General features: G+C 68.6%; 53 protein-coding genes and 1 pseudogene (2 of these 54 cut by a window edge). 32 read left to right on the top strand and 22 right to left on the bottom strand.

What is annotated here, in order from left to right:
• The 4 genes from M8859_RS13390 to M8859_RS13375 form a co-directional block, all read left to right on the top strand.
• Positions 1-270: the 3' portion of a CPBP family intramembrane glutamic endopeptidase gene (locus M8859_RS13390; protein WP_159922377.1), read on the top strand. 525 nt of this gene lie to the left of the window's left edge; the window shows 270 of its 795 coding nt (coding positions 526-795); its start codon lies beyond the left edge, outside the window; it ends in the stop codon at positions 268-270.
• Positions 271-398: 128 nt separating this feature from the next.
• Entirely contained in the window at positions 399-1,766 is a 1,368-nt protein-coding gene (locus tag M8859_RS13385; protein WP_195069836.1) for an LCP family protein, read from the top strand.
• A 10-nt stretch (positions 1,767-1,776) separates the two neighbouring features.
• Positions 1,777-2,328, top strand: coding sequence for a ferritin (locus M8859_RS13380; RefSeq protein ID WP_195139604.1), 552 nt, complete (start codon positions 1,777-1,779; stop codon positions 2,326-2,328).
• A 71-nt stretch (positions 2,329-2,399) separates the two neighbouring features.
• The gene (locus tag M8859_RS13375) at positions 2,400-2,948 is read left to right on the top strand and encodes a ferritin (protein ID WP_159922373.1); all 549 of its coding nucleotides are present in this window, start codon (positions 2,400-2,402) and stop codon (positions 2,946-2,948) included.
• A gap of 232 nt (positions 2,949-3,180) precedes the next feature.
• Here M8859_RS13375 and M8859_RS13370 read toward each other — a convergent pair whose 3' ends face one another.
• The 4 genes from M8859_RS13370 to M8859_RS13355 all read right to left on the bottom strand — a co-directional run bounded on the left by M8859_RS13370 (position 3,181) and on the right by M8859_RS13355 (position 6,511).
• Positions 3,181-4,101 (bottom strand): DUF5926 family protein, encoded by a 921-nt coding sequence (locus M8859_RS13370; protein WP_159922371.1) that lies wholly within the window; start codon positions 4,099-4,101, stop codon positions 3,181-3,183.
• A 195-nt stretch (positions 4,102-4,296) separates the two neighbouring features.
• Positions 4,297-5,064 (bottom strand): glycerophosphodiester phosphodiesterase, encoded by a 768-nt coding sequence (locus M8859_RS13365; RefSeq protein WP_159922369.1) that lies wholly within the window; start codon positions 5,062-5,064, stop codon positions 4,297-4,299.
• Entirely contained in the window at positions 5,061-6,119 is a 1,059-nt protein-coding gene (locus M8859_RS13360; RefSeq protein ID WP_236565347.1) for a DUF4328 domain-containing protein, read from the bottom strand. The genes M8859_RS13365 and M8859_RS13360 overlap by 4 nt, the downstream gene beginning before the upstream one ends.
• A gap of 20 nt (positions 6,120-6,139) precedes the next feature.
• Complete coding sequence (locus M8859_RS13355; protein WP_321209767.1) at positions 6,140-6,511, bottom strand: rhodanese-like domain-containing protein; 372 nt, start codon at positions 6,509-6,511, stop codon at positions 6,140-6,142.
• 515 nt (positions 6,512-7,026) lie between these two features.
• Between M8859_RS13355 and M8859_RS13350 the strand changes: the two genes are divergently transcribed.
• Complete coding sequence (locus M8859_RS13350; RefSeq protein WP_236565346.1) at positions 7,027-7,638, top strand: hypothetical protein; 612 nt, start codon at positions 7,027-7,029, stop codon at positions 7,636-7,638.
• Between the two features lie 72 nt (positions 7,639-7,710).
• Here M8859_RS13350 and msrA read toward each other — a convergent pair whose 3' ends face one another.
• A complete protein-coding gene (msrA, locus tag M8859_RS13345; RefSeq protein ID WP_195139603.1) occupies positions 7,711-8,391 on the bottom strand; it encodes a peptide-methionine (S)-S-oxide reductase MsrA in 681 nt (226 codons plus the stop codon).
• A 191-nt stretch (positions 8,392-8,582) separates the two neighbouring features.
• Between msrA and M8859_RS13340 the strand changes: the two genes are divergently transcribed.
• From M8859_RS13340 to M8859_RS13330, 3 genes are all read left to right on the top strand, one after another.
• On the top strand, positions 8,583-9,206 hold the full coding sequence (locus tag M8859_RS13340; RefSeq protein ID WP_039794275.1) for a superoxide dismutase: 624 nt from the start codon (positions 8,583-8,585) through the stop codon (positions 9,204-9,206).
• Positions 9,207-9,515: 309 nt separating this feature from the next.
• Entirely contained in the window at positions 9,516-10,043 is a 528-nt protein-coding gene (locus M8859_RS13335) for a peptidase (RefSeq protein ID WP_159922363.1), read from the top strand.
• 293 nt (positions 10,044-10,336) lie between these two features.
• Entirely contained in the window at positions 10,337-11,113 is a 777-nt protein-coding gene (locus tag M8859_RS13330; protein WP_195069839.1) for a TMEM165/GDT1 family protein, read from the top strand.
• A 322-nt stretch (positions 11,114-11,435) separates the two neighbouring features.
• Here M8859_RS13330 and M8859_RS36855 read toward each other — a convergent pair.
• Positions 11,436-11,651, bottom strand: a pseudogene (locus M8859_RS36855) (helix-turn-helix domain-containing protein); the annotation flags it as partial.
• A 209-nt stretch (positions 11,652-11,860) separates the two neighbouring features.
• On the opposite strand from M8859_RS36855, the gene M8859_RS13320 reads away from it, so the two are divergent.
• The gene (locus tag M8859_RS13320; RefSeq protein WP_159922359.1) at positions 11,861-12,628 is read left to right on the top strand and encodes an SDR family NAD(P)-dependent oxidoreductase; all 768 of its coding nucleotides are present in this window, start codon (positions 11,861-11,863) and stop codon (positions 12,626-12,628) included.
• A gap of 63 nt (positions 12,629-12,691) precedes the next feature.
• Here M8859_RS13320 and M8859_RS13315 read toward each other — a convergent pair whose 3' ends face one another.
• From M8859_RS13315 to M8859_RS13305, 3 genes are all read right to left on the bottom strand, one after another.
• Positions 12,692-13,510, bottom strand: a complete 819-nt coding sequence (locus M8859_RS13315; protein WP_159922357.1) for a class I SAM-dependent methyltransferase — start codon at positions 13,508-13,510, stop codon at positions 12,692-12,694.
• A 167-nt stretch (positions 13,511-13,677) separates the two neighbouring features.
• Positions 13,678-15,636: a molecular chaperone HtpG gene (gene htpG / locus M8859_RS13310; protein ID WP_159922355.1), complete on the bottom strand. Its 1,959-nt coding sequence runs from the start codon at positions 15,634-15,636 to the stop codon at positions 13,678-13,680.
• A gap of 26 nt (positions 15,637-15,662) precedes the next feature.
• The gene (locus tag M8859_RS13305) at positions 15,663-17,327 is read right to left on the bottom strand and encodes a TM0106 family RecB-like putative nuclease (RefSeq protein ID WP_195069955.1); all 1,665 of its coding nucleotides are present in this window, start codon (positions 17,325-17,327) and stop codon (positions 15,663-15,665) included.
• 245 nt (positions 17,328-17,572) lie between these two features.
• On the opposite strand from M8859_RS13305, the gene M8859_RS13300 reads away from it, so the two are divergent.
• The 9 genes from M8859_RS13300 to rraA all read left to right on the top strand — a co-directional run bounded on the left by M8859_RS13300 (position 17,573) and on the right by rraA (position 22,935).
• Positions 17,573-18,217 (top strand): DUF6474 family protein, encoded by a 645-nt coding sequence (locus M8859_RS13300; RefSeq protein WP_159922353.1) that lies wholly within the window; start codon positions 17,573-17,575, stop codon positions 18,215-18,217.
• A 14-nt stretch (positions 18,218-18,231) separates the two neighbouring features.
• Positions 18,232-18,768, top strand: a complete 537-nt coding sequence (locus M8859_RS13295) for a hypothetical protein (RefSeq protein ID WP_195069840.1) — start codon at positions 18,232-18,234, stop codon at positions 18,766-18,768.
• 39 nt (positions 18,769-18,807) lie between these two features.
• Positions 18,808-19,464: a YcnI family copper-binding membrane protein gene (locus M8859_RS13290; protein ID WP_159922349.1), complete on the top strand. Its 657-nt coding sequence runs from the start codon at positions 18,808-18,810 to the stop codon at positions 19,462-19,464.
• Positions 19,461-20,000, top strand: a complete 540-nt coding sequence (locus M8859_RS13285) for a copper resistance CopC family protein (RefSeq protein ID WP_159922347.1) — start codon at positions 19,461-19,463, stop codon at positions 19,998-20,000. The genes M8859_RS13290 and M8859_RS13285 overlap by 4 nt, the downstream gene beginning before the upstream one ends.
• Positions 20,001-20,005: 5 nt before the next feature.
• Positions 20,006-20,959: a CopD family protein gene (locus M8859_RS13280; protein WP_236565358.1), complete on the top strand. Its 954-nt coding sequence runs from the start codon at positions 20,006-20,008 to the stop codon at positions 20,957-20,959.
• Between the two features lie 31 nt (positions 20,960-20,990).
• Positions 20,991-21,443, top strand: a complete 453-nt coding sequence (locus M8859_RS13275; protein ID WP_159922345.1) for an SRPBCC family protein — start codon at positions 20,991-20,993, stop codon at positions 21,441-21,443.
• Positions 21,444-21,482: 39 nt separating this feature from the next.
• Complete coding sequence (locus tag M8859_RS13270; RefSeq protein WP_321209763.1) at positions 21,483-21,857, top strand: DUF5313 family protein; 375 nt, start codon at positions 21,483-21,485, stop codon at positions 21,855-21,857.
• Positions 21,858-21,907: 50 nt separating this feature from the next.
• Complete coding sequence (locus tag M8859_RS13265; protein ID WP_195069842.1) at positions 21,908-22,273, top strand: DUF5313 family protein; 366 nt, start codon at positions 21,908-21,910, stop codon at positions 22,271-22,273.
• Between the two features lie 173 nt (positions 22,274-22,446).
• Positions 22,447-22,935, top strand: coding sequence for a ribonuclease E activity regulator RraA (gene rraA / locus M8859_RS13260; protein WP_195069843.1), 489 nt, complete (start codon positions 22,447-22,449; stop codon positions 22,933-22,935).
• A gap of 53 nt (positions 22,936-22,988) precedes the next feature.
• On the opposite strand, the gene M8859_RS13255 is transcribed toward rraA, so the two are convergent.
• Positions 22,989-23,207 (bottom strand): RNA-binding S4 domain-containing protein, encoded by a 219-nt coding sequence (locus M8859_RS13255; protein WP_159922339.1) that lies wholly within the window; start codon positions 23,205-23,207, stop codon positions 22,989-22,991.
• Between the two features lie 304 nt (positions 23,208-23,511).
• Between M8859_RS13255 and lysX the strand changes: the two genes are divergently transcribed.
• Together lysX and M8859_RS13245 are read left to right on the top strand one after the other, a co-directional pair.
• Positions 23,512-26,835 (top strand): bifunctional lysylphosphatidylglycerol synthetase/lysine--tRNA ligase LysX, encoded by a 3,324-nt coding sequence (lysX, locus tag M8859_RS13250; protein ID WP_195069844.1) that lies wholly within the window; start codon positions 23,512-23,514, stop codon positions 26,833-26,835.
• 101 nt (positions 26,836-26,936) lie between these two features.
• Positions 26,937-27,146 carry a hypothetical protein gene (locus M8859_RS13245; protein WP_195069845.1) on the top strand — a complete coding sequence of 70 codons (210 nt, stop codon included), beginning with the start codon at positions 26,937-26,939 and terminating at the stop codon, positions 27,144-27,146.
• 154 nt (positions 27,147-27,300) lie between these two features.
• Here M8859_RS13245 and M8859_RS13240 read toward each other — a convergent pair whose 3' ends face one another.
• Positions 27,301-27,879: a Uma2 family endonuclease gene (locus M8859_RS13240; protein WP_159922333.1), complete on the bottom strand. Its 579-nt coding sequence runs from the start codon at positions 27,877-27,879 to the stop codon at positions 27,301-27,303.
• An 87-nt stretch (positions 27,880-27,966) separates the two neighbouring features.
• On the opposite strand from M8859_RS13240, the gene M8859_RS13235 reads away from it, so the two are divergent.
• Entirely contained in the window at positions 27,967-28,581 is a 615-nt protein-coding gene (locus M8859_RS13235; protein WP_195069846.1) for a histidine phosphatase family protein, read from the top strand.
• Positions 28,582-28,696: 115 nt separating this feature from the next.
• Positions 28,697-29,002 carry a hypothetical protein gene (locus tag M8859_RS13230; RefSeq protein WP_249644291.1) on the top strand — a complete coding sequence of 102 codons (306 nt, stop codon included), beginning with the start codon at positions 28,697-28,699 and terminating at the stop codon, positions 29,000-29,002.
• 65 nt (positions 29,003-29,067) lie between these two features.
• On the opposite strand, the gene M8859_RS13225 is transcribed toward M8859_RS13230, so the two are convergent.
• The 4 genes from M8859_RS13225 to M8859_RS13210 form a co-directional block, all read right to left on the bottom strand.
• The gene (locus tag M8859_RS13225; protein WP_249644290.1) at positions 29,068-29,967 is read right to left on the bottom strand and encodes a cutinase family protein; all 900 of its coding nucleotides are present in this window, start codon (positions 29,965-29,967) and stop codon (positions 29,068-29,070) included.
• A 326-nt stretch (positions 29,968-30,293) separates the two neighbouring features.
• A complete protein-coding gene (locus M8859_RS13220) occupies positions 30,294-31,763 on the bottom strand; it encodes a glutamate synthase subunit beta (RefSeq protein WP_159922325.1) in 1,470 nt (489 codons plus the stop codon).
• A 53-nt stretch (positions 31,764-31,816) separates the two neighbouring features.
• On the bottom strand, positions 31,817-36,505 hold the full coding sequence (gene gltB / locus M8859_RS13215; protein WP_195069848.1) for a glutamate synthase large subunit: 4,689 nt from the start codon (positions 36,503-36,505) through the stop codon (positions 31,817-31,819).
• Positions 36,506-37,244: 739 nt separating this feature from the next.
• Positions 37,245-37,820 carry a chorismate mutase gene (locus tag M8859_RS13210; RefSeq protein ID WP_159922321.1) on the bottom strand — a complete coding sequence of 192 codons (576 nt, stop codon included), beginning with the start codon at positions 37,818-37,820 and terminating at the stop codon, positions 37,245-37,247.
• A gap of 224 nt (positions 37,821-38,044) precedes the next feature.
• Here M8859_RS13210 and M8859_RS13205 point away from each other — a divergent pair, with 224 nt between their 5' ends.
• Both M8859_RS13205 and M8859_RS13200 read left to right on the top strand, forming a co-directional pair.
• The gene (locus M8859_RS13205; RefSeq protein ID WP_249644289.1) at positions 38,045-39,730 is read left to right on the top strand and encodes a DUF4407 domain-containing protein; all 1,686 of its coding nucleotides are present in this window, start codon (positions 38,045-38,047) and stop codon (positions 39,728-39,730) included.
• Between the two features lie 351 nt (positions 39,731-40,081).
• Positions 40,082-41,695 carry an adenylate/guanylate cyclase domain-containing protein gene (locus M8859_RS13200; protein WP_195069850.1) on the top strand — a complete coding sequence of 538 codons (1,614 nt, stop codon included), beginning with the start codon at positions 40,082-40,084 and terminating at the stop codon, positions 41,693-41,695.
• Positions 41,696-41,736: 41 nt separating this feature from the next.
• Here M8859_RS13200 and M8859_RS13195 read toward each other — a convergent pair whose 3' ends face one another.
• A complete protein-coding gene (locus M8859_RS13195; RefSeq protein ID WP_195069851.1) occupies positions 41,737-43,272 on the bottom strand; it encodes an MFS transporter in 1,536 nt (511 codons plus the stop codon).
• A gap of 87 nt (positions 43,273-43,359) precedes the next feature.
• Between M8859_RS13195 and M8859_RS13190 the strand changes: the two genes are divergently transcribed.
• The 6 genes from M8859_RS13190 (at position 43,360) to add (ending at position 49,255) form a co-directional block, all read left to right on the top strand.
• Positions 43,360-43,899, top strand: coding sequence for a TetR/AcrR family transcriptional regulator (locus M8859_RS13190; RefSeq protein ID WP_159922313.1), 540 nt, complete (start codon positions 43,360-43,362; stop codon positions 43,897-43,899).
• 91 nt (positions 43,900-43,990) lie between these two features.
• Positions 43,991-44,788, top strand: coding sequence for a hypothetical protein (locus M8859_RS13185; protein WP_249644288.1), 798 nt, complete (start codon positions 43,991-43,993; stop codon positions 44,786-44,788).
• Positions 44,785-45,876, top strand: coding sequence for a DUF4129 domain-containing protein (locus tag M8859_RS13180; RefSeq protein ID WP_195069852.1), 1,092 nt, complete (start codon positions 44,785-44,787; stop codon positions 45,874-45,876). Before M8859_RS13185 ends, M8859_RS13180 begins: the two co-directional genes overlap by 4 nt.
• 67 nt (positions 45,877-45,943) lie before the next feature.
• The gene (locus M8859_RS13175; protein WP_159922309.1) at positions 45,944-46,921 is read left to right on the top strand and encodes an AAA family ATPase; all 978 of its coding nucleotides are present in this window, start codon (positions 45,944-45,946) and stop codon (positions 46,919-46,921) included.
• A 3-nt stretch (positions 46,922-46,924) separates the two neighbouring features.
• Positions 46,925-48,220: a DUF58 domain-containing protein gene (locus M8859_RS13170; RefSeq protein ID WP_249644287.1), complete on the top strand. Its 1,296-nt coding sequence runs from the start codon at positions 46,925-46,927 to the stop codon at positions 48,218-48,220.
• Positions 48,221-48,235: 15 nt separating this feature from the next.
• Positions 48,236-49,255, top strand: coding sequence for an adenosine deaminase (add, locus tag M8859_RS13165; protein ID WP_195069853.1), 1,020 nt, complete (start codon positions 48,236-48,238; stop codon positions 49,253-49,255).
• On the opposite strand, the gene M8859_RS13160 is transcribed toward add, so the two are convergent.
• On the bottom strand, positions 49,234-50,037 hold the full coding sequence (locus M8859_RS13160) for an RDD family protein (RefSeq protein WP_195069854.1): 804 nt from the start codon (positions 50,035-50,037) through the stop codon (positions 49,234-49,236). The two genes, add and M8859_RS13160, sit on opposite strands and share 22 nt — an antisense overlap.
• A gap of 43 nt (positions 50,038-50,080) precedes the next feature.
• Here M8859_RS13160 and M8859_RS13155 point away from each other — a divergent pair, with 43 nt between their 5' ends.
• The gene (locus tag M8859_RS13155) at positions 50,081-51,097 is read left to right on the top strand and encodes a stage II sporulation protein M (protein WP_195069855.1); all 1,017 of its coding nucleotides are present in this window, start codon (positions 50,081-50,083) and stop codon (positions 51,095-51,097) included.
• A gap of 812 nt (positions 51,098-51,909) precedes the next feature.
• Here M8859_RS13155 and M8859_RS13150 read toward each other — a convergent pair.
• Complete coding sequence (locus M8859_RS13150) at positions 51,910-53,325, bottom strand: hypothetical protein (protein WP_249644286.1); 1,416 nt, start codon at positions 53,323-53,325, stop codon at positions 51,910-51,912.
• Positions 53,326-53,402: 77 nt separating this feature from the next.
• Between M8859_RS13150 and M8859_RS13145 the strand changes: the two genes are divergently transcribed.
• Entirely contained in the window at positions 53,403-54,041 is a 639-nt protein-coding gene (locus M8859_RS13145; protein WP_159922297.1) for a class I SAM-dependent methyltransferase, read from the top strand.
• On the opposite strand, the gene M8859_RS13140 is transcribed toward M8859_RS13145, so the two are convergent.
• The 4 genes in view from M8859_RS13140 to M8859_RS13125 are tightly spaced (at most 31 nt apart) and all read right to left on the bottom strand, a layout consistent with a single transcriptional unit that may run on beyond the window.
• Entirely contained in the window at positions 54,042-54,809 is a 768-nt protein-coding gene (locus tag M8859_RS13140) for an SDR family NAD(P)-dependent oxidoreductase (protein ID WP_159922295.1), read from the bottom strand.
• A 31-nt stretch (positions 54,810-54,840) separates the two neighbouring features.
• Entirely contained in the window at positions 54,841-55,800 is a 960-nt protein-coding gene (locus M8859_RS13135; RefSeq protein WP_308221200.1) for a Rossmann-fold NAD(P)-binding domain-containing protein, read from the bottom strand.
• Between the two features lie 8 nt (positions 55,801-55,808).
• Positions 55,809-57,248 (bottom strand): pyridoxal phosphate-dependent aminotransferase, encoded by a 1,440-nt coding sequence (locus M8859_RS13130; RefSeq protein ID WP_195139595.1) that lies wholly within the window; start codon positions 57,246-57,248, stop codon positions 55,809-55,811.
• Positions 57,245-57,671, bottom strand: the 3' portion of a protein-coding gene (locus M8859_RS13125) for a helix-turn-helix domain-containing protein (protein ID WP_159922289.1). 623 nt of this gene lie beyond the right edge of the window; 427 of the gene's 1,050 nt are visible here — the last part of the coding sequence; the start codon falls outside the window, past its right edge; its stop codon occupies positions 57,245-57,247. Before M8859_RS13125 ends, M8859_RS13130 begins: the two co-directional genes overlap by 4 nt.

The raw sequence follows: 57,671 nt of genomic DNA, 5'->3' as shown, positions 1-57,671 counted from the left end.
ATCGTGGTGGCGTTCCTGCTCACTCGGCTGCGTCAGCTCGGCTGGTCGGCGAACTCGGCATTGCTGACCTCCGCCCTGCTGCGCGGCAGCTACCACCTGTATCAGGGACTGGGCGGCGGCCTGGGAAATTTTGTGATGGGCGTCATATTCGGACGCTATTGGCAGCGTTCGAACCGGCTGTGGCCGCTGGTTCTCGCGCACGCGACCATCGACGCGGTCGCCTACATCGGTTACACCGTTCTGCGCGGCCATGTTTCATGGCTCCCGTGACGCAACTGTGCCCTCCGGAACGCTAACGGTCCGGTGCGGTCGGCGAATTACGAAGCAGCGCCGTTTCCGCGTGCGCCCGGTGTCCACATGCGGCACCTCACAACGGCCGGATAAGTAGAGTCACAGTGATGAATGGCGACGACCCCCAGCGCAACGCGCGTACGCGCCGGATGCCGCCGCCCGGCAGGCCCGGTGAACCTCCGATGCCCCGCCGCATGCCCCCTCCGGCATCCGGTGGCCCGCCGCAGATCGAGCCCACTCAGGTCATGCGGCGCGACGGAACGGCCGGCCCCCACGCACACCCGCTGGCATATTCGCAGGTGCCCCCCGAACCGCCACGACGCATGCCGCCGCCTGCCCCGGCCCGCAGGCACGCCCCTACCCAGCGCCCGGTTCCGCATCAGGAAGGTCCGCCCCACGCCCGCACCCAGCGGCCGGTCCGCTACGACGGCGGGCCGCCCCACGCACCGACCCGCGAACCGCGCCCGTATCGCGAAGGCCCGCCGCCGGTGCCGCCGCGCGGGGCGCGCCCGGCTCGGGCGCCACGACCGCGCCGCAAGCGCCACCCCTTCCGCTGGTTCCTGGTGATCGTGCTGGTCCTGGTGCTCGCCGCCGTCGGCGCCGTCATCAAGCTGGACAACTCGCTCAACCGCATCCCCGCGCTCGCGAACTACGCCCAGCGCGTCGGCGACACCCCCGGCACGAACTGGCTGCTGGTGGGCTCCGACGGCCGCGGCGGCCTGTCCCCCGAGCAAGAGCGGGAACTCGCCACCGGCGGCGAGGTCGGCCCCGAGCGCACCGACACGATCATGCTCGTGCATGTGCCGAAATCGGGCAAGACCACCCTGGTCAGCCTGCCGCGCGACTCGTACGTCAGCATTCCGGGCCAGGGCAAGGACAAGCTGAACGCCGCGTTCGCCATCGGCGGCCCCGCGCTGCTGGTGCAGACCGTGGAGATCGCCACGGGCCTGCGCATCGACCATTACGCGCAGATCGGCTTCGGTGGCTTCGCCAGCGTGGTCGACACGCTCGGCGGCATCGACGTCTGCGTCCCGAAGCCCATCGACGACCCGCTCGCCGGCATCGACCTGCCCGCGGGCTGCCAGCGCCTCAACGGCCCGCAGGCCCTCGGTTTCGTCCGCAGCCGCGCGACCGCGCTCGCCGATCTGGACCGGATGAACAACCAGCGGATCTTCATGGCCGCCCTGCTGAAGAAGGCCACCAGCGGCGCCACCCTGGCCAATCCCTTCAAGCTCTGGCCGCTGGCCTCCGACACCGCCAAGTCGCTGAAGGTCGACAACGGCGACCACATCTGGCACCTCGGCGGGCTGGGCTGGGCGCTGCGGGGCGAGACCGTCGCCACGGCGGTGCCGGTCGGCGGATTCGACGACACCGCCAGCGGCAATGTCGTGCTGTGGGACAAGGAGAAGGCGAGCCGGTTCTTCGACGCGCTGGCCGACGACCGCGCCATCCCGGAGGATCTGCTGACGCGGTAGCGTCTGTGCCATGCCGGACACCGACGATGCCGACGAGTCCTTCCCCGACTTGCTGCGCACGCAGATCCGTCACGGATTCACCACTGCCCAGCAATATCTCGCCGCCGCCGTGTACTTCGACTCACGCCGGCTGCCGCAGCTGGCCGGGCACGCCTACGCCAGGTCCCGCGAGCATCACGGCAACACGCTGCGCATGGTGCAGTACCTGCTCGACCGGGACCTCCCGGTGCGGATCGGCGGGTTGGACGAGATCGAATCGACCTTCGAAAGCCCGCGCGGCGCAGTCGCTGTGCTGCTGCGAATCGAGCAGGCCCGCAGCACTCAGATCGGTGATCTGGCTCGTGCTGCCCGCACCTCCGGCGACTATCTGGGCGAACGATTCATCCGGTGGTTCCTCGAGGAACAAGTCAAGAGCGTTGCCGGGATGACCACACTGCTGGCTGTCCTGGACCGCGCCGACGGGCAGTTGTTCGACGTCGAGGAGTTCGTGGCCCGCGAGATGCGGACGCGGCCGCGCACCGATATCCCGGCGCCGAAAATGGCTGGAACAGCGCGGAATTAATTAGGCAACACTAGCCTCAATAAGGCTGCACTTGGATGACACGCGACTTGACCAGCGCTAATGTCGATGCCATGTCAAGCCATCCGGAATCCCCACGCAGCAAATTCCATAGCCTGTTGCACGATCAGATTCGGCACGAATTCAATGCCGAGCATCAGTACATCGCGATTGCGGTGTGGTTCGACAATGCCGATCTGCCGCAGCTGGCCAAGCGGTTCTACAAGCAGGCGGTCGAAGAGCGCAATCACGCGATGATGATCGTGCAGTACTTCCTGGACCGGGATATCAGCATCGAGATCTCCGGTATCGACGCCGCGAAATCGCGGTTCGAGACTGCCAGGGAGCCGATCGCGCTGGCGCTCGCCCAGGAGAAGACGGTCACCGAACAGATCATCCAGCTGGCGAGCACGGCTCGAGAAGAAGGCGACTACCTCGGTGAACAGTTCATGCAATGGTTCCTGAAGGAACAGGTCGAGGAAGTCGCGAACATGACCACCCTCCTCACGATCGCCGATCGCGCGGGGTCGAACCTGTTCGACTTGGAGGATTTCGTCGCCCGGGAAATGAGCGGCCCGAGCGATGCCTCCGGTGCGCCTTCGGTGGCAGGCGGCTCCGTCTGACGGAAATCGCCGAAATACCGATAGGCCCGGTTTCCGCCACGGAACCGGGCCTATCGCTATTCATGGTTGCTATCGGCGTCGAGTCGATCCGCGGCATCGCGACGACGGTTTCGCCACATTACGCAGCAGTTCGGTGAGTCTTCCCTAAGTTCCAGCAGTATCGGCGGCAATCGCAATACGGATCAGCTGCCGAGGACGCAGAAGTTTCTCACGTAATGCCGGGGATCGCGACTCAGCGCAAAGTGACCTGACGCGACCGCAAGCCGTCGCGGGAGCGCCGCTCCTCGGCCGTCAACGGCGCGTCGACGGCCAGCGCCTCGGACAGGCGCGCACCGAATTCGGCCGCGGGTTTCACCCATTCGTCGGGGTGCCGCTCGTGGTCCAGGTCGAACACCGGGACCAGCACGCCGTGCGTGCGGAACGACCCGGCGAAGCGGGAACCCTCACCCAGATGCAGACCGCCCGCGGCGTGCACGCGAGCGAGCGCCAGCATGAGCGCGTCCTCGTCCTCGGGGCGCACCCAGCGGATATGCGCCTTCTCCCCCGCGTCCACCCACCAGGCGGCGCCGATCGCGTCCGCGTCCAGCCCGAGCCGCGCCGAAGGCATGATCGCCTGCTTGGCCTGCTCGATGGTGGCGGCGACCTGCGGGTCGGGCTCGACGCCCGCGGGCACCCACCAGTCGAAGTCCTGGTGGACGGTCAGCTCCAGGCTCGCCGCGGGATCGATGACATCGGCCAGCCGCGGACCGCCCGCGACGCTCTCCACGGAGGTCAGCGAATCACCGGGCTCGGCGGACTGGGTCCACAGGATCGCCGCGGCCAGGTCGGCGGCCGGGTCCGCGCCCTGGAACTGCACCTGCGCGCCGACGTAGCCGCTGGGCTCGTCACCGGCGCGCACCAGCGCGGCCACCGCGCCGGGCAGCACCGTGCCGAGCACGACCGGGCGCTCGGCCGCGATCGCGGGCGACAGCGTCAGCTGCGCGGTGGCCGACGGAACGAATTCGCGCAGCGCGACCAGATCGCACTCCGCGGCCAAGCCCTCGAACGGACGCGTGACGGCCTGCGCCGCCTGCTCCTGCGCCGCTCGCCGCTCGGCGAGACGCTGCGCCCGGTTTCCGCCGGGCTTAGGACTGTTGCGCTTGCTTTTACCCACGAGGGGTCAACCTACACCTGTGTTCGTTCCTCCAGCGCCTGTGGCGCTGGGTGTTCGCGGCCTTTATGGCTCGCGTGGAATCGACCGCCGTCGGCGACTTCAGCGCGGACGCGGCGGGCACTCGGGGCAGCTGTTATCGCGTGCGGTGGTGGTCGACTGCGGGTAAGCCTCGACAGAGAGTCACCCGGATCCGGTTCAGGCAGCGGGGAGCAGCGACTTGGTACGGCCGGGATGGTTGGTGGCGATCCAGCTGACACCGAGGTCGGCGCACAGTTGGACGTCGTGCGGATCATCGACGGTCCAGCAGTAGGTGGCACGGCCCGCGGCGGCGGCCTTGTCGACCAACTCGGGGTGCTCACGCAAGGTCTTCACCGAGGGGCCGACGGCGGTCGCGCCGACAGTGGTGGCGGCCGACCCGCCCAGGTAGCGCGACGACTCACCGAGCAGAACGGTGGGCAGCAGCGGCGCGGCGCGGCGAATGCGCCAAACCGCCGTGGCGGCGAACGACATCACGACCGCGCGGGAATGGTCGGCCGAGGCGGGGGTGGCGATGCCGAACCGCTGGAGCTCGGCGAGCAGTTTGTTCTCGACCAGCGCGCCGTATCGGACCGGGTGCTTGGTCTCGATGAACAGTTTGGTCGGCCTGCTGCGCCAGTCCAGCACCAGGCCGATCAACTCGCTGAGGGTCAGCACCGAGGCGGGCGCGCCGTCGGAGCCGAAGTCGAGGGCCCGCAGTTCCTCCAGCGTCATCTCGCTGACCAGCCCGCTGCCCGAGGAGGTCCGGTCGACGGTGCGATCGTGCACGCACACCAGATGCCCGTCCCTGGTCAGCCGGACATCGCATTCGACGCCGTCGGCGCCTTCCTGGAGCGCCAGCTCGTAGGCGGCGAGCGTGTGCTCGGGACGCGCCGCCGAGGCGCCTCGATGCGCGACGACGAATGGCGCGCGACTGCCGTGGCTCACTTGGCCATGACCTCCTTCTGCTCACGGTCCTCAGCACCGTTGTCCTCGTGCGTCGCGGCGTCCAGCTCGGCGCGCGCCGGTTCGGCCGCGGTTTCCCGTCCGCCGGGATGCACCGGCTCGATCACCGGCACGGCCGGATCGACCGCGATCAACCAGCGGCGCGTGGACCGGGTACGACCGAGCAGGTCACGTCCCTCGATCGTGCGCAGCACCCAGAGGGTCAGGAGCGCGACCGCCGCGGCGACCGCGTCGGTGAAGGCGGTGAACAGCACGCCGTCGGCCTTGGCCTGCAACGAATCCGCGGAACGCCACAGCAGCGCGGCGGCCGCGAGGAGGCCGCTGAACGCCCAGGCGGCCCACCAGATCCGGATAGCACCGCGCGCACGGGGGTCGCCTTGGAGCGCGGCCACTTCGCTCAGGAAGATTCCCGGCCACACCAGGTTCACCACCGGGACCAGGCACCCGGCCGCGAGCGCTCGCGGCGAACGCGGGTCGCGCCGCCCGGCGGCGGCGTAGGCCGACCGCCTGATCTCGATCAACCTTCCGACCGTGGCCAACGCAGCCAGCAGCGCGAGCACGATCCCGAGCACCGCGGTGCCGATCACGAACGCGTCCGAGGCGAAGAGCGCGGCGGGGTGGATCAGGCGCGTCCGGTTGTGCAACAAGACCGCGTAGCGCACCAGTTCTGCGACAGCCGCGAGTGCGAACACGCACACTGTCGCGAGGAGCAGTCCGGTCACCGAGTCGGTCAGTTTGCCGAGCGGACGGCGTACCGCGCCCTTGGCTTGCGGGGGCGGATCGATCAGACCCCAGCGCGGGATCTGCGTGTACCGGGGCGTCCGGCTCTGCGTGATCGTCGGGGCGGGCGGTTGCGCTCGGCGGCCGCGGTGGTCGGGTTTGCGCGCCACCCAGCGGTAGTTGCGGCGGGCGGCGGGCGCGTCGATCGGCGCGGGCGAAAGGAGCACGCCGCGGCAACGCGGGCACCAGTGCATCGGCGCCCCTTGCACGGCCCAGCGCGCACCGCAACGCGCACAAGGTTGCACCACCGTACTCACCCGCGCACCTCGTTCTCTCGTCAGTAGATCTTCGCCTCGTGGCCGCCCTCCGCGACCAGCGGGCGGCCTGCCTGCTGCCACGCCACCATGCCGCCTCGGACCTGGATGGCCTGATACCCGATGTGCGTGAGGTATTCGACCACCTGCAGGGATCGGCCGCCCTGCCTGCAGACGACGTAGAGATCCGCGTCGTACTCCAGCTCATCGATCCGGGCGGGCACGTCGACCATCGGGATATGCATCGCACCCGGAGCGTGCCCCAGCTGCCACTCGTCGTCCTCACGGACGTCGAGCAGGACCGGTCGCGGCTGGTCGGCCGACGCGGGCGCGCTGCTGTCGAATACGGCAGGCAGGTCCTCCACCGTGACCGACGGAACGTGGGGGCTCGTCACAGTTTCGATCCTGCCATGGGCGGCGGACCGCCGTGCAGTTCCATGCCCGGGGACGCCCTCGACAGCGACCTTCGACTTCAGGTATGTTCTCCTCTCCGGAACTCGACCGCGCGCCCGCTCGATGCGACCTGTGCATAACTCCGTCGAAGTTATCCACATAATCCACAGTTTGATCCACAAGGCGCGGCCGTCGAGGACACTCCGCCGCAATGGTCAGGCGCCCAGGCAACCGAGTAGCTACTATTTCGAGCCGTTTTCGGGCTTTCGGTCCGTAACTGGACCCTTTACCTGACGGGTGACCCGATTCACTCCCTAACGCGCGATGCGAATGACCGATCCGGGACTCCCCTCCATGTCCATCCCGGAGCGGCCATTCGTCGCCGACCTCGGAACCTGCGGCCGAGGAGGCTCCGATATCTACTTGGACGGGGCGGGGGCGCATTCGGTTCCATGAAATCCGGATCGCCGCGGAAATAACCCGTCCTCGGCGACGGCGATCGCCTAGCCTGGGGCGCATGAACGTGAGCAGGGGGCTTCGCCACGGAATGGACACCGCAGGGCTGAACGTCGCGTTGTCCGAGGCCGCGTGCCTCGGTCTCGCCGTCGACGAGGCTGCCAACGAACTGCGGCTCGACCTGGAAGTACTGACTCTCCCGGAGCAGGGGACAGCGGCCGACGACTACCGGGTGCAGGTGACACTGACCGGCGTGAGCCGGGTCGCCGCTTCACTGCGGACCCAGCACTGGGATGACCTGGCACCCAGGGTGCTGCCGCTGCGCCTGGACGGCTTGGACCAGGCCATCCGCAGCTTCGGCGGCGGGCGGCTGCACGGCTGGGAGTTCATCGATATCGATGACAGCGGCTGGGCGCTGTGGAGCGAGCTGCTCAGCTTCGACACCCGGATCGATGATCACGAATCCGCGCACGTTCTGGAGTTCTCGCAGGAGGAGGGTATCGATCCGCGCGAGCTGGATGTCCGGGTGTGGTTCGACGACATCGTCGTGTACGACGCGCGAGGCAAGCAGATCCCACTGAAAGACTTCATCGCGGGCGGTGCGCGATGGTGGCAGGCGCACGACGCGGGCGATCCACGTGCGACTCGTCCAGGCATCGCTCCGCCGCTGTAATCGGCCCGGTTGCTACTCGTCGCGGGGACCGCGCATCCGCGCTCGAATGCGCGGTTCTCCCTTGTCGGGCGATCAGGCTTCCAAGCCCACAGGGCAGCTCACGCCGGTCGCGTGCACCGGGCAGTATCCGCCGGGATTCTTCGCCAGGTACTGCTGGTGATAGCCCTCTGCGTAGTAGAAGGCCGCCAGTCCGGGCAGCGGTGCGACCTCCGTGGTGATCCGGCCGTATCCCGCCGCGGCCAGACGCTTGCCGTATACCTCCGCCGTCGAGCGGACGAGGTCGGCCTGCTCGGTCCCGAAGGTGAAGACGGCCGACCGGTACTGGGTGCCACGGTCGTTGCCTTGGCGCATCCCCTGGGTGGGATCGTGGTTCTCCCAGAAGTGCTTGAGGATGCCCGCGTAATCGATCACCGCCGGATCGAATACGACGAGCACCGCTTCCGTGTGACCGGTCCGCCCGCTGCACACCTCTTCGTAGGTGGGATTCGGCGTGTACCCGCCGACGTAACCGACTGCTGTGGTGTAGACGCCGTCGAGTTCCCAGAAACTCTTCTCGGCGCCCCAGAAACAGCCCATCGCGACGACCGCCAGTTGCAGCCCATCGGGAAACGGCGGACGGATCGGGTGGCCGTTGACGTAATGGGTATCCGGCACGTCGAGCGGTTCCGCCCGGCCGGGCAAGGCTTGTTCGGGAGTGACCATGGCGGGTTCGGGGAGGCTCAGACGCCCCACTAGTTCGTCGTACCACGACATGGTTCGATGCTACGCGTGCGTTTCCTGTGGTGCCGTTGTGCGTGATGTGACGACGCCCGACCCGCCGGGTGTGAGCGGCGTCACCGGAATGTGCGAACGTCGGCCCAGGTTGGAATCGACCGGGTGTACGAATGATGGTTGGCTGTGCACGGAACAACGGGCACAACCAGCCCGACATAGGAAGGGACATCGTGGCTGAGTACACGCTGCCAGATCTGGATTACGACTACAGCGCCCTGGAGCCCCACATCTCCGGGCAGATCAACGAGCTTCATCATTCCAAGCACCACGCCGCTTACGTCGCCGGTGCGAACACCGCACTGGAGAAGCTGGAAGCCGCTCGCGAGTCGGGCGATCACAGCGCCATCTTCCTGCACGAGAAGAACCTCGCGTTCCACCTGGGTGGGCACGTCAACCACTCGATCTGGTGGAAGAACCTCTCCCCCAACGGCGGTGACAAGCCGGTCGGCGAACTGGCCGCGGCGATCGACGACCAGTTCGGTTCGTTCGACAAGTTCCGCGCGCAGTTCACCGCGGCGGCCAACGGTCTGCAGGGCTCCGGCTGGGCGGTGCTCGGCTTCGACACCCTCGGCCAGAAGCTGCTGACCTTCCAGCTCTACGACCAGCAGGCCAACGTTCCGCTCGGCATCATCCCGCTGCTGCAGGTCGACATGTGGGAGCACGCCTTCTACCTGCAGTACAAGAACGTGAAGGCGGACTACGTCACCGCGTTCTGGAACGTCGTCAACTGGGCCGACGTGCAGGAGCGCTTCGCCAAGGCCACTTCGCAGGCCAAGGGTCTCATCTTCGGCTGAGCCCGCTCGACACACCGGAACGGGTCCGCGAATCCGTCGCGCCACGCGCGGCCGGGTTCGCGGACCCGTTCTGTTTCCCGGCTGCGCGGGCGCTTTGCCCGCAACATCCGTCCACCCACCACGAATCGGAAGCCGACGAGGTCGAGCCCGATCCGCCGGGTACGCAGCGCGATTGCTGCCCCCACGGCCTCCGAGTGTCCGATTGGCACTCTTTGGTACTTGTGTGCCAGGTGACTCGTGGTTCATATTCGGGAATCCAGACCAAATGGACGGGCAAGGTCGCCCCCGGTGAGACGACGGGAGGCAGAAATGCGCACGAACGAACCGATCGGCATCACGCCGTTCCACGCGCGCGGATCCCTGCGAGGCTTCGTGATCTCCGGACGCTGGCCGGACACCACCAAGGAGTGGGCGCAAGTACTCGTGCTCGCGGTGCGTGTGGCCACGCTGCCGGGGCTGCTCACGACCTCCACGGTGTTCGGCGTCCGTGAGGACCTGCCCGACGACCCCGCTCCGGGCACCGTCGGCCTGGTGCTGGCCGAAGGTCCCGTCGTGGGTGAGGAAGCGCTGGAGCCGGGCCGGTTCGCCGAGCATGTGCCACCGGCGTTGCTGGTGCTGCATCCTCCTTCCGAAACCCGGCCGTCGCTGCCCGAATGCGCCGGCGCGGCATCCGGCTGCGTCCTGCTGCCCGGCGTGCCCCATCTGGGGCTGGAGCACCGGGCCGCCTGGGTCGAGGCGGAGTCGGACGGAACGGTCACCTCCCTGGTCAGCCGGGTCGGACTCGACCCGATCAGCGATCCCGACACCGCGGTTCTGGCTATGCTGCTGGCCGCGTGAGGGTAACCGAAACTTGCCACGTGGATCGCCAAACTTATTGTGCGCATTGCGATTTCGATTACAACGGGTTGGCAAGAGCTGCGCCCGCCGGGTAGAGTCGGGAGCAGCGAAGGGGAGTAGCCCCCAATCGCACAGTCGACATACTGACCCGCCGCCCTGCCATGGGCCGGGTCCGGCTGTGTGAACCGGCTTCCGTCGGTGGGCGAGACCTTCGGCCTGGACAACCTTTCGTTGTCGGCCGGAGGCCATCCATATCTCCGACCGGCAGGCCGGAGACCTGGGAGCCGCCACACATGATCGCCACCGTCTTGCTGAGTATCGGCATCGTCTTTCTCGCCGAGCTGGGCGACAAGTCCCAATTGATGGCGCTGACGTTCGCGCTGCGCTATCGCTGGTGGGTGGTGCTCGGCGGCATCGCGACGGCCTCGGCCGCAGTACACCTGATCTCGGTCGGCGTCGGCCATTTCCTCGGTTCGGCCCTGCCCACCAGGGCGATCTCGCTGATCGCCGCGATCACCTTCCTGGCCGTCGGCCTGTGGACCCTGCGCGAGCACTTCGGCCCCGGCGATGACGATCCCGCGCCCAAGACGCCGAGGGCCGCCGGCGCGCCGTTCCTCGTGGTGCTGTCGGCGTTCCTGCTCGCCGAACTGGGCGACCGGACCATGTTCGCGACCGCCGCGCTTGCCACCGACTACGACTGGGTGGGCGTCTGGCTGGGCTCGACCATCGGCATGGTCGCCGCCGACGCGCTCGCCATCGCGGCAGGCATCCTGGTCGGCAAGCACCTGCCGGAGCACGCGATCGGCATCGGCTCTGGACTGCTGTTCCTCTACTTCGGTGCGGCGACCCTGCTCGGCGCGAGCGCACCGGCCCTCGGCGGCGCCGCCGTCGCCGGGCTCGCCGCGCTCGCTCCCACGCTGGCCGGTGCGGCGCTGCTGCTCACGCGGATGGCTCGCCGCACGAGCACAGCGCAGCTCCATACAGTCCGCCACCCCGGCGCAGCAGATCCAGCAGTGGTTCTCGCAGCGCGAGCAGACCGTCGGAGTCTCCTGCCGCGATCCGAGCGGTGACCATCGAGCCGATCGCGGCCGCCAAGGCCTGACAGGCGAAACGCTGCTGCTCGGTCCGCGCGTCGAGCACGGCGGCGATCAGCTCCACGAACCGCTCCTGCAGCTGGGCCCGGCGCGCGATGGCCGCGGACCCCACCGCGAAGACCTCGACCAAGAACAGCCGCGCGCTGGCCGGGTCGTCCACCAGATATTGCAGATAGGCGCGGAAGATCCGATCCATTCGAGCCATGGCGTCCACGTCGGCCGGACTCTCTTCGGTATCGGTGGCTTCGGCGATCCGGTCGAGCAGTAGCTGCACAGCGCGCTCGTAAGCTGCCTCGAAGCAGTCCTCTTTGGAACGGAACTGCTCGTAGAAGGTCTCCCTCGACACGCCCGCCCGCTTGAGGATCGCCGCGACCGACGTTCCGATGTACCCGTTCTCGGCCATGGCCTCCGCCGTCGCGACGAGGATCCGCTCGCGCTGCGAGGCGATCACCTGCTCTCGGGGTAGGCCGTGCCTGCCCCGGGGTAGGCGTGCGCTGAGGGCCGATTCGGTCATACGGTGACTCCGCTATCCGGTCGAGCTGACTGGGCTGCTCCATTCTGCGCGGTCGGTTCGGCCGGTTCACGGGACAGGGGTGCGCGTCGGCGACACGGGTTCACGCGCCGTGGCAGCGGGCGAGGGAGCCGTGCAGGGCCGCGCGCCGAGCACCGGTTAGGGTGCAATTGACGAAAGGCCAACTGGCTGTCACGAACGAGAGGACCATCGTGGAGATTTCGGGTTCCGCCGCCATTGTCACCGGAGGCGCATCGGGCCTCGGCGCCGCCACCGCCAAGCGTTTCGCCGATCTCGGCGCCACCGTCTTCGGACTCGACGTACCGCAGTCGATCGAGCGCGCCGGCGACAACGTCCCCGCCGGGGTCACCCTCATTCCCGCCGATGTCACCAGCAACGACGAGGTCAGCGCCGCTGTTGCGCAGGTCGTCGAGTCCGGCTCGCCGCTGCGCATCGTGGTCAACTGCGCCGGTGTCGGCTGGGCCGGCCGCATCCTGTCCAAGAACGGCCCGCACGACCTGGAGCTGTTCCGCACGGTCATCACGGTGAACCTGCTCGGCACCTTCAACGTCATGCGGCTGGCCGCCGACGCGATCGCCAAGACCGACGCCGTGGACGAGTACGGCCAGCGTGGCGTCATCATCAACACCGCCTCGGTCGCCGCGTTCGAAGGCCAGATCGGTCAGATCGCCTACTCGGCCTCCAAGGGCGGCGTGCACGGCATGACCGTTCCGGCCGCGCGTGACCTGGCCCAGTTCGGCATCCGGGTGAACACCATCGCCCCCGGCATCATCGACACCCCGATGCTGGCCGGCGTCACCGAGGAGTACCGCAAGGGCCTCGAGGCGGGCGTGCCCTTCCCGTCCCGCCTGGGCCGCCCGGACGAGTACGCGCAGCTGTCGCAGTACATCGTCGAGCACGACTACCTGAACGGCGAGACCATCCGCATGGACGGCGCGCTGCGCATGGCTCCGCGGTAATCGCACGCCACCATCCCGCGGGCGCGCGGTCCTTCCCCCGGAAGGACCGCGCGCCGCTGTCTTTCACCCCTGCGGCTTGTGTCCGATACCGAGATACGCCGTGGTGGACAACGGATAGTTCGGTCGGTATTTCTCGGCGAGAAACGCTTTCATCACCGCGGCGCGCCGAGCCCAGACCTCCGCGCTCACGCTGTGGCGCATGAGCTCCAACGGGGCGCTGCTGCGCACCATGGTCTCCCACATCTCCTCGGGGCTGTCGAAGGTGAGCGCGATCGAATGCCGCTGGATGGACACGGCTTCGAAACCCGCGCCGCGCATCTCGGATTCGAAGAGCTCGGGATTCTCCAGGCTCAGGAAGTTCGGTTGCGGCTCCTGGATATTCGGATCGGCCGCGGTCAAAGCGCCGAACATCATCCGCATCAGCGGCGAGTCCGCGATCGGCGCCCAGCTCGACACCACCGCCGTGCCGCCGGGACGCAACACGCGGAACAACTCGGCGAAGCCTCGCGCGCGCTCGGGAAAGAACATCAGTCCGAACAGGGAGAAGCCCGCGTCGAATTGATCGGATTCGTACGGCAGATCCTGTCCGTCACCGACTCGCGCACGGATATTCGCCAGCCCGGCGGCGGCGGCGTCCTGCGCCAAGCGCGCGATCATCGACTCGGAGAAGTCGATGGCCTCGACGTGCGCCACATGAGGAGCGGCCAGCAGGCTCAGCGTGCCCGGTCCCGCCGCCACGTCCACGATCCGCGACTCGGGTGTGAGCGAGGCGAACTCGAGCGCACGCGCCGAGAAAGGTCCCATGATCGCGGGCGCGAATTCGGCATATCCGTCGGCGACGAGATCCCATGGCTCCGCGACGGCGAGCGGGTTTGCGGACATGTCGTGAGAATCCTTTCAGGCATCCACATCTAACCGCGCCACCCGGGGGCGAACTCCCCAGTCCTGCGAATATGCCACCTCGACGGTCACCGTAACCGGAAAATGGCCGAAACATGACCCGGCGCGCGGCCGGAGGACCTCGGCGTGGTCCTCCGGCCGCGAACGGTTCACAGCGTGCGCGTGAGCCGATCGGTGAGGATGTGCGCGAAGTGCGCCGGATCCTTCAGCTCGCCGCCCTCGGCGAGCACCGCCGTGCCGAACAGCAGCTCGGCGGTCTCCGACAGTTCGGTCGCCGTGCCCGCTTCGGCCTCCTCCTTCTTGGCCGCGTACGCGTCGCGCAGGCCGGTGACCAGCGCGTGCGTCGGGTTGAGCTCCAGAATCCGCTTGCTCTCCGGCAGCGCCTGACCCGAGGCCCGGTACATCCGCTCCAGCATCGGCGTGAAGTCGAACACGTCACCGACCAGGCACGCCGGGGAGGTGGTGAGCCGGTTGGTCAGCCGCACCTCCTTGACGCTGTGTTCCAGCGTCTTGCCCAGCCACGCCAGCACGTCGGCGAATTCCTTGTCCTGCTGCTCACGCAGCGCCTCGGAGGCCTTCTTCTCCTCCTCGGTCTCCAAATCGACCTCGCCCTTGGCGATGGACTGGAACGCCTTCCCGTCGAACTCCGGCACCGAGCCGACCCACATCTCGTCGACCGGGTCGGTCAGGATGAGCACCTCGCGGCCCTTCGCCTTGAACGCCTCCAGATGCGGGGAGCTCTCGACCTGCTGACGGGTCTCGCCGGTCATGTAGAAGATCGTGTCCTGCCCCTCGGGCATCCGCTCCACGTACTGGGCGAGCGTGGTCAACTCCGTCTCGGAGTTCGTCGAGGCGAACGAGGAGACCTGCAGGATGGTCTCGCGGTTGTCGAAGTCCGAGAGCAGACCCTCCTTCAGGACGCGGCCGAACTCCTTCCAGAACGTCTGGTAGCTCGTCTGGTCCTCCGCGCCCTGCAGATCCTTGACGGTGGACAGCACCTTCTTCACCAACCGCTTGCGGATCATCTGGATCTGCCGGTCCTGCTGCAGGATCTCCCGCGAGACATTGAGCGACAGGTCTTGCGCGTCCACCACGCCTTTGACGAAGCGCAAGTACTCCGGCATCAGCTCTTCGCAGTTGTCCATGATGAACACCCGCTTCACGTAGAGCTGGACACCGCGCTTGTGCTCACGGGTGAACAGGTCGAAGGGCGCGTGCGAGGGGATGAACAGCAGCGCTTGGTACTCGAAGGTGCCCTCGGCCTTCAACGGGATGATCTCCAGCGGATCGTCCCAGCCGTGGCTGACGTGCTTGTAGAACTCCTTGTACTCCTCGTCGGAGACCTCGCTCTTGGGACGCGTCCACAGCGCCTTCATCGAGTTGAGCGTCTGGTCCTCGAGGATGGTCGTCTCCTTGGCGTCCTCCCCCTCGCCTTCGGTGACGGTCCGCTCGACCTGCATGCGGATCGGCCAGGCGATGAAGTCGGAGTACTTCTTGACGATCTCGCGCAGCTTCCACTCCAGGGTGTAGTCGAAGAGGTGATCCTCCTCGTCCACCGGCTTGAGGTGGAGCGCGACCGAGGTGCCCTGCGGCACCTCGTCGAGTTCTTCGATCGTGTAGGTGGAACTGCCCGCGCTCGATTCCCATCGGGTGCCGGTGGTCTCCCCCGCCCGGCGGGTGGTCAGGGAGACCTTGTCGGCGACCATGAAAGTCGAGTAGAAACCGATGCCGAACTGGCCGATCAGCTCCTCGGCCGCGGCCTCGGACTTGGCCTCGTTCAGCTTCTTGCGCAGTTCCGCGGTACCGGACTTGGCGAGGGTGCCGATCAGGTCGACGACCTCGGCGCGCGACATGCCGATGCCGTTGTCCCGGACGGTCAGGATCCGGTTGTCCTTGTCGACCTCCAGCTCGATGTGCAGGTCGGAGGTGTCGACGTGCAGATCCTTGTCCCGAAAGGACTCCAGCCGCAGCTTGTCCAGCGCGTCGGAGGAATTCGAGATCAGCTCCCGCAGGAAGGTGTCCTTGTTGGAGTAGACGGAATGGATCATCAGCTCGAGCAGCTGATGGGTCTCTGCCTGGAACTCGAGTTGTTCGACGTGCTCTGTCACGTCGCGATCGTACCGCCGCGCCCGAACTACGTGGCCAAAGGAGGCACCACGGCGCCACCCGGAACGGCCGCGTGCGGCCGCAACAGGGGAACCTGCCGGAAATCGGCGAGACCGGGGACCTCTTCGTCGGCGCGGGTGGTCATCCATTCGCGCAGCACCTGGGTGGCGCGGACGTCGTCCTCGTTGTACTCCAGCAATCGGGTGCGCTGGGTCTGGTCGGGCGTGGCGCCGTCGTAACCGACCGCGAGTCGGTACCAGCTCATCGATGCCTCGCCGCCCGCCTCGGGATCGCGCCACGAGAACCCGGCGACCGGAGCGATCTTCTTCAGCCCCTTGCCATTCGGGCAGATGAACTGGTCGGAGACGGCCTGGAACATGTCCACCCACTGCGGCCCGTCGACGAACGCGCGCACCTGCTCCACCGTCGGCACACCGGGGCGGCTCGCGAACCGGCGTGCCGACTCGTACAGCCACTTGTCCTCGGCGGTACGCGAATAGCAATACGCGGCAAACGTTTTACCCGCCGCGGCCGCCTCGGCGCGCACCCTCATCAGCCAAGTCCAGAACTCGCCGAAGGAGCGGCCCTCGTCCTCCGTGGGCAACGGGTCCCAGGTGACGAAGGGGCGGTACACGCCGTTCAGCAGCGTTCCCCACAGGTACGCGCCGTACTCCTGGAAGCTCTCCAGGTCGACGTCGACCTCCACGTCCGCCCGTCGCACCCGCACCCGCTCGACCCGCCGCACCAACGGCGCCCCAGCGATCCACGCTCGCGCCGTCACCACGGCCTCGTCGAACGGGCCGTGTTGCCAGTCCTCGGGATCATCGCCCACCCAGGCGGCGAGTTCGTCGATGGTCTCGACGTCGTGCCTGCGCAGCACCTCGGCGCGCGAGCCGGGCGCCACCAGGCTGACGTCGCGATGTTCGATCAGCCAACCCTCGCAGCCGGGACCCTCGATCCCCCGCGTCCACCACGGGCACTGCCTGCACTCGGGCACCTTCGACGGAACGGTCGGCAGCTCGCCGCGCACCACCGCGATCCGGTCGGCGTAGCGGCGGTCGTAGTCGGCCAGCAACGGAGCCAGATCGTGCACCAGGATGCGGTCGAAGTCGAAGCCGATCACGCCGCCGACCAGCGCGGGGCTGGCCAGACCGTGACGTTGCAGCATCCGGTGCAAATGAGCGAGCCGCTGCTGGTCGCGGGGCTGCTGACGCAGTTTGCGGTGCGGATCCGGCTGCGGATTCCAGTGATAGGGGTCGGAGGTGGTGGGGTGGAAGTCGGCGGGCTCGGGTTGGCGCGGGTCGGTCACCTTGTGGTTCACCACGATGATCGGGATGTATCCGCCGCGCTCGGCGTCGCACAGCAGGATCTCCGCGCCCCCGCGCCTACCGGTGTCGGGCTCCTGCGGTAGTAGTCCGCCCCAGATGTGTCGCGCGCCGTCTTCGCAGGCGCGCATCGTCGCCGCGGCACGCTCGGCGGCGCGCAGCCCCGGATCGATCACCACCCAGGCGTCCGGGTCCGCGCCGACCAGCGCGTCGCGCACCCGGCTGCGGTGCGCTGCGGCGGCATCCCGGCGCTGGCGCACGCCCGCGTCCTCGGCGATGCCCACCAGCGCTTCGGGGTGCGTGGCGTCCAGACGCAGGCGGTGGCGGCAACCGATCAACGCCCTGGCATCGATGAAGGCGGTCGGCACGTCGGTGGCCCGATCGACGGCCGTTCCGTTGCGCTTGCGACCATCCCGGTCACCGATGTCCGAATCCACGCTATGCAGTATGGTCCCTACCCCCGACAGTGTTGAATTCCAGCGCCTGCGGGCCGCACTACCCTCGCAGCTGCCACCATGGACCCGATAGGGTAACGGCAAAGCGTGTGACATGGGCGGACGGGCTTCCCCGGCGTCGTACTGCCATGGCGAACCAGCATGACGGAGGGCCTTCGATGGGGTTGTTCACGAAGCGCAAGCGGCGGCCGAGCCGCAGGGCCGAGGCGAAAGCCCTCAAGCACAAGGCCGCGATCGAGGCCAAGCTGGCCGCGAAGAACGACCGCAAGGCTCGCCGCGCGGAGGCCCGCACCCAGCGCAAGGTCGCCAAAGCGCAGATCGCGGCATTCCAGGCGGAGGAGAAAGCCGCGCTGAAGCTGGCGGCGAAGGCCGAACGCGATCCGTTCAGCGCTGGCCAGGTGAAAAAGTACCTCGGCGTGGCGCGCGTGCTCATCCCGGTGCTCGCCCCGCTCGCCTATCGCGGCGCCACCCTCCTGCGCGGGCAGCTCGACACCCGCCGCGCCCAGCAGCTCGGCGTCGGGATCGACCAGCTCGGTGACTTCTCCGGGCACGGCGCCAAGCTCCAGGCGCGCATCACGAATGCCGAAGCGGCGCTGGAGAAGATCAGCGGGCAGAACGGCAAGGACAAAGGCGAGACGCAGAAGTTCGTCGCCGCCACCAAGGACCGCCTCGGCAGCCTGACCGCCGCCGTGCACACCTCCGACCAGATGCCCGCCAACCGTCGCCGGTCGGTGCACGCGTCGATCTCCCACGAGCTGTCCGGGATCGAGTCCGACATCCTGGCCCGGCTCGGCGTGCGCTGACCTTCCTCGTACCGATGTCCCCGCACCCGATCACCGGCCACCTGCGCGGTGGTCTGATCGGCGTGCTCGTCGGAGTGCTCGCCGTCGCGGCACACGGGGCCGCGGGTGGAGGTGCGCCGGGCTCCACCGAGCTGACACTGCTGTTGTCGATCGCCGCCGCCGTGGGGGCCGCGGCGGGAGCCGTGCGAGGACGCTCGCGGCCGTCCGTCGTCGCCGGACTGCTCGGCGCCGGTCAGCTGTTCAGTCATGCCGCGTTGTCGGTACTCCTCGACCATGCCCACCCTGCAGGCGCCACCGCGGCGACGCATCCGCCGCTGCCGACCGGAGGAATGCTGCTCGCGCATACCGTCGCGACGGTCGGTTGCGCGGCGTTGATCGTGCTTGCCGAGCGGCTCTACACCGCCGCCTCCGGTGCCTTGCGCGCGATCCTCGCACCGCCGCGGCGGGCGCGGATCACCATCGTGCCGCACCGGCCGGATCCCGGCCTTCCGCCATATCGCTGTGCTCCCCACGGTGCGCTCGGCCCCCGCGCCCCGCCGGTGTCGGGCTGATCCTCCGACATCCATTCCTTTCGCACAGAAGGCTTCAGCATGCACAGCTCGATTTCGCGCGCCGTCGCGACGACGGCCACCGCGGCTCTCGTTCTGCTCGCAGGCGGCACCGCCGCGGCACACGTCACGGTGGACGCCCCCGGCGCGGCCCGAGGCGGATACACCGTCGCCACCTTCCGGGTCCCCACCGAATCGGACACCGCGAGCACCACGGCGCTCACCGTCACCCTGCCCAACCTGAAATCCGCTCGCACCGAACCGATTCCCGGATGGTCGGCCAAGGTCGAACGCAACGACAAGAAAGAGGTCACCGCGATCACCTGGACCGCCGACCCGGGCGCCCCGGGCATTCCGCCCGGTCAGTTCCAGCGTTTCGCGGTGTCCCTCGGTCCGCTGCCCGAACTGGATTCGGTCAGCTTCCCCGCCCAGCAGACCTATTCCGACGGCAAGGTGGTCAAGTGGGACCAGCCGGTCGACAAGGACGGCGAGGAACCCGAGCGTCCCGCCCCGTCGATGACCCTCACCGCCGGTGAAGAACACGACGCGGACGGGCACAAGGTGAGCAGCGAAGCCGCCGACGACGACGTCGACCACAGCGACGACACGGCCCGCTGGCTCGGCGGCATCGGCCTCGCGCTCGGCCTGCTCGGCGTCGCGCTCGGCCTCGGGAACGTGATCCGCGGGCGGCGCGCATGACCCGCCGCCTGCTCAGCGCCCTCGTGACGGGCCTGTTCCTGCTCGGCTTCGGCGTCGCCGCGACCGGAGTCGCCGCCGCGCACTCCGCTGCCACCGGAAGCGTCCCGGAGGACAAAGCGACGGTGGACAGCGGCCCGGCGCGCGTCAGCGTCATGTTCAACGAGGAACTGCAACCCAGCTTCCCGTCGCTCACCGTCGTCGGGCCGGACGGCAATCTGTGGTCCAAGGGTGAGCCGGTGGTCGAGGGCAACACGGTCAGCGTCGCTCTGGGCGAGCTGGGTCCGGTCGGCGAGTACACCATCGCCTACCGCGTGACCTCGGCCGACGGGCACCCGGTCAGCGGCAAGCGCCAGTTCACGCTCAGTAAGCCGGGCAACGGCGCGCCGGGACCGAAACCGAACGCCAAAGCCGGCGACAGCTCCGACGACTCGGGCGGGATTCCGCTGTGGGTGTTCGTCGCCGGCGCGGTAGCGCTGTTCGGCGGCGGACTCGCGTTCGCGCTGTTCGGCGGCAGGAGCCGCGGCGCGAAGCGGTGAGCGAGGTGAAGATCGGCGGCCGGGGCGGCGCTCGGCGCGCTCCCCGCGTCACGCCTTGGCCCGCACTGCTACCAACCGTCCCCGCCGCGCTGCTCGGGGTCGCACTCGCCTGGGTGCTCATTCTGCCAGGGCCACTGCCCGGGGAGGCGGTGGTCCGGGTCGTGGCCGACGGGGTCGGTTCGACCGCGCTCGGATTGGCCGCTCTGCCCAGGGTGACGCCGCGCCTGCGGACACCGTGGCGTCTGCTCGCGGTCCTGGCCGGGATCTGGGCGGTCGCCGAGTTCGCCGTGCTGATCTTCGAGGCGGCCGAAGTGGTCGGCGTTCCGGTGAGCGAACTCGGCGCCGCGGATTTCGGCACCTACCTGGTGGACGTCAGCGGTGGACAGGTGGGGATCGCCATCCTGGTCGGCGTGGCGACGGTGGCCGCCGGGTCCGCGCTGGCCTTCCGGCGGCCCGAGTCCACCTCCGCCGACCTGGTCCTGGTGTTCGCCGCGGTGGCGCTGGCATTGCGGCCGATCACCGGACACATGTCGCAGCAGGCGTTCGGCTCGGTGCTCGCCGCGGTGCACGCGTTGGCGGCGGGCGCTTGGTTCGGGCTGCTGATCGCACTGGTACTGGTCGTGCGGACCCGCGGCGAGTGGGCGGTGGCGCTGCCGAGATATTCGGCGGTGGCGCTGCCCTTGGTGGCGGTCGTCGCGGTGACCGGGCTGATCAACGGACTGGTCCGGGTCGGTGGGATGGGTGCGTTCGTCGGCACCGGCTACGGCCGGATCCTGCTCGCCAAGACCGCGGTGTTGCTCGCGTTGCTCGCGCTCGGCTGGTGGTGGCGGCGCAGCTGGGTGCCGCGGGCGGCAGGCCACCGGATGGACGCGAAGGACTCGTTGCGTCGCGCGGTCACCGAGGTGGTCGTGATGGCGCTCGCCTTCGGCCTGGCCGCGACGCTCGCGGTCACCGCCTGAGCCGAATCGCCACGCCGGTTAGTGTTTGCGCATGACCGAAGTGAAGATCGTCGAGGATTGCGCGGCCTCGGCGGAGTCCGCGTTCGCATACGTGAACGATTACCAGAACCTGTCGCGCTTCTTGCACGGCATTCAATCCTTCACCCCGGTCGGTGCGCAGACCGAAGGACTCGGCGCCACTTTCGACGGGCACATGAAATTGGGGCCCGCCTCGCTGAAGTCGCGGATCGAGGTCGTCCGCTGGGAGAAGGACTACGCGATCGGCGTCAAGTCGATCAAGGGCTTCGATGTCGAGTCCACGTTCCTGTTCCACGACAAGGGCGAGGGCTTGTGCACGGTCGACGCGATCGTGGACTACCGGGTGCCCGGAGGCTTGGCGGGGCGAGCGCTGGGCAAGACCATCGAACCGTTCGTCAAGATCGCCGTCCAGCACACCACGCACAACCTGGTCACCCAGATAGCCGCATTTCACGCCCGAAGGTAGGAGTTGCGCGTGTGACAGCGCGGTCGGGATGCTGAAGTGGTGAGCGCCAAACCTTCGTTCGGTCAGCGGATCGGCTACATCTGTGGCCGCACGCTGCCGGAATCGATGTCCGACTGGGTGCGCGACGATTTGGTCGGTCCCGGCGCTACGCGGCGTTATCTGCTGCGGTTCCTGGTTCCGGTGCTGCCGGTGCTCATGCTGTTCCTGTTGCTGCCCGGCCCGTTGTGGATGGGGCTGGCGATGATGGCGCTGCTGTACATCCCGCTGATCTATTTCACCGTGGCGCTGCTGTACGTCTACCGGCGTCACCGGTTGATCAAGCACGGTCTCGATCCCGCGCTCGCGGACGCCGACGCCCGCCTACGGGACGAGCGGGAACGCCTCGACTACGAGCGCAGGCACGGACGAGGCTGAGCCGCATCGGGACCTAGCGGTGACTTATCTCACGGGCATAGCCTGGAGGTATGAAAGCCCCCACGTTAAGGCAACGGATCGCCTACGATCTGGGCCGCGAGCTCCCCGAGGAGCTGCACGAGTGGGTCATCCACGACCTCGTCGGACACGGGGCCATGGAGCGATATCTCGTCCGTTTTCTCGGGCCGATCATCCCGTTCTTCGCCTTGGTGCTGCTGTTCCCCGGGCCGTTGCCCCTGAAAATCGGCTTGATCGTGATGATGATCATTCCGCTGGTCGTCTTCACGGTCGCGCTCAGCTACGTCTGGCGCCGCTTCCGCTTGGTCCAGCACGGCCTGAACCCCGAACTGGTCGACCACGGCAAGATCACCGACCACGACCGCGACCTGTACGAACTGCGCTACGGACACCGATAGCGCCGCGGACCGCCGAGATATGGCGCGCGTCGAGCGACGACGCGCGAGGACAACTCCGCGCACCGCACGGCGCCGAAGCCATCTGTGGCGGTCCACCGGCTCATCGGTCGCTCGCACGCGAGCCATGAAGGGGCCGCGAACACGCCGTGACGAAGTCGCGGCAAAATAGCCCGGTGACCGAATCGCAGAATGTAATCGCCACCGCCGACCTGGCCGACGAGATCGGCCCGGACATCCGCAGCTGCGACACGCAATTCATCCAGTTCGGCGGGCGTGCGGCGTTCTCCGGATGCATCACCACCATCCGCTGCTTCCAGGACAATCTGCTGGTGAAGCAGACGCTCGGTGAGCCGGGCGAGGGCAAGGTGCTGGTGGTCGACGGCGGTGCGAGCGTGCACACGGCGCTGGTCGGCGACATCATCGCCGGGCGCGGCGTCGAGAACGGCTGGGCCGGCGTCGTCGTCAACGGCGCGGTCCGCGACTCCGCCATCCTGCGCACCCTGGACATCGGCATCAAGGCGCTGGGCACCAATCCGCGTAAGAGCACGCAGACCGGTAGTGGTGACCGCGATGTGCCGGTCGAGATCGGCGGGATCACTTTCGTGCCCGGCGAGATGCTCTACAGCGACCACGACGGCATCGTCGTGCGCGCCGAGGACTGAGCCGGTTCGGCGGCGCGCCGAGTCTTCGCCGGCCGCCGCCAGCATCCGGGCGCTCAGGCGGACACGATGGCCTTGTGCCCAGCGAGGGCGACCACGTCACCGACGTGCAGCTGGCGCCCGCGCCGCAGTTCCACCTCGTCGTTCACCCGCACCAATCCGGCGGCGATCACCGTCTTCGCCTCCGAACCGGATTCGATCATGTTGGCCAGCTTCAGAAACTGGCCGAGCCGAATAACGTCCTCATCGATCGGTACTTCGACTGGTTCCGACATGGACTAAATACTTACTACGCCATTCGAACTCGCCGAACACCGCCCCACAGCCGCGGCGATCTCCGGGCAACTCGAGCCGTACCTCACGCACCGCACGGAAATCCCACCGTCCCGACCACACAGATCGAATTCACGCCGATTTGGCCGACTCATTCGCCCAGGTCACAGCGAAATCAGGAAAGTTCGCCTTCGGCTCGCCCAGGCAGGGCAGACGCCGCGAGGAAGTCCCGCCCGCGCAAACACCGCACAAACACGCGCGCCGCAGGCTTGGCAAATCTGACACACTCACGTACACACTGGTTCCGTGACCTCCACGCAAGCCCAGCAACATCTCGACACCGGACCACCCGCGGAAAAACCGACTCCACCGGTTCCACACCGGGGTCACGGACGCCTTTCGGAAGTGCCGCATATCGCGGGGTCGACGCTCGGTGTATTCGCGGTGCTGTGCTTCTTGTGGAGCCTCTCGCCCGGACTGCGTTTCCTGACCCACGTGCCGCGCCACTATATCGATACCTATTACTTCGACGCGCCGGACACGAATCTGATGTGGGCGCTGGTCGTCGGCCTGACGGCGGGCGCGATCGCCAGCCGCAAACGAATCGCCTGGTGGTTGCTGGTCGGTTATCTCGCCATCTACGCGGTGATCAACGGCGTCACTTTCGCCGAGCGGGGCAGCATTCACGCGCTGGTGGCGATGGTGGTGCACCTCGCCGTCATCGGCGTGCTGATCGCGGCATGGCCGGAGTTCTACACCAAGGTGCGCCGCGGCGCGGGGTGGAAGGCGCTCGGCGTGCTGGCCGGTGGTCTCGCGGGCGGCGCGCTGCTCGGCTGGGGCCTGGTGGAATTGTTCCCCGGCAGCCTCCCGCCGGGCGTGCAGCGACCGGGTTGGGCGATCTACCGCGTGACGGCGGCGGTGCTGGCGGACAACGAGCACTTCGACGGGCATCCTCCGCCGTTCGTCAATTTCCTGCTCGGCCTGTTCGGCGCCGCCGCGCTGCTGGCGGCGGTGATCGTCCTGCTGCGCTCGCAGCGGGCGGCGAACGCGATGACCGGCACCGACGAGTCGGCGATCCGCGGATTGCTGGAGCGCTCGGACGTGGAGGATTCCCTCGGCTATTTCGCCACACGCCGGGACAAGGCGGTGGTATTCGCCCCGAGCGGCAAGGCCGCGGTGACCTACCGTGTGGAGCTGGGTGTCTGCCTGGCCGGCGGCGATCCGGTCGGCATTCGCGAGGCGTGGCCGCAGGCGATCGACGCCTGGCTGCGGCAAGCGGATCGATTCGGGTGGGCTCCCGCGGTGATGGGAGCGAGCGAACTCGGTGCGACGGCGTACCGGCGCGCGGGTCTGTCCGCGCTGCGCCTCGGCGACGAAGCCATTCTGGACACCAGGAACTTCTCGCTGGCCGGTCCGGAGATGAAGCCGGTGCGTCAGGCCGCGAACCGGCTGCGCAGACACGGTGTCGGGGTGCGCATTCGCAGGCACCGCGATATACCGGCGGAGGAGTTCCCCCGGATCATCACCCGCGCGGACCACTGGCGCGATACCGAGACCGAGCGCGGGTTCTCCATGGCGCTGGGCAGATTGGGCGATCCGCTGGACGGCGACTGCTTGCTGGTCGAGGCGGTCAACCCGCAGGGCCGGGTGCTCGGCATGCTGTCGCTGGTTCCGTGGGGCCGCACCGGCGCCTCGCTGGAGCTGATGCGCCGCGACCCCGGCGGCCCCAACGGCGTGATGGAGCTGATGATCTCGCAGCTCGCGCTCAATTCCGAGCAGTACGGCATCACCAAGGTGTCGTTGAACTTCGCCGTGTTCCGCTCGGTGTTCGAAGAGGGCGGCCAGATCGGGGCCGGTCCCGTGCTGCGTTTGTGGCGGGGCGTGCTGCTGTTCTTCTCGCGCTGGTGGCAGCTCGAGGCGCTGTATCGCTCGAACGTGAAGTATCAGCCGCACTGGGTGCCCCGGTTCTTCCTGTTCGAAGAGCGCAGGCAGCTGCCGCGGGTCGCGGTGGCCAGCGCCTTGGCGGAGGGCTTCCTGCCGCGGCTCGGCAAAGAGCCCGACACCGCGACGCACACCGGCGTGCACACCGCCGTGCCCGCGACCGTGACGGGCCTGCACGCCGACGGCAGCCCGCCGGACATCGCGGAGATCGAGGGTGAGGAGCAGTTGCCGCGCAGGCCCGAACAGGTCCGCGTGCGCATGGACAAACTGACGCGGCTCACCGATTCCGGTATAGATCCCTACCCGGTCGCCTATCCGCCGACGCATACCGTCGCCGACGCGCGGCGTTCCCCGCGCGGCACCACGGTCCGGGTCTGCGGCAGGCTGCTGCGCATCCGCGACTACGGCGGCGTGATCTTCGCGGTGGTCCGCGACTGGACCGACGACATCCAGTTGGTCATCGATCGCGACCGGGTCGGCGCCGACCGCAGCGCCGAGTTCGGCGAGTTCTTCGATCTCGGTGATCTGATCGAGGTGAGCGGCCAGATCGGGACCAGCAGGCGTGGTGAGCTCTCGCTGCTCGCGGCGGATTGGCGGATGCTGGGCAAGTGCCTGCACCCGCTGCCGGATAAGTGGAAGGGGCTGGCCGATCCCGAGGCCAGGGTGCGGCAGCGCTACGTCGACATGGCGATCAACACCGAGATCCGCGAGGTGCTGGCCAAGCGGAGCGCGGTGGTGCGCTCACTGCGGGACTCGTTGAACTCCTGGGGTTACCTGGAAGTGGAGACGCCGATCCTGCAACAGGTGCACGGTGGCGCCAACGCCACGCCGTTCGTCACCCACATCAACGCCTACGACCTCGACCTGTACCTACGGATCGCGCCCGAGCTCTATCTGAAGCGGCTGTGCGTGGGCGGTATGGAGAAGGTGTTCGAGATCGGGCGGACCTTCCGCAACGAGGGCGTCGACTTCAGCCACAACCCCGAGTTCACCATTCTCGAAGCCTACGAGGCGCACAGCGACTACGAGCGCATGATGCACACCTGCCGCACGCTGATCCAGAACGCCGCGATCGCCGCCAACGGCGCGATGGTGGCCTTGCGGCCCAATGGGAACGGGACCTTCGAGGAGGTCGACATCTCCGGCGAGTGGCGTGTGCAGACGGTGCACGGCGCGGTGTCGGAGGCGATCGGAGCGCAGATCACGCCGCAGACCACGGTCGAGGAGTTGCGCGAACTGTGTGAGCAGGCCGAAGTGCCTTATCAGCACGGCTGGGACGCCGGCCAAGTGGTGCTGGAGATGTACGAGCACCTGGTCGAATCCCGCACCGAGGAGCCGACGTTCTACATCGACTTCCCGACCTCGGTGTCCCCGCTGACCAGGCAGCATCGCAATATCCCCGGCGTCGCCGAGCGCTGGGACCTCGTCGCCTGGGGCGTCGAACTCGGTACGGCCTACAGCGAACTCACCGACCCGGTGGACCAGCGACGCAGGCTCACCGAGCAGTCACTGCTGGCGGCCAACGGGGACCCGGAGGCCATGGAACTCGACGAGGACTTCCTGCAGGCGCTCGAGCACGCCATGCCGCCGACCGGTGGGCTCGGTATGGGCGTGGACCGGATCGTCATGCTGATCACCGGACGCAGCATTCGCGAGACCTTGCCGTTCCCGTTGGTAAAACCACGCTGACCGAGCCTTCGCCATGGAAGAGTTCTCATCGAGCGAATCGGACGGCTACCCTTGGAGATTCGGCTCCGGGAGGAGGCCGATACACCTTAAGGGGTTCGGATATGTACCTTGACCTGCTGACGAACGCGAGCCTGCTGGACCACACCGTGTGGGCGAGCCCGGACACATGGAACTCCGCGCTCGACCTCGCCGCCAAAAAGAAGAAGAGCAGCAGGGGCGGGTTGATCTTCGGTGCGATCTGCTGCCTGCTGGTGGTCGCGCTGATCATCGGCGGCATCTACCTGCTGACCAAGCGCAAGAAGAACCAGTAGCGGCAGACGTCGACGGCCCGTTCGCACGACGCGAACCGGGCCGTCAGCGCAGTGTGAGCCGGATGTCGAGAGTCGGCGTGCCATACCGCAGCGAAGAACCGCCGAGTTGGCGGTCCCGCCGGAGTACTCGTCCGACCGAGCCCGGCGACCGGGTTTACAGCCGATCGATCTCGGTGAGGTCGATATCCATATCGAACGGCACGGTCAGCTTCAGGCGATCGTGGTGGATGCCGGTGAGCGCGTATGTCGTCGTGGCCGGATCCAGTTCGTAGGCATAGACAACCGGGCGGCCCTCTGCATTCTCGACTCGCCAGAAATGCGCGATCCCCGCTCGGGCATACAGTTGTGGCTTACGCTCTCGATCCCGAGTACGCGATTCCGCCGACACGACTTCGACCGCCAAGACGACGTCGTCGGCTCGATAGGAAGTGAGCTCCGGACCGCCGTCCCGGTCAGCATGGATGACCAGCAGGTCGGGTTCGGGACGCTGATCCCGCCCGAGCGTCACCGTCATCTCCCGCCGCACCCGCAGGTGAGCCGGAGCGAAATGACGGAGCGCGGAGTCGAGCAGGGTGATGACCAGCATGTGAAACTTCGCCTGCGGACTCACGAAAACGAGACTCCCGTCGATCAGCTCCGTGTGGGGGGGAAGATCAGGCAGGCGATCGAGATCCTCGGCGACGAATCCGCCCGGCGGCGGACGCAGCCACTGCGGAAACGGCTCGACGGTCATGTTCCGAGTATGTCACCCGACAGAGCCGGACGCAGGCTCCACAGGGCCGGATGGAACAGGTCAGGGGCATGCGGCAGAGTGAGACGGGTGCAGTTGATTCTCGTTCGCCACGCCCAGCCCGTCCGGATGCTCAGTTCGGGCGGGCCGGCCGATCCGGAGTTGGCCCCGGTGGGGTTGGAGCAAGCCGAGCGGGTGCCCGGGGCGCTCGGTCATCATCGCGTCTCCCGGGTGGTGAGCAGCCCGCAGCGGCGGGCTCGGGAAACGGCGGCGCCGACGGCCGCGAAACTCGGACTCGGCGTCGAGATCGTCGACGATCTCGCCGAATACGATCGCGATCTGCCCGCCTACATTCCGATCGAGGATGCCAAGGTCGAGTTCCGCGACGCCTATGAGCGGATCAAGGCCGGGCATCTCCCGCTGCAGGTGGACGGTGCGGCGTTCAAGGCCAGGGTGCACGCCGCCGTCGCCGATATCGTCGCGGCCGCCGATCCGGCCGACACGGTCGTCGCCTTCGCACACGGCGGTGTGGTCAACGTGCTACTGCAAGAGGTCCTCGGGTTGGAAAGGCCGCTGACCTTTCCCGTCGACTACTGCTCGATCACCCGGATCCTGTTCTCCCGCACCGGACGCCGCACGGCCGCCACCGTCAACGAGAACGGGCATGTCTGGGACCTGTTGCCGCGCAATATCGCGACGCGCTGAGCTTTCACAGCCGATTGCCAGGACCATCGCACCGGTGTCCCAGTGACGGAACCTTCGATGGGACCGGTGAGCCGCTGGCGAAACAGCGGCTCACCGTTCGAGAGAAAGGAATTCCATGTCGCTCTCCAAAACCGCTACGCCGCTGCGGCGTCTCACCAGGGTCACCGTCGCCGGTGCGCTGATCGCCGTCCCGCTCGCCGCCCTCGCGGCGACCGCGTCCGCTGAAACCCCCGTCGATCGTGGCGAGGTACACGTGGTGGACGCGCCGCAGCAGGGCGCCGAGATCGATGGTCGCCCCCGCCATTTCGAACGCCACGAACGGCATGACGGCCCGCGCCGCGGGCCGGGCGACTGCCCGGGACCTGATGGTCCGGTGATCAAACACTTCCGGCACGATTTGCCGCCGACCGGGTCGAGCTAGTCGGTCGACCACATCGAAAAGGGCCCACCTCCGAACTCGGAGGTGGGCCCTGGGTTTCGGATGACTCAGGCCATGCCCGCGATCCAGTTGTGCATCCAGGAGATGGCCGTCTGGCCGCCGCCCACGGGGTAGCTACCGTACAGGGTGTGCGCCTGCGACTTGTAGAAGCGCTCCAGGTCCTTGGCGCGCTTCTGGTTGGCCGAGTCGGTCAGCTGCGCCTGCAGGATCGGGACACCGCCCGAGGTCATCAGGTCGCCGAGAATGTTGCCCGCCTCGATCTGGTAGCGCCACATATTGGCCGGGTTGGCATCCGACGCCTGGGCGAGGAAGCCTGCGAACCGCGTGACGAAATCGTCGGTCGCGGTCGCGCAGTAGAGGTCGTTGAGCGCGCAGATGGTGCGGGTGCGGTCGCTGAGCCAGCCGAAGCCGCCGACCCGGGGACCGCCCGCGCCCGCGCCCGCGGCGACGGGGCCGACCTGGATGTCGGTGGGCGAACGGCGCGGATCGGAGATCAGGCCGACACCGGCGACGCGGTCGGGCGGCACTACACCGAGACCGGTGCCGAGCTCGGCGGCGAGATCGCCGGCGGCGTCCGCGCCCTGGCTGTAGCCGACCAGCGCGATCTTGGTGGCGCCGCACTCCTGCGCCATGTTCGCGATCAGACCGCGCGCGGTGTCGACCGCCTCTTTCTTGGAGTTGCCGTAAACCTCACCCTCCCAGGGGAAGGCGGTGGCGGCGTAGGTGACGTAGTCGACCTTTGCGGAGGACGGTAGGCCCCGCGTGACGCCGGACAGCATGCCGGGCTGCGGGGTCTTGTCCCGCCCGGTCTCCCAGGTGCCGGGGATCGCCACCACGTACAGACTCGGGCATCCGGGAGCGGCGCTCGCCGAACCGCTGCCTAAAACCAAGCCGGACATCACAGTCGCGGACGCGCCCAGAGCCGCGACGATCTTCTTCCACTGCATACCGCTCCAAACCTCGCCCTCGTCGAACTCCCGCCGAGTTGCCGCGTCAATGCTGAACTCACCGGATGTCGTTCCAGTGCACGCCAGGTGAACACGAGTCATCCGGACGGATGACGTGCACCCTTACCCACATCCCAAGATCAGCAACGCGCCCGAGATAACAATAGGGCCACAACCACCGCAATGCCATTCGAACCTCGCAGTGTGTCGAATTCCCGTCACTGGTCCGATGGCAACCGGGCGAAACCGGCGGTCGACCGCGAAAAGGCGCCTGCGGACAAGTTGTCCACAGGCGCCTTTGTTTCCGCTCCGGTAAGAGAGGGGATCTAGCGCTGAGCCACCATGGTGGGGGTGATCGGCGCCGGAAGGGCGGTCTCGCCTTCCAGGTACCGGTCGACGCCCGCGGCCGCGGCGCGGCCTTCGGCGATGGCCCAGACGATGAGCGACTGGCCGCGACCCATGTCACCCGCGACGAAGACGCCGGGAACGTTGGTCGCCCAGTTCTTGTCGCGCTGCACGTTGCCGCGCTGGTCGTAGCCGACGCCGAGATCGGTGAGCAGGCCCGGCTTCTCGGGACCGACGAAGCCCATGGCCAGCAGCACCAGGTCGGCCTCGAGGGTGAAGTCGGTGCCCTCGACCTTCTCGAAGCGGCCGTTGACCATCTTGACCTCGTGCGCGTCCAGACCGGTCACCTTACCGTCCGCGCCGACGAAGCGCTCGGTGTTCACCGAGAACACCCGCTCGCCGCCCTCCTCGTGCGCCGAGGAAACCCGGTACATCAGTGGGTAGGTCGGCCACGGGGTCGAGTCGGCCCGCTCCTCGGGCGGACGCGGCATGATCTCGAACTGGTGCACGCTCGCCGCGCCCTGCCGGTGCGAGGTGCCCAAGCAGTCCGCGCCGGTGTCGCCTCCGCCGATGATGACGACCTTCTTGCCCTTCGCGTGGATGGGCGGCAGCCCCTCCTCGTCGGTGACGTCGTCGCCGTGCTGCACCCGGTTGGCCCAGGGCAGGAACTCCATGGCCTGGTGGATACCGTCCAGGTCGCGGCCCGGGATCGGCAGGTCACGCGCCAGGGTGGCGCCACCGGCGAGCACGATCGCGTCGTACCGCTCGCGCAGCTGCTCGGCGGTGATGTCCACGCCCACGTTCACGCCGGTCTTGAAGATGGTGCCCTCGGCCTCCATCTGCGCCAGACGGCGGTCGATGAAGCGCTTCTCCATCTTGAATTCCGGGATGCCGTAGCGCAGCAGACCTCCGATGCGGTCGGCTCGCTCGAACACGGTCACGGTGTGCCCGGCGCGGGTCAACTGCTGCGCGGCGGCCAGACCGGCCGGGCCGGAACCGACGACGGCGACCTTCTTGCCGGTCAGGCGGGTCGGGTAGACCGGGGTCACCCAGCCCTCGTCGAAGGCGTTCTCGATGATCTCGACCTCGACCTGCTTGATCGTGACCGGATCCTGGTTGATACCGAGCACGCAGGACGCCTCACACGGCGCGGGGCACAACCGCCCGGTGAACTCCGGGAAGTTGTTGGTCGCGTGCAGCCGGTCGATGCCTTCGCGCCAGTGGTCCTTGTAGACCAAGTCGTTCCACTCGGGGATCAGGTTCCCCAACGGACAGCCGTTGTGACAGAACGGGATACCGCAGTCCATGCACCGGCTGGCCTGGGTGCGCAGGGTCTGATGGGAGAAGTTCTCCTCGTAGACCTCTTTCCAGTCCATCAGGCGCAGCGGCACCGGCCGCCGCTTGGGCAGTTCCCGTGCAGTGTGCTTCAGAAAACCCTGGGGGTCAGCCACGTGCGGCCCCCGAATGGTCACAGCGCCTCGTCCACGTCATCTCTAGAACTTCCTTAGCCACGAGCGGCCTCCATAATCGCCTCGTCCACGTCCTTGCCGCTCTTCTCAGCTTCGGAGATGGCGAGCAAAACTTTCTTGTATTCGCGCGGCATGACCTTCACGAAGTGGTTCACCTGCTGCGACCAATCGCTCAGGATGCGATCGGCCACCGCGGAACCCGTCTGGTCACGATGCTGGGTGATGATGTCGTGCAGCCAGGTGAAGTCGTCACCGGCCAGCTGCTCGACGGCGTCGGCCTGCTCGGGGTTGAGCTTCGCGGCGAAGGTACCGTTCGGGTCGAAGACGAACGCCACGCCGCCGGACATACCGGCGCCGAAGTTACGTCCGGTCTCGCCGAGGATGACCACCCGGCCACCGGTCATGTACTCACAGCCGTGGTCGCCCACACCCTCGACCACCGCGGTGGCGCCGGAGTTGCGCACGGCGAACCGCTCGCCGACCACACCGCTGAGGAAGACCTGACCGCTGGTTGCGCCGAACAGGATCACGTTGCCCGCGATGATGTTCTGCTCCGAGGCGAACTCGCCGGGCGCGTCCAGCGACGGGCGCACCACCAGCCGGCCGCCGGAAAGGCCCTTGCCGACATAGTCGTTCGCGTCACCCTGCACGCGCAGCGTGATGCCCGCGGGTACGAAAGCGCCGAAGCTGTTGCCCGCCGACCCGGTGAAGGTGATGTCGATGGTGTCGTCGGGCAGGCCCGCGCCGCCGTAGAGCTTGGTCACCTCGTGCCCGAGCATGGTGCCGACGGTGCGGTTCACATTCGTGATCTTGGTCTCGAACTTCACCGCCTGACCACGCTCCAGCGCGTCGCGGCTCTGCACGATCAGCTGCTGGTCCAGCGCCTTGTCCAGGCCGTGGTCCTGGGACTTGGTGCAGCGGCGGTCCTGGTACATGAACGCCGTCTCGACGTCGTCCAGGATCGGCGACAGGTCCAGCTTGCTGGCCTTCCAGTGCTGCTTGGCCTTGGAGGTGTCGAGCAGGTCGACCCGGCCGATGGCCTCGTCCAGCGTGCGGAAGCCCAGCTGGGCCAGCAGCTCCCTGACCTCTTCGGCGATGAACAGGAAGAAGTTCTCGACGAATTCCGGCTTGCCGGTAAAGCGCTCGCGCAGCACCGGGTTCTGCGTCGCGACGCCGACCGGGCAGGTGTCCAGGTGGCAGACCCGCATCATGATGCAGCCCGAGACCACCAGCGGCGCGGTGGCGAAACCGTACTCCTCGGCGCCGAGCAGCGCGGCGATCATCACGTCGCGACCGGTCTTCATCTGGCCGTCGACCTGCACGACGATGCGGTCGCGCAACCCGTTGAGCAGCAGCGTCTGCTGGGTCTCGGCCAGACCGAGCTCCCAGGGACCGCCCGCGTGCTTCAGTGAGGTCAGCGGCGAGGCGCCGGTGCCGCCGTCGTGACCGGAGATCAGCACGACGTCGGCGTGCGCCTTGGAGACGCCCGCCGCGACGGTGCCGACGCCCGGCTCGGCGACCAGCTTCACATGGATGCGCGCCTGCGGGTTGGCGTTCTTCAGGTCGTGGATCAGCTGCGCCAGATCCTCGATCGAGTAGATGTCGTGGTGCGGCGGCGGCGAGATCAGGCCGACACCCGGCGTCGAGTGCCGCACCTCGGCGACCCACGGATACACCTTGTGCGCCGGAAGCTGCCCGCCCTCGCCGGGCTTCGCGCCCTGGGCCATCTTGATCTGGATGTCGGTGCAGTTGGTCAGGTAGTGCGCGGTCACGCCGAAGCGGCCGGAGGCCACCTGCTTGATCGCGCTGCGCCGCCAGTCGCCGTTCTCCTCCGGCTCGAAGCGCGACGGCGACTCGCCGCCCTCACCCGAGTTCGACCGGCCGCCGAGGCGGTTCATCGCGATCGCCAGCGTCTCGTGCGCCTCGGCCGAGATGGAGCCGTAGCTCATCGCGCCGGTGGAGAACCGCTTCACGATCTCCGAAGCCGGCTCGACCTCCTCGATCGGGATCGGGTTGCGCGCCCGGTGCTTGAACTTGAACAGACCGCGCAGCGAGGCCAGCCGCTCGGACTGGTCGTCGACGAGCTTGGTGTACTCCTTGAAGATCGAGTACTGACCGGACCGGGTGGCGTGCTGCAGCTTGAACACCGTGTCCGGGTTGAACAGGTGGTATTCGCCCTCGCGCCGCCACTGGTACTCACCGCCGACCTCGAGTTCGCGGTGCGCGCGCTCGTTGCGGTTCTCCAAGAAGGCGACCCGGTGCCGCTGCGCGACGTCGTCGGCGATCTCGTCCAGGCCGATGCCGTCCAGGTGCGAGCGCAGACCGGTGAAGTACTCGTCCACCAGGTCCTGCGACAGGCCGATCACTTGGAACAGCTGGGCGCCGTTGTAGGAGGCCAGGGTGGAGATGCCCATCTTGGACATCACCTTGAGCACGCCCTTGCCCGCGGCCTTGTTGAAGTTCGCGACCGCCTTGCGGTAGTCGGCGCGCAGATCGGCAGCACTTCTCCCCTGGTCGCTGCGCTCCTGCCCGCCGGTGCTGCCCGGCATCTCCAGCGCGCCGCGCTCGAGCATGTCCTCGATGGTCTCGAAGGCCATGTACGGGTTGATCGCGGCCGCGCCGAAGCCGACCAGGGTGGCCATGTGGTGCACCTCGCGGGCGTCACCGGCCTCCACGACCAAGCCGACCATGGTGCGGGTGCGCTCGCGCACCAGGTGGTGGTGCACAGAGGAGGTGAGCAGCAGCGACGGGATCGGCGCCAGCTTCTCGTTGGACTCGCGGTCGGACAGCACGATGATCCGCGCTCCGCCGTCGATGGCGGCCGACACCTGGGTGTTGATCGCCTCCAGCGCCTTGCGCAGGCCCTTGCCACCCTTCTTCACCGGGTACAGGCCGCGCACGACCACCGAGCGCAACTCGGGGTGCGATCCGTCGTCGTTGATGTGGACGAGTTTGGCCAGCTCGTCGTTGTCCAGGATCGGCTGCTCCAGCGCGATCATGTTGCAGGACTCCGGCCCCGGGTGCAGCAGGTCGGCCTCCGGGCCGATGTTGCGCTTGAGGCTGGTGACCACCTCTTCCCGGATCGCGTCCAGCGGCGGGTTGGTGACCTGCGCGAACAGCTGGGAGAAGTAGTCGAACAGCAGGCGCGGGCGAGCCGAGAGCACCGCGATCGGAGTGTCGGTGCCCATCGAGCCGAGCGCTTCGCCGCCGGTCTTGGCCATGGGCGAGATCAGCAGGTTGAGCTCCTCGGTGGTGTATCCGAAGATCTGCTGACGGATCAGCACGCGGTCGTGCGACATGTGCACGTGCGGGCGGTCGGGCAGGTCGGCGAGGCGGGAGACACCCGCGTCCAGCCACTCCTGGTACGGGTGCTCGGCCGCGAGCTGGGACTTGACCTCGTCGTCGCCGACGATGCGGCCCTGGGCGGTGTCGACCAGGAACATGCGGCCCGGCTGCAGACGCGCCTTCTTGACCACCTTGGACGGGTCGATGTCCAGCACGCCGACCTCGGAGGCCATCACGACCAAGCCGTCGTCGGTCACCCAGATGCGGCTGGGCCGCAGGCCGTTGCGGTCGAGCACGGCGCCGACGACGGTGCCGTCGGTGAAGCACACCGATGCGGGGCCGTCCCACGGCTCCATCAGCATCGAGTGGTACTCGTAGAAGGCCCGCTGCCGCGGATCCATGGTCTCGTTGCGTTCCCATGCCTCGGGAATCATCATCAGCACGGCATGGGGCAAGCTGCGGCCGCCCAGGTGCAGCAGTTCCAGCACCTCGTCGAACCGGGCGGTGTCGCTCGCCCCCGGGGTACAGATGGGGAAGATCTTCTCCAGCCGGTTCTTGCCCGCGGAGTCGACGCCGAAGACATCGCTGCGCAGCAGCGCCTCGCGGGCGCGCATCCAGTTCTCGTTGCCGGTGACGGTGTTGATCTCACCGTTGTGCGCCACCCGGCGGAACGGGTGCGCCAGCGGCCAGGAGGGGAAGGTGTTGGTGGAGAACCGGGAGTGCACGATGCCCAGGGCGCTCTCCACGCGGGAGTCCTGCAGATCCAGGTAGAACGCGCGCAGCTGCGGCGTGGTGAACATGCCCTTGTAGACGAAGGTCTGCCCGGACAGGCTCGGGAAGTAGACCGACTCCCTGCCGACCGCGCCCTCACCCGCACCGGCCGACCCGAGTTCGCGCTCGACCCGCTTGCGCACGACATAGGCGCGGCGCTCCAGATCCATATCCGACAGCGGATCGGAAGCGTTCTTCGGCGAGGCGATGAAGATCTGCCGGAAGGTCGGCATGGCGTCGCGCGCCAGGGCGCCGAGCGAGGACTCGTCGATCGGCACCTCACGCCAGCCGAGAACCTCGAGACCCTCTTCCTTCACGATCTTCTCCACACCGTAGGCGGCGCGCGCGGCTTCGCGACGGGCCTGCGGGAGGAAGGCGATACCGGTGGCGTAGGAGCCCTCCGGAGGCAACTCGAAATCCACGATGGCGCGGAAGAAGCGGTCGGGGACCTGGATCAGGATGCCCGCGCCGTCGCCACTGTTGGGCTCGGCGCCCGCGGCGCCACGGTGCTCCAGGTTCAACAGAGCCGTAATAGCCTTGTCGACGATGTCGCGGCTGCGGCGGCCGTGCATGTCGACGACGAATGCGACGCCGCAGGCGTCGTGCTCGTTCGCCGGGTCGTAGAGCCCCATGGGTCCAGGTGACCGGTGGCCAGGAAGTTGCGTCATGCCTCTGCCTTCAAGAAAGTGGGCCTTCGAAGAAAAACGGCCTTTCGTCGAACGCCTCCGTACAAGACTGCGCCCGTACGTTCCGAAGCCAGCCGCGCTGATGGTCTTCGGCGTGCAGTCAGGTCTGCAGTTGTTTCCACCCGCTTCTGTGACGTAGTGGGTGCCCTTCGGTAACGGATCCCTAACAAGATCCTTACCTCCGAGCAGGTGCCCTCCCGCTACGCTGAGCACCGGCTAGGGGCTGCCCGAGCGGGCGAGGTAGCCGAACGTTCTGTGTTCGGCGTAAGAGCAAACGATAAGTCAGGTCCAGGGCCCAACCAACTTAGGTTTCGCTAATAACCAGGTTTAGCTGGGCTTCTGCATTGGGTCCTCCACGTGTGCGCGTTGTCCAGTGTAAAGCAGCGCCTGCCGTGCGATCGATCCCCATGGCACCCGGTGCCAGCTGGGGAAACCGACGCGCGACACCGACCCGAGACCTTCCTCACTAGGCCGGGAAACCGCCCTCACCTGCATCGAAATGGATTTCCCCCGGCCGGTGCCCGGCAAACCATGTGGCGGCGGCTAACTCGGAGATCCGGCCGGTGAGATATTTACGACACGGGTGTGACATGCCGTTAATAGGATCCGACCGTCCGGACTCTTTTGTCCGATGTGGGATTCAGCACATAACCAGCAAATATCGGGAAGTGGTGTTGGACACATCTTTCCGGCACGGCCCTCCGGGCGGCGCCGACCGGCACTACACGGGGCAGAGCGATGCGGAGGCCCGCACCAGCGCCGCCCGGTGCAGGGCGTCGCCGCGGCCGGTGGTGAACACACCGAAGACGCTGCGGGCCAATCGCTCCGGGCAGTCCGGCGCGACCAGTTCGGCCCGGCGCGCGGTCAACTCGTCGAGGATCTCGACGTTCACCCGGTCGATGATCGGGCGCACCGACGCGAGGCCTGCCGGTGCGGTGGGCGCGGCGGCGGGGTCGAAACGCCACCGCAGTATCAATCCGCGCTGCACCGTCTTACTGGCTTCGATCTGTCCGAAGAACACCTGCCGCACCCAATTCTCCGGCAGATCGCGACCGTTGCCGAACCGGGCCATCGCGTCGTACACCTCCGCTTCTCTGGCCGGATCATCGATGGTCGGCTCGATGCCGCGCTCACCGGCGGCCATCCACTTCGCCGCGGCCACCGCGTCGGCGGTGTCCAAGCGCTCGACCACCAAGGCGACCAGCCGGTCCAGTGACCGGTCGGCCGGGGCGGCCCCTGCGCTAGCCGGCCACATCAGCAACGCCGCGGCCAGCAACGTCAACCCGACTCTGCGCACGCCCTGACCTCCCGAGATGGCTCGCACGGAACGGAATCACCGCGCCAGCGTAGGCGCATCCACCCGCCACGCCCCGTCCCGCTTCGGACGATCTGTGAGCCTGGACACATCCGGCCGCCCCTGCTCGCTGCGAGCCCGGCGCGCCTGTCACGCTGTCACAACGAATCCGTGACAGTTTCGTCGCGCCCGCGAAAGCGCCTGGGACGTAGAGGATGTGCATTCCGATGACCGTCACCGGCTTGTTCACCTGGCTCGGCGGGGGTCGGACCAGCGCGATCACCGATCGCCACGAGCGCGCCGGGTATGCGGTCACCGGCTCTGTGGTGGCGTTGTTCGCGACGATCTCCGGTGCGGTCGGCGCCGCGGCCGCGGCGTCCACGTGGCCGTGGTGGGTCGCGCTCGCGGCGGGCATCCTGGTCGCCACACTGACCGGCACGCTCGCGCGGGCTCTGGCCACGGCGCGGCCGAGCGGAGGACCGGATCGGCTCGGGATGACCGCGCGCGTCGCGGTGGCCGTGCTGGCGGGCGGATTGATCGCCGAACTCGCCGCGGTCGTGCTGTTCAGCGGGTCCGTCGATCGGCTGCTGGACGAGAAGGCGCAACGGTCGGTGGACTCGGCGCCACGGGTCGTCGCGGCGCAGGGCGAACTGGACCGGGCGAAAGCCGACCGGGCTGCCCTCGAACAGGCGATCGGCAAGGCACAGACGGATATCGACCAGGCCCTCGTGATCGCCCGCTGCGAGTACAACCCGGCACCGGAGTGCCCCCGCACCAGGATCACCGGTGTGCCCGGCCGCGGCCCGGAGACGCAGACGGCCAACGACATGCTCGACGACGCCCGCAAGCAGCTCGCCGCCGCGCAGGGCCGGGTCGACGCCGCCGACCGCCGGATCGCCGCCGATCAGAACGACCTCTCGGCCGCACGAGCCGCCGCCTTCGACGACGCCGACCGAGGGCTCGGCGCGCGCTGGCAAGCGATGAACGACTACACAGTGCACGACGCGCCGCCGCTGCGCGTTCTCCTCATCGTGGCGTTCGTCACGCTGGCCCTGCTGCCTCTGGTGCTGCGGTGGTGGCGGGGGGAGACGTCGTTCGACCGGCACAACGCGGCGCGCACGGTGTACGACCGCGCCGAGCGCGAAGCCGATGCGGTTATCGCGGTCAAGCAGGCCGAAGTGCGCGCCGAGGCCGAGGCCCTGCGCGCCGAACAGCAGCTCACCGCCGCCCGCCTCGCGGTGGAGGCGGACACGGCCATCGACCGGGAGCGGCAGCGCACTCGCATCATCGCGGCCATCGGCGGCATCGAGATCGGTATCACCGAGCCGCCGCGCCGCCCCGAACTTCCCGCCGCAACGGCGGACGATCGAAAGGACAGCGCCATGCCCCCCGAGGTGACGCCGAACCTACCGGCCCCCGTGACCGTCGCCGCCACACCGGCGGCGGCGCCGCCCAGCGGCGGCGGTCTCGAGTTGCCGCTGATCGGCACGGTGCCGTTCACCGACACCGCGGCCCGTTTCATCCGGCCGCTGGTCCCGTCGTTCGTCGCCAACGCGCTCGACACGGCGACGCATCCGCTGCGTACCGCGCGGCAGGCATTCGAGGAAGTCGAGGAGATCACCTTCACGTTGCGGCGCACCCGCAAGGTCACCGTCGACGGCCAGAGTTCGCATCCGCAGCCCGTCGGCTACCCATTTCAGCCCGGGCCCGAGATCGCGCACGCCCAGCACGTCGCTGCAACCGTTGTCGACGCCGACTACACCGCGCCGCCGACCCCTCAGTACTCCTCGCTTCCGCCGACCGGCGCCGCGGGCTACGGTCTGCCCACCGGCGCCCGCCGAGAAGAGCTGCCGGGACAGCAGCGCCCTGAGCTCCCCGGTTCCGACCGCCGCGAACTGCCGCCGGGCCGCTGAGGCAGCGATCCAACGCCCCGGCTCACCAGCACCCACCGGAATGAACTGCTCGGCCGCCGCGCAGAACTTCCCGGCTCCGACCCCGCCGGGCCGCTGACCAGCTCGCAACAGTTGGCGGTCGAGCCGCTCGGTCTGTGGCGGCGAGAGCGGGGGCAGCCACGTGAAGCGTCGATTGCCTACCGGCGGACGAACTGCTCGTTCGATCGGCGCAGCCGCTCCCTGGCCCGCCGCTGTGCGGGGCGAAGTCGAACGCGCCGCGTCGGATGGGTTGCTCGACCGCCCTGAGCGCGGGCCACGCCAGGGCGGGCACGACCGGCGGCGGTGGGTCGCCGGGCGGCCTACGCTTCACCCATGCAACACAGGGAGGCGACGCTCGCCGCGGCGCCATGGGGGTCGCGACTGCTCGGGTCCGCTGAGGAGTCCTCGGGGCTGCGACGGGTCCGCATCCAGCTGTTGCTCACCGTCCCCACTCTGCTGGGAAACCTGACGGGCATGGTCGTGTCGATCGTCCTGGTCGGTTTCGTACTGCCGGGGCCGTCGGTGTTCAGTCGCGACCTCCTACTGCTCGACGTGCTCGCCGCACCGCTGTACGCCGCCTGCGCGCTGTTGATCGGACTCTGGTGGGGCACCACGCGCGGGCTGCGTGCGCTGCGGTGGGCCACCGACCCGGAGCGCGTGCCGACCGAGGAGGAGCAGGCTGCGACCACGGCGATACCGCGCAGGCTGGTACGCGATCAAGCGCTGCTGTGGTTCGGCGGACTCGTCCTGCTGACGACGCTGTACGGCCTGGCCGAGCCGCGGCTGATTCCGAAGGTCGCGTTCGGCATCGCGATCAGCGCCATCGTCGTCTGCGCGAACAGCTATCTGATCATCGAGTTCGCGTTGCGTCCCGTCACGGCCCGGGTGCTGGAAGCCGCGGCTTCCGGCCGACGCCGCGGCATCGGCGTCTTCGGACGCGCACTGGTGGTCTGGGTGGTCGGCTCGGGCGTTCCGGTGGCCGGGATGATGGTGCTCGCGGTCTCTGCGCTCGTGATGGACGACGTCACCAAAGCCCGGCTGGCGGTCTGTGTGCTGTCCCTGGGCGGAGCGACCTTGGTGTTCGGTCTGCTGCTGATGACGCAGACCCTGGCCGCGACGGTGGCCCCCATCCTCGGCGTGCGCCGGGCGATGCGTCAGGTCGAGGACGGCGATCTCGATGTCGCGCTGGCCGTCTACGACGGCACCGAACTGGGTGAGCTGCAGAGCGGTTTCAACCACATGGTGGAGGGGCTGCGCGAGCGAGAGCAGATCAGGGACCTGTTCGGCAGGCACGTCGGGAGGGAGGTCGCCGCGGCCGCGCTGGCGGGTGACCCGACCCTCGGCGGCGTGGAGACCGACGCGGCGGCCCTGTTCATCGACATCGTCGGCTCGACGACGATGGCCGCGACCATTCCGGCGCCGGAGATGGTCGCCCTTCTCAACCGGTTCTTCGGGATCGTGGTGGACGAAGTGGAACGTCACGGCGGGCTGATCAACAAGTTCGAAGGTGACGCCGCCCTCGCCGTGTTCGGCACGCCGACGCCGTTGTCCGACGCCGCGGGTGCGGCGCTGGCGGCCGCCCGCGCGATCCGGGCCCGGCTCGACACCACCGCAGGCGACTTCGCGGCCGCTGTCGGAGTGGCCGCGGGGCGAGTTGTCGCCGGCAATGTCGGCGCTCATCAACGCTACGAGTTCACCGTCATCGGCGACGCGGTGAACGAGGCCGCTCGCCTGTGTGAACTCGCCAAGCACCAGGGCCTGCTGCTCGCGTCCGGCGCCACGGTGGAAGCCGCCGCGGGACCGGAAGCCGGACGCTGGCAGCTCGGCGAATCCGTCACCCTGCGCGGCCGCCTCGCCCCGACCCGGCTCGCGCGGCCGCTTCCCGGTCCGCCCCTTCAGACCGAGTACGCACCCGGCTCGGGCACCCGGTCCGCGGACAGCTCCTGACCACTGGTTCAGCGCCTCGCTCTCGTTCGCCGTGCGATCCACTACGCACGAGCGTTGCGCAATCGGAACGCCACCACCGCGGCGATCAACAGGATCGACGTGGTGCCGATCGCCGCGAAGTGGATGCCCGAGACGAAGGACTCGTGCACCGAGACGAGGAACGCCTTCCCGGTGGCTTCCGGCAGTTCACGGGCGAAAGCGGTGGCAGCGCCCAGGGATTCGGAGGCGACGCTGACCTGATCGCCCGGCACGCCGGTCAGGTCGAGACCGTTTCGGAAGATCGCCATGACCACGCTGCCGAGTACCGCGACGCCCAAAGCGACGCCGGCCTCGTACGCGGTCTCCGACACCGCGGCGGCCGCGCCCGCGCGCTCGGCCGGCGCCGAGCCGACCACCAGATCCGAGGACACGGTCAGCGCGACACCGACACCTGCCCCGATGAACAGGAAGCCGAGCACGAAAGGGGTCGTGCTGGTGGCCGCGTCGGGGCCGAGCAGTCCGAACAGGGCGGCGCCCACCGCCGCCGTCATCAGCGCACCGCCGAGCACCGCGCCCGGCCGCAGGCGCCGCACCAACCATGCCGCGACGAGCGAGGCGATCATGCCGGCCAGCAGACCGGGCAGCAGCAGCAATCCCGCCTGCATGGGTGAGCGGCCGAGCACCAGTTGGAGGTACTGCGAGCCGACGAACAGCACACCCGCCAGCGCGAACACCGCCAGCAGATTGGTCAGCACCGCCGTACGGAACTTCGGCAGCCCGAACAACGCCAGGTCGAGCATCGGTTGCGCCAGCCGTCGCTGCCTGCGTACGAACCACACGCCGGCCAGCACACCGATCGCGCCGATCACGGCGGTGCCGAGACTCGGACCGTGCGCCGCGAACTCCTTCACCGCGTACACGACCGGAACCAGCGCCGACATCGACAGCACCGCACTGACCAGATCGAAGCGACCGGGCCGCGGATCACGTGACTCCGGGATCAGCACCGGACCCAGACCGATCAGCACCAGCATGACCGGCAGGTTCACCAGGAACACCGAACCCCACCAGTAGTGCTCGAGCAGCCAGCCGCCCAGCAGCGGTCCGGCCGCGGCGCCGCCGCCCGCCATCGCGCTCCACACCGCGATCGCGACGGTCCGCTGGCGCGGTTCGAGGAACATCGACCTGATCAGGGCCAGTGTCGCGGGCATCAGCGTGGCGCCGGCGACACCCTGCAACACGCGTGCCGCGACCAGCATCTCCGGCGTCACCGCCCACGCCGCGAGCGCGGAGGCGATACCGAATCCGGCCGCGCCGAGCAGCAGCAACCTGCGCCGCCCGATCCGGTCGCCCAGGTTGCCCATGACGACGAGCAACCCGGCCAGCACGAACGAGTAGACGTCGATGATCCACAGCAGTTGCGGCGTGGTCGGCGCGAGATCGGCGCTGATCGCGGGCACGGCCAGATCCAGCACGGTCGCGTCGACGGCGAGTAGGAGCAAGGCGAGCGCGAGCACGGACAATCCGGCCCACTCGCGGGTCCCCGCTCGGGGCGGACCGGCCGATCGTCCGGGGATGTGCGCGGTATCGGTGGTCATGGTCTTTCTCGACTTCCGTCGTCAATTCTTCTTACCGTCCAGACGGTATAGTAATCGACCGACCGTCCAGACGGTATAGTCGAATGCGTGACGGCTGACACCCGCGACCGCATCCTGGACGCGCTCGAGACCCTGCTGCTGGAAAAAGGCATGTCGCACGTGACGCTGGAGAACGTCGCGGCCACGGCGGGCGTCTCCAAAGGCGGCCTGCTCTACCACTTCAAGAGCAAGGACGCGCTGCTGGCGGGCTTGGTGCGCAGACTGGCCGAGCGGGCGGGCAAGCAACTCGACAGCGCCGTCGCCAAAGGCGGCTCGGTAGCCGAGTGGTACCTCCAGACGCCGAACCCGGACGACGCCGCGGAAGCGGTCGAACTCGAGCTCTACCGATCCATGCTCGCGACCATGCGCACCATCGATGCCACACCGGAGCCCGACGAGGTACAGCAGGCGCTGGTGGAACTGATGAACTCCTGGTCGGACGGTCTGGACGAGGAGGTCGCCGACCCGGTCCAGGCCGACATCATCCGGCTGGTCGGCGACGGCGTATACCTGCGCGCGCTGCTGGGCCTTCCGTCCATCGATCCGGCCCGTTACCGGCACGTGGTGGACCGCCTGCTGCGGCGGTGACGGTTAGACTCGGCCCGTGCTGCCAGCCGCCGAACCGGCCGGCGCCGTCGGGGCGGGAACAGATCCGGTACCGGGGTCTCCTGGAACGACGGTGCCGATCCGACCGCTGAGTTTCCGTGAACTGCTCGATGTGCCGTTCGCGCTGATCCAGGCCAACATCCGGGCCCTGGCCGGATCGGGCGTGACGGGCTTGTTCATCGCCGAGGCCGTGGTCGTCGCGGTGACCGCGGGCGTCTCCGGGCTGACCGAGGGCTCCGACGCCGGCACCGCCTGGGCGGCGATCCTGTCCACCGCGGCCTGTGCGTGGTTGCTGCGGTTCGCGTTGCGCGGCACGACCGTGGCGCTCGGACTCGCGACCGTCGGCGGCGCACCGATCGGCCTGCGGACCGCCCTGCGCCGCTTCGGTGCGACCCTCGGCCCGCTGCTGGTGTTCCAGCTGTTGTTCACGCTGGTGGGCCTCGGCGTCCTCGCGGTGGGCGGCGTGCTGATCGTGACGCTGCCGCTCGCGGCGATCTGGCTGGGCTGGTTGCGCGCCCGCCGCTGGGTCGCGGCGCCGGTGCTGTTCGCCGAGCACACCTCGCACCGCCACGGCGTAGCGCGCGCGAAACTGCTCGCCGAGGGCGCGGAGTGGTCGATAACCGGGTTGTGGATCGCCCAGCGCGCACTGTTCGGGCTGCTCGCGATCCCGTTGCTGGCCATCCCGCTGTTCGTCTCGGACTTCTCCGGCACCCACCGGTGGCCGGTCATCGTGCTGGCCACGTCGGCGGTGCTGCTGCTGACGGCATTCGGCGAAGTGGTCGAGGCTTCCGCACGGGTGGTCTGCTACGTCGACCGTCGTTGCCGCAGGGAGGGAATGGACATTCGCATCCCCCGGCAGGAGACGCGATGAGCGATCCGCGGATCCCACCGGCGCCGGACCCGGTAGAGATCGCTCTGACCGAAGGTCCTCACACGGCAGGCGATCCGGCTCCCGGCACACCGTGGCTCGGCGCCGCCGCCGACCATCGCGCCGCGGCGGAAACGGCCGCCCGGCACCGGGATTTCGACCGTGCCCTGCGAGAACGCTTCCGTGCCGTGCTGCGCGGCCTGGAACAGGGCGGCGTGCTCGAGGTCCGGCGCTCGCGCACCGCGCGGGAGACCGCCGACGACGTGACGACCGTGCTGCCGCTCGAGGTCGCCACCGAGATCCAGCCAGCCGCGCACACTTTCGACGAGGTCGTGTACGGCGGACGGCGCGCCACCGAGGACGAATACCGCAGGCTGGAATACGCCGACCGGTTCTCCGCCTCCGCGCCGCCGCCCGCACCGGAACCGACCGAGGTCGAAGCGGTGGAGAAGGCGCCGCGCACCAGGCGCAAACTGCCACCGCTGCCGAATCTGCTGCGCGACCCACGGTTCTGGGGCGTACTCGCGGCGACGGCCGCGTTGCTGGTGCTGGCCTACGGCGCACTGCAATCGTGCGGCGCGCCGACCGCACCGCAACCGCAACCGCCGCCGGATCTGCCCGACGCCCCTCCGCCGGACGACTCCTACGACGGCCCCGGTTTCGGAGCGGGCGACGACCCGCTCTGGGATCGGCTGCCCGCACCGGTCTTCTACGGCGGCTTGCAGTTCCTGATCGCCGCCGCGCTGGTGGTGTGGTGGCGTGCCCGCAGGCGGGGCGCTCTGGTGCGCGAGCCACGTCCGGTCGAGGTGGCGGCGAACGAACTGCTCGCCGGACAGGCCGCCCTCTACCGGCGCTCGAAAGACCACGACCACGTCGCCGGGAAGCTGCGGGCGGCCACGCTGCGCCGCGTCCGCTCCCCGCTCGGCATCACGGCGGACACGGCGCCGGACCGGATCGTCGCCGTGGTCGCCGCTCGCATCGGAGCCGACCCCGCCCGGATCGGCGCCGCGCTGTTCGGCCCCGTACCCGATCCGGGGACCTTACAAGTGGTCGCCGCTCAGCTCGAATGGATCGAATCGGAGGTCGGATGAGACCCTCTCGCCCAATTCTTGTCCGGCCCCCCGCGCGCCGGAGCGCCCGCGAACCACAGGAGATCGAATGACCAGCACCGAGACCACCCCGACGGCCGAGCAGGCGAGCGCCGCGTTCCACGCCCTGCGCGCCGAGATCGGCAAAGCGGTGGTCGGCAACGACAGCGCGGTCATGTACCTGGTGCTCGCGCTGTTGTGCCGTGGCCACGTGCTGCTCGAAGGCGTGCCGGGGGTCGCCAAGACACTGCTGGTGCGGGCGCTGGCCACCGCACTGGACTTGGACCACGCGCGAGTGCAGTTCACCCCGGATCTGATGCCCGGCGACGTCACCGGGTCGCAGATCTACGATCCGCATTCCGCCGAGTTCACCTTCCGGCAGGGTCCGGTGTTCACCAACCTGCTGCTCGCCGACGAGATCAACCGCACGCCGCCGAAAACCCAGTCGTCGTTGCTGGAATCGATGGAGGAACGACAGGTCTCGGTGGACGGCAAGCCGCAGCCGCTGCCTGATCCGTTCGTCGTGGTCGCCACCCAGAACCCGATCGAACAGGAGGGCACCTATCCGCTGCCGGAGGCACAGCTGGACCGGTTCCTGTTCAAGGTGGACATCCACCTGCCCGGCCGCGAGGACGAGTTCCGCATCCTGCAACGCCACGCCGCGGGCTTCGATCCACGCGACCTGACCGCCGCCGGCCTGCGTCCCGTGGCGGGACCGGCGCACATCAGCGCCGCGCGCGCCGCGATCGCGAAGACGACGATCAGCCCCGAGGTGCTCGCCTACACCGTCGACGTGTGCCGGGCCACCCGCACCTCCCCCGCCGTGCAGCACGGCGCCTCCACCCGAGGGGCGACCGCGCTGATGGCGGCCTCACGCGCGTTCGCCTGGCTCAACGGTCGCGGGTTCGTCACGCCGGACGACGTGAAAGCCGTCGCGGTGGCCGTGTTGCGGCACCGCCTGCACCTGCGCCCGGAGGCGGAGTTGGACGGCGTGACCACCGAGGGCGTGCTGTCGTCGCTGCTGCTGTCGGTTCCGGTCCCGGTGTAGCGGATGGTCGTCACCGGTCGGCTGGCCGCCGCGGCAGGCATGGCGGCCCTGTTCGTCACTCTGGTCATGCCGTCCCTGCTCGGCGTCGTGGTGGTGACGTGTGTGTTGACGGCCGGGCTGCTCTTCGATCTCCTGGCCGTGGGCCGGGCGCGAGATCTGACGCTTTCCCGCGAGGCATTGACCACGGTGCGGCTCGGGCGCTCCGCCGAGGTGGAACTCGTCGCGGTCAACGCCGGAACACGCGTGCTGCGCGGCACGGTGTGGGACGACTGGCCCGACAGTGCCCGTCCCGAGAACCGCACGCACCGGCTGGAACTCGCCCCCGGCACCAAAGTCCGTTTCCGCACCACGCTCACGCCCACCTACCGTGGCGATCGGGTCGCGGGACCGGTCACGGTGCGCCTGCTCGGCCCCCTCGGGTTGGCAGGCAGGCAGACACGGCGCAGTGTGCCCGCCTGGGTACGCGCGCTGCCCGCGTTCCGCGCCGAACGGCTGCTGCGGTCGAAAGTCGAACGGCTGCAACATCTCGAAGGCCGCAATGTGGCCAACTTGCGTGGCCAGGGCACCGAATTCGACTCGTTCCGCGAGTACGTCGCCGGTGACGACGTGCGCGCCATCGACTGGCGCGCCACCGCACGCGCCACCGACGTACTGGTCCGCACCTGGCGGCCCGAGCGCAACCGGCACATGCTGATGCTGCTGGACACCGGCCGGGTCAGCGCGGGTCGGGTCGGCGACGGTACGCGCCTGGACGCGAGCATCGAGGCCGCCCTGCTGCTCGGCGGTCTGGCCGCCGCCGCGGGCGACTCGGTCGACCTGCTCGCCTTCGACCGGCAGCCGCGCGCCGAGGTCCGCGGTGTCGGCGGAAAGCGCTTGCAGCACAAGCTCATGCACGCGATGGCCGGGGTCACCCCGGCGCTGGTCGACACCGACAGCGCCGCGCTGGTGCGCGCGGCCATTCAGCGCACCCGCCGGCGCAGCCTGGTCGTCTGGTTCACCAGCCTCGACGGCGCCGCGGTCGAGGAGAACCTGTTGCCCGTGCTGCCGGTGCTCGCGCAGCGGCACCGAGTGCTCATCGTCTCGGTGACCGACCCCGATATCGCCGCGGCCGCCACCCGGCGCGACGACCTTTCCGACCTCTACGCCGCGGCCGCGGCCGAATCCGTCCTCGCCGAACGCGCGCTGGTCCAGGAATCCCTGCGCCGCATCGGGATCGCGGTCGTGGCCGCGTCCCCGGAACGGTTGCCGGAGGCCTTGGCGGACGAATACCTGGAACTGAAGCAGTCCGGCGCCCTCTAGGAGGATCATGTCCCCATGGCACCGGATCTCGCCGCCTTCGTCCGCGGACTGCCCAAAGCGGAGTTGCACCTGCATCTGGAAGGGACGCTGGAGCCGGAGCTGAAGTTCCGCCTGGCTCGGCGCAACGGCATCGAACTGCCGGAGAAGAACGTGGACGAGGTCGCGCAGACCTATCGGTTCCACGACCTGACGTCGTTTCTCCAGGTCTACTACCCGGCAATGCGCGTACTACTGCTCCCGCAGGACTTCCACGACCTGGCCTACGACTATCTGCGCAGGGCGCACGCCCAAGGCGTACGTCATGTCGAGCTGTTCTTCGATCCGCAGGCGCACACCGGGCGCGGGGTTCCGTTCCCGACAGTGATCAGCGGATATCGGTCGGCGATCGCCCGGGCGCGGCGGGAGCTGGGGATTTCCGCCGAGCTGATCCTGTGCTTCCTGCGCGACCATTCCGCGGAGTTCGCCATGGCGACGCTGCTGGAAGCGCTGCCGTACAAGAGCTGGATCCTCGGGGTCGGGCTGGACTCCGACGAGCGCGGCAACCCGCCGAGCAAGTTCGCCGGCGTCTTCGAGCGCGCCCGCGCGGAAGGCTTCCTGCTGACGATGCACTGCGACATCGACCAGCCGAACTCGATCGAACACATCCGCCAGGCGCTGGAGGACATCGCCGTCGACCGCCTCGACCACGGCACGAACATCGTGGAGGACGATCGCCTGGTCGACCTGGCCCGGTCCAACGGCATCGCGCTCACCTGCTGTCCGGTGTCGAACTCTTTCGTCACCGCGCAGATGAAGGCGCAGGAGATCGTCGGCCTGCTCGACCGTGGGCTGACGGTGACGATCAACAGCGACGACCCCGCGTACTTCGGCGCGTACGTGGCCGACAACTACCTCGCACTCGCCGAGCACGCCGGTCTCGGGTCCGATCGGCTGGCCGAGTTGGCCAGGAACTCCTTCCGCGCCTCCTGGATCACGCCCGCTCGTCAGGACACCTTTCTCCGCGAGATCGACGACTACGTCGCCGCGAACGGCTGACCTGCGGGCGCCGGCAGCCGCGGCGGGAACAGCGGCGCCGGGAGCGCCCGGCGCTGTCGTTCGGCGATGACCGCACCGAGGATCTGCACCGGCGGGCACTCGGCCGGGGGCGCGACGCGCAACCGGCCGCACACCTCGGCCACGAGCGCCGTGCCGAGATGATGCCGCGCCGCGGGAGTCAAAGTACGCAAACGGGTCAGGTACTGCCGCACCGCCAATGCGAGATCCTCCGGCAGCCCGGCCAGGTCGAGCTGGGCGCTCCACGCGGCCAGCCACGGCGGCGCGATCGCGAGCGCGGGCGGGGGCAGTGGTCGTTGCGCGTGCACCACCACGGTGCCGGCGAGCACGTCACCGATGCGCCGCGCCAGGGGCGAGCACATCGAGGTCACCACCGCGATGGCGCCGAACCCGCCGAGCATCCAGAAGTCGACGATCGCGCCCGCCAGCCCGCGGGTGAGCGCGTGCCGGAAGTCGATCGGCCCGCCGTCCTGGCGCACTACGCGCAGCCCGAGCAGCAATTTGCCCAGGGTCCGCCCGCGCCAGGCGGTTTCACAGGTCACCGGGTACCCGACCAGCACGGTCACGATGGTGACCAGCGTCACTACTTCCAGCCACGCCGAGTCCACACCCGCGGGCAGCAGCAACGTGACGATCGCCAGCAGCAGCACGAACCCGAGCGTGCACTGGGCCAGCACGTCGATCAGGAACGCGGTGGCCCTGGTGGGGATGCGAGCGATCGGCAGCTCCAGGGCCACTGCTTCGCCGGTGGTGAATTCAGCCATGTCGATAGCATTCTTGCGACCGGTGGGAGTGGGAGGCAACCGAATGGACGTGGACGCATACAGCCTGGCGCACCGCAGGGCGTGGGACCGGCTCGACTACTTGTCCAAGCGGAGCAAGCTGACCGGCGCGGAGGCGGACGAACTCGTCATGCTCTACCGCCGCGCGTCCCAGCAGCTGGCGCGACTGCAGTCGCACAGCCCGGACCCGGAGTTGATCGCCGGGCTCAGTGCACTGCTGGCGCGTGCGCGGGGCCGGGTGCTGGGGACGCGAACCGACACCTGGTGGGAGGTCGGCCGGTTCTTCAGCCATCGCTTCCCGGCGGCGCTGTACCGGTCTTGGCCGTGGTGGGTCGGCGTCGCCGCGGCGTTCCTACTCGTCTCGGCCGGCTTGGCCATCTGGGTGGACCGGTTCGATTCGGCGCGCGACGTGCTCGGCATTCCGAGCGACACCGCTGGCCTCACCGCGCCCGGCGGCGCGTTCGAGACGTACTACTCGGAGCATCCGCAGGGCGCCTTCGCCGCGCAGGTGTGGACGAACAACGCGTGGGTCGCGGCGATCGCCTTGTTCACCGGAGTCTTGATCCTTCCCGCGGTCTACCTGTTGTTCATGAACGCGCTCAATCTGGGTGTCACCGCGGGGCTGATGTCCGACGCGGGGCGGCTGGATTCGTTCTTCGGCTTCATCCTTCCGCACGGCACGCTGGAGCTGACCGCGGTGTTCGTCGCGGGCGGCGTCGGCCTGAAACTCGGTTGGACGCTGATCGATCCGGGCCGGCTGAGCCGGGTGGAGGCGGTGGCCAGGCAGGGACGGGCGACCGCGACCGTGGCGCTCGGGCTGGCCGGGGTGTTGCTGGTCTGCGGCTGGATCGAAGGTTTCGTGACGCCGAGCCCGCTGCCCGCGCCGATCCGCATCGCCATCGGGTTCACCGCCGAGGCGTTGTTCCTGGTGTACGTGTTCGGGCTGGGCCGCCGAGCCGTCATCGAGCCCGCGAACCCGAAGGCCCCGGTATCGAGCGGGCAACCATCACCTGTGACACAGCCAACAATCAGCACACCCTGAGTGGCGCCGCTGGGACAATCGGTAGCTACGTGGCTTCCAGATCGGTTGAGAACTCCCCCGATTGAGTTCCGCTGGCCGCAGCGAGTCGTGCTCAAGCTGCGGCCAGCGTTACCGTCAACTCTACACAATCGTTATCCCTACGCAACCCTCCCCGCCGAGGTCAAGCGTATAAAGCAGCACTCCAGCAAACCCTTGCGAAGCCACCCTTTCGCCCCGTGCCAGCTAACCGCATGCGACCCGCGAAATAGCGGTTTCACTAGGTGTGCGCCGTCCCGGCGAAGCCGCCGAAAGATCGTCGGGAATCGCGCTCGGCAACGGTTCGGAACTCTTCCCAGCAGTTAGCCGAGCATCGAGATAGACCCCTCTATGGTTTGCTGGCACCCACTCCCACCTGCACGTTCATATGCACAAATTGACAGTTGCTGACAACCGAGGAATGGAAAGAGACCACAAGTTTGTTTACGCGGTAATAAACCGGGTAAGGACATAGTGGCTCCCGAGGAAGACCGGCCAGTTCCCCGACAGGCTCCGGATTAACCGGCTGCGAAAAAGTGCCCGCGCATCCCCGCTTCGCGCACCCCGTCGGCACCTCGGCCGCAACCACAACGAGGTATGTGATCTTCGCCTCACCCCCACCCTCAGCAGCCGGGACCTCGCGAAATCACCTCGGCCACAACCGGCTTCGAGAGACGCACGTCACAGTGCCACAACCGCCGAAGACCGCTCGCGCAATGCGCGGGTCCGGAACCGGAAAGACAGCCACGGACCACTCGACGCTTGGTGACCCGAGTCACCTTCTCCCGTCATCGGGCTCAGCCGATGCGGAGGATTCCCGTGACCGTGCCTTGCAGCAGGCGGCCGTCGTGGGTGATCAGCGGCGCGGTCTGAAGTGGATCGTCGACGACGGTGCCGGGGAGGGGGTGCGACGCGGTGACCGCACCGGTTTCCGGGTCCAGGACGGTGAAGGCGTATCCGTCGATCGGTGTGGTGTGGTCGGGGCCGATGCGCGCGACCGTGTAGAGCGCGCCGTCGGCGGTGGACAAACGCGGTACGGCCGCACTGCGAACCGTATTCTCCCACACCACGCGACATCCGTTGGCGGCCACATCGATCCGCGTCATCCCGCCGGTGAACGGCGCGCTCGGCGGCACCGCCGGACCGGCTCCCTCGGGCAGTGCCGGGTACGGATAACCGTAGGTGCTCGCCACGAAGACCGAGCGGCCGATCCCGACCGGCGAGTTCTCGCTCCCCGCACCACCCGCGCCGAGCACCGGAACCGAGCACACCAATCGGCCGCTACCCGAATGGAATACAAGGACGTGCACCTGTTCGTCGGCGTTGTCCACGACGGTCAGATAGTCGGCGCCGGTCTCCGGCCCGAAGTAGGTGGGTGTCGAGCCGGTCCCCCAACTCAGCTGCCCCGGCTTACGCGCCGATCCCCGGTCGTACGCCGCACGCCACACGATCTCCGGACCGCCGGACGCGCCGACGCGCATTTCGTACAACGCGTGCGTCGTGGCGACCGCGACCTGCCCGCCGGGCGCAGCGGAGATGCTGTTGGCCACGTGTTCTCCCGCGGGCAGCGCCATCGCCGTGACCCGCCCGGTCGTGGTGACGAACCCGACGACTGCCTGGCCGGTCGCGAACCACACATTGCCCGACCAGTCCGGCACGAGGCCGGTCACGCTGTCCCCGGACGGGATCACCGAGCCGAGATCGGCGTAGTGTTCGGCGATCAGCCGCCATGTCCCTGCCGCGTCACGCTCGTGCCGCACCCGCAGCAACCGGTCGGAGCCGTCCACGACCACCAGGCGGTCGGCCTGATCCAGGTAGGCGTACACCCCGCCGAGGAGGCTGCCTCTGGTCAACGGCAGCGCGGCCAGCGAGTACGCCAACGGCCCCGGCGCCGCGGGGTCGAGCAGATGCACAGTGGGGATCTGTCCCGCGATAGCGGTGCACAGGGCGACCACGAGACGGTCCGATCCTTCCAACAGCGTGGGGCAGGCGGAGGCCAGCGGATACGCACCGACCACTGCGGCGCGGGCGGCCGGACCGGCGAGCGGCGTCACGTCCGAGGACCCCGCGTCGCCGTGCATGGTGGCGGTGCCGGACGGTCCGAGGAAAGGATTCGGCGCAGCGAGCGGCCCCCAAGGCTCGGCCGCCGATGCGGACGGACCGGGCAGCAAGGCCAGTAGGCAGGCGGCGAGAAGCATCACCGGTCGGCGCATTCGGATCATCCTTCGCTCGCGGTAATCGGTGTTTCGAGGGCGCGAGGCGGCACAGCCCGCTCGCTACGATGGGCGCCATGAACTCTGTCCGGGCCCGTCTGCTGTCCGCCCTGGCCGGCCAGCTCGGGAATCCCCACGGCGTGCTCGGCAAAGGTATCGCCTTCGCGCTCAATCGCGGCAACAAGTCCGCGATCGCCGGGGCGGTCGAGGCGGCGGCCATCGTGCCGGGCAGCACCGTCGCGGACGTGGGATTCGGTGGAGGAGCAGGACTTTCCCTGCTGCTCGAGCGGGTGGGGGCCGACGGCGTGGTGCACGGCGTCGAGATCTCCGCCGACATGCTGGCGCGAGCCCGCTCGGGCCACGCGCGCGATATCGAAGCCGGTCGCCTGCGGCTGATCGAGGGTTCGCTCACCGCGCTGCCGTTGCCCGACGACGGTCTCGACGCCGCGATCACCGTCAACACCGTCTATTTCGTCCCGGATCTCACGGCGGCCTGCGCCGAACTCGCGCGGGTGGTGCGGCCGGGCGGCCGTCTGGTGATCGGTATCGGCGACCCGGACGCGATGGCGAAGCTCCCGTTCACGTCCTACGGCTTCACACTGCGTCCGGTGCCGGAGGTCATCGCGGCGCTGGAACAGGCGGGCTGCTACGTCGAGCACCGGCGGCCGGCGCATACGCCGATCCCACATCACCTTCTGGTGGCGACGCCCCGCTGACTACATCAGCGCGCCGCCGTCGACCCTGATCTCGGTGCCGGTCATGTACCGCCCGTCGTCGGAGGCGACCATGGCGACCACCCCGGCGATGTCCTCCGGGCTGCCCAGCGCTCCCCCGTTCAGCCATCCGGTCATCCGGGAGAACAGTTGCGGGTCGAACCCTTCGGGCTGATCCAGGATGGACTTCGTCGTGATACCGCTGGTGATGCCCGCCGGAACGATGTTCACCGCGCGCAAGCCCTGCTTGGCGTACTCCAGGGCGATGGCGTGGGTGAAGGCCGTCACGCCGCCCTTGGACGCCGCGTAGGAGGCGAGGTAGGGGGCCGCGCTGAAGGCCGCCGTCGAGGAGATGTTGACCACCACGCCACGGCCGGTGTCCAGCAGGGCGGGCAGCGCGGCCTGGGTCATCAGGAACGTACCGGTGAGATTCACCCTGATCACCTGGTCCCACACCTCGAGCGGCATCTCGTGGGTGCGCGCGGGGCGCAGGATGCCCGCCGCGTTGACCAGCACGTCCAGTCCTCCGAGGAAGTCGAGCGCCGCCGCGGTCGCGGTGCGCACCGAAGCCGGATCGGACGTGTCGACCTCGACCGTTCGCAGTCGTTCGGCGCCGTCGCCCGCCTTTTCCGCGGTGGCCGCCAGGCCCGCCGCGTCGATGTCGGCGGCGACCAGTTGCGCCCCTTCGTCCAGCAGCCGCAGGGCGATGCCCTGACCGATGCCGGATCCAGCTCCCGTCACCACCACGCGGCGGCCGTCAAATCTGCGCATGCCAAAAATTAGAACACGTTCTCATCCAGCGTCAAGGGACATCCGCCGTTCCCCGGGCGATCCGCAGCACCATGGCGGCCGCCGCCGCACCGTAGGCATGGCTGGCCGGCTCCGGACGGCTGGCCGGATAGTTCGAGCGATGCGTGACGACGACGCCGTTGGGCAGGGTGGCGGTCCGGTCCGCGACGGTCGCGACGCAATTGCCGCCCGCCTTGGCCACGAGGTCCACGACCACGGCCCCCGGGCCGAGCAGGTCCAAAGCCTTTTGGTCGAGCAGACGGGGGGCCGGGGAGCCACGGTGCACGGCGGTGCAGACGACGAGGTCGGGCGTCGTCGTGGCGAGCGATTCCAGCAGTGCCGCGTTGTCGTCCCGGTTCGGCACGAAACGCCCGGCGCCCGCCTCGAACGCGGCGTCCCGCTGCGCGAGGCGATTACCGACCGCCGTCGGTTTCTCGTCATCGAACGTGCGCGCGGCCGCGATCGCGGCGAGCCCGGCCGCCCCGCACCCCAGCACGAGAGCCCGGACCGGGCCGGTGCGCCGCGACGGGGAGAGCAATCGCCTGCCTTCGGCGTAACCCACCCCGCCCGCGATCCGGCTCATGGTGGTCAGCGCGTCGATCTCGGTGGTCGTCTCGTCGCGCGGCACCCGGTCGAAGGCGACCGACTCGATACCGCGGGCGCGCAACCGATCGATCTCGTGGCGGCGGTAGTGCGGATCCTGGAAGCCCACCAGCGTCGTCCCCGCGCGCAGCGGCAACGAGTCCAATTCGTACGCCGGGGGTTTCACCCACACCACGATGCCCGCGCGCTCGAATACCGTGGCGCGATCCGCGACGACCGCCCCGGACGCGCGGTAGGCCGCGTCGGCGAACCCCGCACCCTGCCCCGCGCCCGCCTCCACGACGACTCGGAGTCCCGCCGTCGAAAGTGTGCGCACGCCCTCCGGTGTGAGCGCCACGCGGGTCTCCCGGGGAGCCGTCTCACGCAGCACCCCGACGATCACCGCGTGGCCCCGGATTCCGCCACGAGGGCGGTCAGGCCGCGATCGGCCAGCGCTTCGCGATAGGTGAGTCCGCCTGCGATATCGCGGATCAGTTGCTCGAGCCGGTCGAAGAGTTCCTCGATCAGAGCGGGCGATTCGTGGCGGGGCGCTTTGCGCGGAGCGAGGACGTTCAACCGGACGCCGGGACGCAGCGAGCCGGTCCGGTCCAGCGCGACGCTGTCGACACCGGCCACGGCGAGCACCATGTCCTCCACCTGCGCGCTCGTGTGCACGCCCGCCCGGTCGAGCAGAATGCGATCGAACACCAGCGAGACGAACATCCCTTCCGGGTTGCCCAGCGGTCGCAGCACATCGGCCCCGAACCGGTTGTTGATCGCGGCGATGTGACCGCGAGCCCGGTCGATCTGCGCCCGCATCAGCATGTGATTTCGGTCGAAGTAATCCTCGGGAGTGTGCTCGAGGATCGCACGCGCCAGATGGGTGGTCTCGCGCTGGAACGAGATGGTGAGCCGTTTGCGGATACGCTCCAGCCACGCGATATCGCCGGTGCACGCCGCACCCATCTTGCAGGGACCGAAGGCGTTGTAGCCCTTCGAGTTTCCCGTGATGGTCAGCATGACGTCATACAGTCGCCGGATGCCCTGCTCGGTCTCCACGTGCAACGCGGCGATCGGGATGTGCGAGGCCACCAGCCGGTCGAAAGCCATGTCGCAGATGACCGGAGCGCCGCAGTCGAGCAGCACCCGTCCGATCTGCGCCAGCTCGGCCGCGGTGTAGTCCGCGACCACCGGATTGCCCGGCAGCGTGAGCAGCACGCCGCACAGTTCGCCTGTGGCACGCAGCTCGTCGAGGCAGCGGGCCAGCCGGGCGGGATCGATCTTGAACGCGTCGTCCGGGGCTACCGGGCACGACACGATCCGCAAGCCGGATTTCTCCACGTGAATGCTGGAGCTCTTGTAGAACCCCTCCGGGCACACGATGACCCCGCCGGGCCTGGCCAGGGTGGCCACGGCCTCCTCCAGGAGCATCGTGCTCGAGTACGGGCAGACGATCACCTCTTCGGCGCGCACTCGGACGCCGGGCACACCTTCCACCGGGTGCGACAGCCGGTCGAACAGCCTGCGGGCCGCCAGCTCGCGCAGGATCAGCGGCTGTCGTTTGTCGTACAGCCTGCCGTCGAGATACTCCGCCGACGGCGCGATGTGCAGGCTCTCCCGCCACGCTCGATCCAGCGCCGCGACGGCGTGCGCGTCCGGCGCCCGGCCCGTTTCGCCGTGGTAGGCGTCGATGACGCCGGAATAGCGGCGGCCGCCGGTGCCCGCGAACCACGCGTCCCGCGAAATCCGCCCGCGCACTTCCCGTTTCCTGGCCTCGGAACGATTGGTCAGCGTCGCCAGGTCGGCGAGCGGATCGGTGAGCACCTGGCTCTGAGTCACGGAACCTCGCCTTCTGAATAGTCTCCCGGTGCGGGCACGGTGTTCCATTTGTCTTGCAGCGCGGCGCGAAACTGGGTGCGGCAGTCGCCGTCGGAGAGCCGGTCGAACTCCGCCAAGGGCGGCTGCGCGACGATCTGGTCGACCACGACGGCCGATCCGGCGCGTCGGAGGTCATAGAGTTTCTCGAACCGCCGGACCGCGAACGCGACGTCGTGCTTCAGCGCGGAGAAGCGCGTCGCCACCCGAGCTTGGCGCGAGTAGTCGTACTCGCCCACCGCGACGTAGCGGTCGTCGACCACCAGCATGCTCTGCGCGTTGCGCGCGTACTCGCGCTTGACCAGCACGCTTTCCACGCCCGAGCGCGCCTGTTTCCACAACTTGTCGTCATAGGGCCACACATCGGAGATGTCGTCGAGCACGTAC

It is taken from the genome of Nocardia sputi, assembly GCF_023501985.1.
Note: the sequence above shows the minus strand (reverse complement) of the source record. Positions and strands in the feature narration are given on the sequence as shown.

Bases quoted from the DNA above. Each gene is read 5' to 3' on its own strand.
- M8859_RS13385 (WP_195069836.1), top strand. From the start codon at position 399: ATGAATGGCGACGACCCCCAGCGCAACGCGCGTACGCGCCGGATGCCG.
- M8859_RS13380 (WP_195139604.1), top strand. From the start codon at position 1,777: ATGCCGGACACCGACGATGCCGACGAGTCCTTCCCCGACTTGCTGCGC.
- M8859_RS13375 (WP_159922373.1), top strand. From the start codon at position 2,400: ATGTCAAGCCATCCGGAATCCCCACGCAGCAAATTCCATAGCCTGTTG.
- M8859_RS13350 (WP_236565346.1), top strand. From the start codon at position 7,027: ATGAACGTGAGCAGGGGGCTTCGCCACGGAATGGACACCGCAGGGCTG.
- msrA (WP_195139603.1), bottom strand. From the start codon at position 8,391: ATGTCGTGGTACGACGAACTAGTGGGGCGTCTGAGCCTCCCCGAACCC.
- M8859_RS13335 (WP_159922363.1), top strand. From the start codon at position 9,516: ATGCGCACGAACGAACCGATCGGCATCACGCCGTTCCACGCGCGCGGA.
- M8859_RS13330 (WP_195069839.1), top strand. From the start codon at position 10,337: ATGATCGCCACCGTCTTGCTGAGTATCGGCATCGTCTTTCTCGCCGAG.
- M8859_RS13315 (WP_159922357.1), bottom strand. From the start codon at position 13,510: ATGTCCGCAAACCCGCTCGCCGTCGCGGAGCCATGGGATCTCGTCGCC.
- M8859_RS13300 (WP_159922353.1), top strand. From the start codon at position 17,573: ATGGGGTTGTTCACGAAGCGCAAGCGGCGGCCGAGCCGCAGGGCCGAG.
- M8859_RS13295 (WP_195069840.1), top strand. From the start codon at position 18,232: ATGTCCCCGCACCCGATCACCGGCCACCTGCGCGGTGGTCTGATCGGC.
- M8859_RS13290 (WP_159922349.1), top strand. From the start codon at position 18,808: ATGCACAGCTCGATTTCGCGCGCCGTCGCGACGACGGCCACCGCGGCT.
- M8859_RS13285 (WP_159922347.1), top strand. From the start codon at position 19,461: ATGACCCGCCGCCTGCTCAGCGCCCTCGTGACGGGCCTGTTCCTGCTC.
- M8859_RS13275 (WP_159922345.1), top strand. From the start codon at position 20,991: ATGACCGAAGTGAAGATCGTCGAGGATTGCGCGGCCTCGGCGGAGTCC.
- M8859_RS13265 (WP_195069842.1), top strand. From the start codon at position 21,908: ATGAAAGCCCCCACGTTAAGGCAACGGATCGCCTACGATCTGGGCCGC.
- M8859_RS13255 (WP_159922339.1), bottom strand. From the start codon at position 23,207: ATGTCGGAACCAGTCGAAGTACCGATCGATGAGGACGTTATTCGGCTC.
- M8859_RS13245 (WP_195069845.1), top strand. From the start codon at position 26,937: ATGTACCTTGACCTGCTGACGAACGCGAGCCTGCTGGACCACACCGTG.
- M8859_RS13240 (WP_159922333.1), bottom strand. From the start codon at position 27,879: ATGACCGTCGAGCCGTTTCCGCAGTGGCTGCGTCCGCCGCCGGGCGGA.
- M8859_RS13230 (WP_249644291.1), top strand. From the start codon at position 28,697: ATGTCGCTCTCCAAAACCGCTACGCCGCTGCGGCGTCTCACCAGGGTC.
- M8859_RS13225 (WP_249644290.1), bottom strand. From the start codon at position 29,967: ATGCAGTGGAAGAAGATCGTCGCGGCTCTGGGCGCGTCCGCGACTGTG.
- gltB (WP_195069848.1), bottom strand. From the start codon at position 36,505: ATGACGCAACTTCCTGGCCACCGGTCACCTGGACCCATGGGGCTCTAC.
- M8859_RS13205 (WP_249644289.1), top strand. From the start codon at position 38,045: ATGACCGTCACCGGCTTGTTCACCTGGCTCGGCGGGGGTCGGACCAGC.
- M8859_RS13200 (WP_195069850.1), top strand. From the start codon at position 40,082: ATGCAACACAGGGAGGCGACGCTCGCCGCGGCGCCATGGGGGTCGCGA.
- M8859_RS13195 (WP_195069851.1), bottom strand. From the start codon at position 43,272: ATGACCACCGATACCGCGCACATCCCCGGACGATCGGCCGGTCCGCCC.
- M8859_RS13180 (WP_195069852.1), top strand. From the start codon at position 44,785: ATGAGCGATCCGCGGATCCCACCGGCGCCGGACCCGGTAGAGATCGCT.
- M8859_RS13175 (WP_159922309.1), top strand. From the start codon at position 45,944: ATGACCAGCACCGAGACCACCCCGACGGCCGAGCAGGCGAGCGCCGCG.
- M8859_RS13170 (WP_249644287.1), top strand. From the start codon at position 46,925: ATGGTCGTCACCGGTCGGCTGGCCGCCGCGGCAGGCATGGCGGCCCTG.
- add (WP_195069853.1), top strand. From the start codon at position 48,236: ATGGCACCGGATCTCGCCGCCTTCGTCCGCGGACTGCCCAAAGCGGAG.
- M8859_RS13160 (WP_195069854.1), bottom strand. From the start codon at position 50,037: ATGGCTGAATTCACCACCGGCGAAGCAGTGGCCCTGGAGCTGCCGATC.
- M8859_RS13155 (WP_195069855.1), top strand. From the start codon at position 50,081: ATGGACGTGGACGCATACAGCCTGGCGCACCGCAGGGCGTGGGACCGG.
- M8859_RS13150 (WP_249644286.1), bottom strand. From the start codon at position 53,325: ATGCGCCGACCGGTGATGCTTCTCGCCGCCTGCCTACTGGCCTTGCTG.
- M8859_RS13145 (WP_159922297.1), top strand. From the start codon at position 53,403: ATGAACTCTGTCCGGGCCCGTCTGCTGTCCGCCCTGGCCGGCCAGCTC.
- M8859_RS13140 (WP_159922295.1), bottom strand. From the start codon at position 54,809: ATGCGCAGATTTGACGGCCGCCGCGTGGTGGTGACGGGAGCTGGATCC.